47 protein-coding genes and 1 pseudogene are annotated in these 50,622 nt (G+C 62.5%); 33 read left to right on the forward strand and 15 right to left on the reverse strand.

Annotated elements, in window-relative coordinates; genetic code table 11:
- Positions 1-1,083, reverse strand: a 1,083-nt coding sequence (gene guaA, locus ACWKY3_RS05220) for a glutamine-hydrolyzing GMP synthase (protein ID WP_449315367.1), incomplete at its 3' end; no start/stop codon positions are given.
- A gap of 317 nt (positions 1,084-1,400) precedes the next feature.
- Here guaA and ACWKY3_RS05225 point away from each other — a divergent pair.
- Both ACWKY3_RS05225 and ACWKY3_RS05230 read left to right on the forward strand, forming a co-directional pair.
- The gene (locus tag ACWKY3_RS05225) at positions 1,401-2,366 is read left to right on the forward strand and encodes a DNA/RNA non-specific endonuclease (protein ID WP_449315368.1); all 966 of its coding nucleotides are present in this window, start codon (positions 1,401-1,403) and stop codon (positions 2,364-2,366) included.
- Positions 2,367-2,521: 155 nt separating this feature from the next.
- Positions 2,522-3,457 carry an undecaprenyl-diphosphate phosphatase gene (locus ACWKY3_RS05230; RefSeq protein ID WP_449315369.1) on the forward strand — a complete coding sequence of 312 codons (936 nt, stop codon included), beginning with the start codon at positions 2,522-2,524 and terminating at the stop codon, positions 3,455-3,457.
- Between the two features lie 113 nt (positions 3,458-3,570).
- Here ACWKY3_RS05230 and ACWKY3_RS05235 read toward each other — a convergent pair whose 3' ends face one another.
- Positions 3,571-4,509: an AEC family transporter gene (locus ACWKY3_RS05235; protein WP_449315370.1), complete on the reverse strand. Its 939-nt coding sequence runs from the start codon at positions 4,507-4,509 to the stop codon at positions 3,571-3,573.
- Positions 4,510-4,856: 347 nt separating this feature from the next.
- Between ACWKY3_RS05235 and ACWKY3_RS05240 the strand changes: the two genes are divergently transcribed.
- A complete protein-coding gene (locus ACWKY3_RS05240; RefSeq protein WP_449315371.1) occupies positions 4,857-5,138 on the forward strand; it encodes a chorismate mutase in 282 nt (93 codons plus the stop codon).
- Complete coding sequence (gene aroF, locus ACWKY3_RS05245; protein WP_449315372.1) at positions 5,135-5,935, forward strand: 3-deoxy-7-phosphoheptulonate synthase; 801 nt, start codon at positions 5,135-5,137, stop codon at positions 5,933-5,935. Before ACWKY3_RS05240 ends, aroF begins: the two co-directional genes overlap by 4 nt.
- A gap of 233 nt (positions 5,936-6,168) precedes the next feature.
- Here the strand turns inward: aroF and ACWKY3_RS05250 are convergent, their stop codons facing one another.
- A complete protein-coding gene (locus ACWKY3_RS05250; RefSeq protein WP_449315373.1) occupies positions 6,169-7,950 on the reverse strand; it encodes an ABC transporter ATP-binding protein in 1,782 nt (593 codons plus the stop codon).
- 771 nt (positions 7,951-8,721) lie between these two features.
- Between ACWKY3_RS05250 and ACWKY3_RS05255 the strand changes: the two genes are divergently transcribed.
- Complete coding sequence (locus tag ACWKY3_RS05255) at positions 8,722-11,259, forward strand: ATP-dependent helicase (RefSeq protein ID WP_449315374.1); 2,538 nt, start codon at positions 8,722-8,724, stop codon at positions 11,257-11,259.
- Positions 11,260-11,344: 85 nt separating this feature from the next.
- Here ACWKY3_RS05255 and ACWKY3_RS05260 read toward each other — a convergent pair whose 3' ends face one another.
- The 4 genes from ACWKY3_RS05260 to sdaAA form a co-directional block, all read right to left on the reverse strand.
- Positions 11,345-12,703, reverse strand: coding sequence for an ATP-binding protein (locus tag ACWKY3_RS05260; RefSeq protein ID WP_449315375.1), 1,359 nt, complete (start codon positions 12,701-12,703; stop codon positions 11,345-11,347).
- A gap of 315 nt (positions 12,704-13,018) precedes the next feature.
- On the reverse strand, positions 13,019-13,141 hold the full coding sequence (locus tag ACWKY3_RS05265) for a hypothetical protein (protein WP_449315376.1): 123 nt from the start codon (positions 13,139-13,141) through the stop codon (positions 13,019-13,021).
- Positions 13,131-13,400: a type II toxin-antitoxin system Phd/YefM family antitoxin gene (locus ACWKY3_RS05270; protein WP_449315377.1), complete on the reverse strand. Its 270-nt coding sequence runs from the start codon at positions 13,398-13,400 to the stop codon at positions 13,131-13,133. Before ACWKY3_RS05270 ends, ACWKY3_RS05265 begins: the two co-directional genes overlap by 11 nt.
- Before the next feature lie 113 nt (positions 13,401-13,513).
- Positions 13,514-15,199 carry an L-serine ammonia-lyase, iron-sulfur-dependent, subunit alpha gene (gene sdaAA / locus ACWKY3_RS05275; protein WP_449315378.1) on the reverse strand — a complete coding sequence of 562 codons (1,686 nt, stop codon included), beginning with the start codon at positions 15,197-15,199 and terminating at the stop codon, positions 13,514-13,516.
- Positions 15,200-15,323: 124 nt separating this feature from the next.
- On the opposite strand from sdaAA, the gene ACWKY3_RS05280 reads away from it, so the two are divergent.
- The 3 genes from ACWKY3_RS05280 to ACWKY3_RS05290 all read left to right on the forward strand — a co-directional run bounded on the left by ACWKY3_RS05280 (position 15,324) and on the right by ACWKY3_RS05290 (position 19,988).
- A complete protein-coding gene (locus tag ACWKY3_RS05280; protein ID WP_449315379.1) occupies positions 15,324-16,697 on the forward strand; it encodes a helix-turn-helix domain-containing protein in 1,374 nt (457 codons plus the stop codon).
- A 124-nt stretch (positions 16,698-16,821) separates the two neighbouring features.
- Positions 16,822-18,357: an FAD-dependent oxidoreductase gene (locus tag ACWKY3_RS05285; RefSeq protein WP_449315380.1), complete on the forward strand. Its 1,536-nt coding sequence runs from the start codon at positions 16,822-16,824 to the stop codon at positions 18,355-18,357.
- A 257-nt stretch (positions 18,358-18,614) separates the two neighbouring features.
- Positions 18,615-19,988, forward strand: a complete 1,374-nt coding sequence (locus ACWKY3_RS05290; protein WP_449315381.1) for a putative manganese-dependent inorganic diphosphatase — start codon at positions 18,615-18,617, stop codon at positions 19,986-19,988.
- 17 nt (positions 19,989-20,005) lie between these two features.
- Here ACWKY3_RS05290 and ACWKY3_RS05295 read toward each other — a convergent pair whose 3' ends face one another.
- Positions 20,006-20,890, reverse strand: a complete 885-nt coding sequence (locus tag ACWKY3_RS05295) for a LysR family transcriptional regulator (protein ID WP_449315382.1) — start codon at positions 20,888-20,890, stop codon at positions 20,006-20,008.
- A gap of 228 nt (positions 20,891-21,118) precedes the next feature.
- Here ACWKY3_RS05295 and ACWKY3_RS05300 point away from each other — a divergent pair, with 228 nt between their 5' ends.
- On the forward strand, positions 21,119-21,409 hold the full coding sequence (locus tag ACWKY3_RS05300; RefSeq protein ID WP_449315383.1) for a hypothetical protein: 291 nt from the start codon (positions 21,119-21,121) through the stop codon (positions 21,407-21,409).
- Between the two features lie 21 nt (positions 21,410-21,430).
- Here the strand turns inward: ACWKY3_RS05300 and ACWKY3_RS05305 are convergent, their stop codons facing one another.
- Positions 21,431-22,009, reverse strand: a complete 579-nt coding sequence (locus tag ACWKY3_RS05305) for a nitroreductase family protein (protein WP_449315384.1) — start codon at positions 22,007-22,009, stop codon at positions 21,431-21,433.
- Positions 22,010-22,228: 219 nt separating this feature from the next.
- Between ACWKY3_RS05305 and ACWKY3_RS05310 the strand changes: the two genes are divergently transcribed.
- From ACWKY3_RS05310 to ACWKY3_RS05420, 23 genes are all read left to right on the forward strand, one after another.
- Positions 22,229-23,344 (forward strand): M20/M25/M40 family metallo-hydrolase, encoded by a 1,116-nt coding sequence (locus ACWKY3_RS05310; RefSeq protein WP_449315385.1) that lies wholly within the window; start codon positions 22,229-22,231, stop codon positions 23,342-23,344.
- Positions 23,345-23,646: 302 nt separating this feature from the next.
- On the forward strand, positions 23,647-24,018 hold the full coding sequence (gene rpsL / locus ACWKY3_RS05315) for a 30S ribosomal protein S12 (RefSeq protein WP_449315386.1): 372 nt from the start codon (positions 23,647-23,649) through the stop codon (positions 24,016-24,018).
- Positions 24,019-24,135: 117 nt separating this feature from the next.
- The gene (rpsG, locus tag ACWKY3_RS05320; protein ID WP_449315387.1) at positions 24,136-24,606 is read left to right on the forward strand and encodes a 30S ribosomal protein S7; all 471 of its coding nucleotides are present in this window, start codon (positions 24,136-24,138) and stop codon (positions 24,604-24,606) included.
- Between the two features lie 14 nt (positions 24,607-24,620).
- Entirely contained in the window at positions 24,621-26,723 is a 2,103-nt protein-coding gene (gene fusA, locus ACWKY3_RS05325) for an elongation factor G (RefSeq protein ID WP_449315388.1), read from the forward strand.
- Positions 26,724-26,757: 34 nt separating this feature from the next.
- Positions 26,758-27,066, forward strand: coding sequence for a 30S ribosomal protein S10 (gene rpsJ / locus ACWKY3_RS05330; RefSeq protein ID WP_080142318.1), 309 nt, complete (start codon positions 26,758-26,760; stop codon positions 27,064-27,066).
- A 15-nt stretch (positions 27,067-27,081) separates the two neighbouring features.
- Positions 27,082-27,720, forward strand: a complete 639-nt coding sequence (rplC, locus tag ACWKY3_RS05335) for a 50S ribosomal protein L3 (protein WP_449315389.1) — start codon at positions 27,082-27,084, stop codon at positions 27,718-27,720.
- Between the two features lie 31 nt (positions 27,721-27,751).
- Positions 27,752-28,375, forward strand: coding sequence for a 50S ribosomal protein L4 (rplD, locus tag ACWKY3_RS05340; RefSeq protein WP_449315390.1), 624 nt, complete (start codon positions 27,752-27,754; stop codon positions 28,373-28,375).
- Positions 28,375-28,659 carry a 50S ribosomal protein L23 gene (rplW, locus tag ACWKY3_RS05345; protein ID WP_449315391.1) on the forward strand — a complete coding sequence of 95 codons (285 nt, stop codon included), beginning with the start codon at positions 28,375-28,377 and terminating at the stop codon, positions 28,657-28,659. The genes rplD and rplW overlap by 1 nt, the downstream gene beginning before the upstream one ends.
- Before the next feature lie 167 nt (positions 28,660-28,826).
- Positions 28,827-29,531, forward strand: a complete 705-nt coding sequence (locus ACWKY3_RS05350) for a recombinase family protein (protein ID WP_449315392.1) — start codon at positions 28,827-28,829, stop codon at positions 29,529-29,531.
- Positions 29,532-29,862: 331 nt separating this feature from the next.
- Positions 29,863-30,450 carry a transcription termination/antitermination NusG family protein gene (locus tag ACWKY3_RS05355; RefSeq protein ID WP_449315393.1) on the forward strand — a complete coding sequence of 196 codons (588 nt, stop codon included), beginning with the start codon at positions 29,863-29,865 and terminating at the stop codon, positions 30,448-30,450.
- A gap of 250 nt (positions 30,451-30,700) precedes the next feature.
- Positions 30,701-31,222 carry a transcription termination/antitermination NusG family protein gene (locus ACWKY3_RS05360; RefSeq protein ID WP_449315394.1) on the forward strand — a complete coding sequence of 174 codons (522 nt, stop codon included), beginning with the start codon at positions 30,701-30,703 and terminating at the stop codon, positions 31,220-31,222.
- Positions 31,223-31,370: 148 nt separating this feature from the next.
- Positions 31,371-32,132 carry a sugar transferase gene (locus ACWKY3_RS05365; protein WP_449315395.1) on the forward strand — a complete coding sequence of 254 codons (762 nt, stop codon included), beginning with the start codon at positions 31,371-31,373 and terminating at the stop codon, positions 32,130-32,132.
- Positions 32,133-32,582, forward strand: a complete 450-nt coding sequence (pssD, locus tag ACWKY3_RS05370; protein WP_449315396.1) for a PssD/Cps14F family polysaccharide biosynthesis glycosyltransferase — start codon at positions 32,133-32,135, stop codon at positions 32,580-32,582. It begins immediately after the preceding gene.
- Positions 32,583-33,080: a glycosyltransferase gene (locus ACWKY3_RS05375; protein WP_449315397.1), complete on the forward strand. Its 498-nt coding sequence runs from the start codon at positions 32,583-32,585 to the stop codon at positions 33,078-33,080.
- Complete coding sequence (locus ACWKY3_RS05380; RefSeq protein WP_449315398.1) at positions 33,073-34,194, forward strand: polysaccharide pyruvyl transferase family protein; 1,122 nt, start codon at positions 33,073-33,075, stop codon at positions 34,192-34,194. The genes ACWKY3_RS05375 and ACWKY3_RS05380 overlap by 8 nt, the downstream gene beginning before the upstream one ends.
- The gene (gene menD / locus ACWKY3_RS05385; protein WP_449315399.1) at positions 34,179-35,945 is read left to right on the forward strand and encodes a 2-succinyl-5-enolpyruvyl-6-hydroxy-3-cyclohexene-1-carboxylic-acid synthase; all 1,767 of its coding nucleotides are present in this window, start codon (positions 34,179-34,181) and stop codon (positions 35,943-35,945) included. The genes ACWKY3_RS05380 and menD overlap by 16 nt, the downstream gene beginning before the upstream one ends.
- Positions 35,945-36,802 carry an SDR family NAD(P)-dependent oxidoreductase gene (locus tag ACWKY3_RS05390; protein WP_449315400.1) on the forward strand — a complete coding sequence of 286 codons (858 nt, stop codon included), beginning with the start codon at positions 35,945-35,947 and terminating at the stop codon, positions 36,800-36,802. The genes menD and ACWKY3_RS05390 overlap by 1 nt, the downstream gene beginning before the upstream one ends.
- On the forward strand, positions 36,802-37,947 hold the full coding sequence (locus ACWKY3_RS05395; RefSeq protein WP_449315401.1) for a glycosyltransferase family 1 protein: 1,146 nt from the start codon (positions 36,802-36,804) through the stop codon (positions 37,945-37,947). The genes ACWKY3_RS05390 and ACWKY3_RS05395 overlap by 1 nt, the downstream gene beginning before the upstream one ends.
- On the forward strand, positions 37,940-38,833 hold the full coding sequence (locus ACWKY3_RS05400) for a glycosyltransferase (RefSeq protein WP_449315402.1): 894 nt from the start codon (positions 37,940-37,942) through the stop codon (positions 38,831-38,833). Before ACWKY3_RS05395 ends, ACWKY3_RS05400 begins: the two co-directional genes overlap by 8 nt.
- Positions 38,834-38,897: 64 nt before the next feature.
- The gene (locus tag ACWKY3_RS05405) at positions 38,898-40,145 is read left to right on the forward strand and encodes an O-antigen ligase family protein (protein ID WP_449315403.1); all 1,248 of its coding nucleotides are present in this window, start codon (positions 38,898-38,900) and stop codon (positions 40,143-40,145) included.
- Entirely contained in the window at positions 40,138-41,157 is a 1,020-nt protein-coding gene (locus ACWKY3_RS05410) for a glycosyltransferase family 2 protein (RefSeq protein ID WP_449315404.1), read from the forward strand. The genes ACWKY3_RS05405 and ACWKY3_RS05410 overlap by 8 nt, the downstream gene beginning before the upstream one ends.
- 75 nt (positions 41,158-41,232) lie before the next feature.
- The gene (locus tag ACWKY3_RS05415; protein WP_449315405.1) at positions 41,233-42,006 is read left to right on the forward strand and encodes a LicD family protein; all 774 of its coding nucleotides are present in this window, start codon (positions 41,233-41,235) and stop codon (positions 42,004-42,006) included.
- On the forward strand, positions 41,996-43,426 hold the full coding sequence (locus ACWKY3_RS05420; RefSeq protein WP_449315406.1) for an oligosaccharide flippase family protein: 1,431 nt from the start codon (positions 41,996-41,998) through the stop codon (positions 43,424-43,426). The genes ACWKY3_RS05415 and ACWKY3_RS05420 overlap by 11 nt, the downstream gene beginning before the upstream one ends.
- A gap of 26 nt (positions 43,427-43,452) precedes the next feature.
- On the opposite strand, the pseudogene ACWKY3_RS05425 reads toward ACWKY3_RS05420, so the two are convergent.
- From ACWKY3_RS05425 to ACWKY3_RS05450, 6 genes and pseudogenes are all read right to left on the reverse strand, one after another.
- Positions 43,453-43,602: pseudogene (locus ACWKY3_RS05425) on the reverse strand (HepT-like ribonuclease domain-containing protein); the annotation flags it as partial.
- Between the two features lie 148 nt (positions 43,603-43,750).
- Entirely contained in the window at positions 43,751-44,695 is a 945-nt protein-coding gene (locus ACWKY3_RS05430) for a DMT family transporter (RefSeq protein WP_449315407.1), read from the reverse strand.
- The gene (locus ACWKY3_RS05435; protein ID WP_449315408.1) at positions 44,695-46,467 is read right to left on the reverse strand and encodes a phosphotransferase; all 1,773 of its coding nucleotides are present in this window, start codon (positions 46,465-46,467) and stop codon (positions 44,695-44,697) included. Before ACWKY3_RS05435 ends, ACWKY3_RS05430 begins: the two co-directional genes overlap by 1 nt.
- 422 nt (positions 46,468-46,889) lie before the next feature.
- Entirely contained in the window at positions 46,890-47,189 is a 300-nt protein-coding gene (locus ACWKY3_RS05440) for a helix-turn-helix domain-containing protein (RefSeq protein WP_449315409.1), read from the reverse strand.
- A 113-nt stretch (positions 47,190-47,302) separates the two neighbouring features.
- Positions 47,303-47,707 (reverse strand): response regulator transcription factor, encoded by a 405-nt coding sequence (locus tag ACWKY3_RS05445; RefSeq protein ID WP_449315410.1) that lies wholly within the window; start codon positions 47,705-47,707, stop codon positions 47,303-47,305.
- Entirely contained in the window at positions 47,680-48,717 is a 1,038-nt protein-coding gene (locus ACWKY3_RS05450) for a hypothetical protein (RefSeq protein WP_449315411.1), read from the reverse strand. Before ACWKY3_RS05450 ends, ACWKY3_RS05445 begins: the two co-directional genes overlap by 28 nt.
- Positions 48,718-48,932: 215 nt before the next feature.
- On the opposite strand from ACWKY3_RS05450, the gene ACWKY3_RS05455 reads away from it, so the two are divergent.
- Positions 48,933-50,432 carry an FAD-dependent oxidoreductase gene (locus tag ACWKY3_RS05455; protein WP_449315412.1) on the forward strand — a complete coding sequence of 500 codons (1,500 nt, stop codon included), beginning with the start codon at positions 48,933-48,935 and terminating at the stop codon, positions 50,430-50,432.
- Positions 50,433-50,622 lie beyond the last annotated feature (190 nt).

Genomic DNA, 50,622 nt, shown 5'->3' on the forward strand with positions numbered 1-50,622 from the left:
CGCGCCGCTCTCGATGATGTCGGGGTAGATGGTGCCCTGCGCCAGGTACTTCACCGGGCGGCCGTCCTCGGCCAGCTCCTGCGCCACGGCGAAGAACTCCTGCCAGAACTGCGATCCGATGATGCGGCGCTTCTCCTCAGGCTCCACCACGTCGGCCAAAAGCGCCGCGTAGCGGTCCTCGGCGTGCACATGCACGAAGTCCACGTCGAACTGCTTTGTGAACACCGCCTCCACTTCCTCGGGTTCGTTCTTGCGCAGCAGCCCGTGGTTCACGAACACGCAGGTCAGCTGCTTGCCGATGGCGCGGGCGCACAGCGCTGCCACCACGGAGGAGTCCACGCCGCCCGAAAGGCCCAAAATCACGCGGTCGTCGCCCACCTGCGCGCGTATCGCCGCCACGGCGTCGTCGATGATCGAGTCCATCTGCCACGACGGCTCAAGGCCGCAGATGCCGAACAGGAAGTTGCGCAAAAGCTCGTCGCCGCAGGCGGTGTGGCGCACCTCGGGATGGAACTGCGTGGCGTAGAGCCGCCGCTCGGGGCATTCCATGGAGGCCACGGGGCACACGTCGGTCGCGGCCGTCACCGCAAACCCCTCCGGCACCCGGCTCACGGCGTCGCGGTGGCTCATCCACACGGTCTGCTCGACCGGCGTGCTGCCGTACAGCGAAGACGGAGCCGCTCCGTCGCGGCCGTCCAGGCGCGTGAGCGGCGCGGGGCCGTACTCGCCCTTCTCCGTATGCCCCACTTCGCCACCCAGCGTGACGGCCATGATCTGCTGCCCATAGCAAAAGCCCAGAACGGGGATGCCCAGCTCGAATATCTCCGGGTCGATGGACGGCGCGTCTTCTGCGTAGACGCTCGCCGGCCCGCCCGACAAGATGATGGCCGCCGGCGCAAGCGCGCGCACCTCATCGGCGGTGACGTCGCACGGCACGATCTCCGAGTACACGTGCAAATCGCGCACGCGGCGCGCGATGAGCTGCCCGTACTGGGCTCCGAAATCAACGACGATGACCAGCTGGCCGGTGGATGCGGTGCTCACGGATGGCTCCTTCGTATCGTGTGCCCGCGTGCGGCGCATGGCGCGCAGTGCGCGGGATCCCTCTCGTACAGCGGTATCTTACCCGAAAACGCCGGCTTCGCCTGCGAAGGCGAACCTGCCTGCACGCGTTTTGCACGAAGCGTCGGCGCGTCGTTGCTGCGGCAGCGGGGGAGGCGCGGTGGCTGCCGTCGTTTTCGGTCGTCCGCCCAATCCGGCCCCATGCGTTCCGGCCGCTTCCGCTGCGCGCCCTTTACCGCCCTTTCGCGTTGAGATGGTCCCGAGAACGCTCTCGCAAATACCTCGCCGGGTATATAATATTATTGATAGAGTCAGTGGAAGCGAAGGAGGAGGCGCCAATGCGGTCCAAGCCAATGCGGGCCAAAGCGCGCAGGGTTCTTGCGAATGCGCTGGCAAGCGCGTTCGCGGTGCTGGCCTTGGCGCTTTCCGGCTGCACGCTCGCCGCCGATCCCCCGGTTTCGGTTTCCGATTCCGTCCAACCGACTCAACCGGGCGATTCCTCTCAGCAGGGCGGGCAGGCGCCTGTCGGCTCCGACGAGATCCCCGCCTACGCGGGCAAGCCCGTCATCGAGCTGAACGGCGGCGAGCCGTCGTTTGGCGAGGAGGATCGCGCGCTTTCCCCGTTCGAGACGTATGCCCCGCTTGATGATCTTGGCCGTTGCGGTCCGGCTTTCGCGCTCGTCGGCCCCGAGACCATGCCAACGGAGGACCGCGGCAGCATAGGCGACGTGAAGCCGTCGGGCTGGCGCCTCGTCAAATACGACATCGTGGACGGGGCGTATCTCTACAACCGCTGCCATCTCATCGCGTACCAGCTTACGGGTGAGAATGCGAATGAGCGCAACCTCATCACCGGCACGCGTTTCATGAACGCGGAAAGCATGGTTCCTTTCGAAACGCAGGTTGCCGATTACATCGAGCGGACGGGCAACCATGTGCTGTATCGGGCGACGCCCGTGTTCGACGGCGACGATCTGGTGGCGCGCGGTGTGCAGCTGGAGGCGCTGTCGGTGGAGGACGACGGGTCGGGCGTGAGCTTCAACGTGTTCGCGTACAACGTGCAGCCGGGCGTGGCCATCGACTACGCGACAGGGGAGAGCTGGCTTGACGGCACGATAGAGGGTTCGGGTGATTTCGATGCATCGCGTTACGATTGCGTGCTCAACACCAATACCAAGCGGTTCCATCTGCCATCGTGCCCCTCGGTTGAGGACATGAAAGCGGACAACCGCGAGGGCTTCAACGGCGCGCGCGAGGAGGCGCTTGCCAAAGGCTACGAACCGTGCGGCCGATGCTCCCCTTGAGGCGCACGGTTTCTTCGCCGGCGCGGCGGGCCCGATGCGCCCGTTTCCCCGATGTGCCCCCTGTGGTTTCTGCCCGCCTTGGGCCCGTCCTCGTGTACAATGCCGCGCAGGAAGAACGCGCCTGAGGGCACCGAGTCAACCAAGGAGACCATCGCATGATCATCGAAGCTTTGAAAGCCCTGTTCATCGGCATTGTGGAGGGCATCACCGAATGGCTGCCCATCTCGTCCACCGGGCACATGATTCTTGTGGACGAGTTCGTGAAGCTGCAGGTGTCGGATGACTTCCTGGCTCTGTTCCTGGTCGTCATCCAGCTGGGCGCCATCGTGGCCGTGCTCACCCTGTACTTCCACAAGCTCAACCCCTTCTCAAGCCGCAAGACGCCCGCCGAGCAGCGCAGCACGTGGCGGCTGTGGGGCATGGTGGCCATCGGCTGCATCCCGGCGGCCGCCATCGGCCTTGCGTTCGACGACTGGGTGAACGAGCACTTCTACAACAAGGTGACCGTGGCCGCCATGCTCATCCTGTACGGCGTGGCGTTCATCGTGCTGGAGCGGCGCAACCGCCGGCGCCTGCGCGAGGCGGAGGCCGCCTTGGCCGCGCCGCGGGGCCGCCATGCGCGCCCCTCGTACGGCGACGCGTCCGACGAGGCCGAGGCCCAGCTGTTCAAAATCACCGACGTGGACGACATCGACTGGAAAACCGCCCTCAAGATCGGCTGCTTCCAGGTGCTCGCCATCATCCCCGGCACGTCGCGCTCCGGCTCCACCATCATCGGCGGCATGCTGTGCGGCTGCTCGCGCACGGCGGCGGCCGAGTTCACGTTCTTTTTGGCTATTCCCATCATGTTCGGCTGGGGACTGGTGAAGTGCGTGAAGTTCTTCCTGGCGGGGCTTGCCATGACGCAGACGGAGATCGTCGTGCTGGTGGTGGGCATCGCATCGGCGTTCGTGATGTCGGTGGTGGCCATCAAGTTCCTCATGGGCTACATCAAGAAGAACGACTTCACGGCGTTTGGCTGGTACCGCATCGTCGTGGGCGCGCTCGTGCTGGGCTACTTCGCCTTCGAGAGCATGGGCATGCTGCCGTAGGTCGCGCGTTTGCCTGCGCGCATCCGCCTTGCGTGCGCGAACATGCCGGGCGCGGGGCGGCCGCTGCGTCGCAGAGGGCCATGTCGCGTAGGGCCGCTCTTGCGCCGGCGGCCTCACATACCCAAAAACACGGCGAGCAACGGAATGGTCACCAGCGAGCACACCGTGGTGAGGAAGGTGCCCTGCGCCATGGTGCGGACGTCGCCGCCGTACTGGTAGCTCAGCATGGTGCCGTTGGTGGCAACCGGCATGGCCGATATGACCACGAGCACGCCCAGAAGCAGCGGGTCGTCCACGAAGAAGCGGAACGCAAGCCATATGAGCAGCGGCGTGACAACCAGGCGCACCAGCGCGGCCGCCGCAAGCCGAGGCCCGCCTATCAGCTCGCGCACCGGCATGTTGGCCAGCGACGAGCCGATGATCATCATGGCGGCGGGCGTGGTGAGCGACCCCAGCGTGTCCAGCGCCTCGCCCACGACGGGCACGCCGTGGGCGTTGGCGAACGTGAGGGCGAGCGCCGCCGCGCAGCTGACGATGGAGGGCGAGAGGAACGCCTTCGGCCCCATCTTCACCTTCACGCCGTATTCGTTGTCCTGCGCCAGAAACCACACGCCCACGGTGAACACCAGGCAGTTGAACGCCAGGTTGAAGATGGTGGCCAAAATGACCCCCTGCGCGCCGAATATGGCCATGATCACCGGATATCCCAGAAAACCCGTGTTGCCGAACACCAGCATGAACCGGTACGCGCCGCGGCTGCCGTGCGGAACGCGCAGCGCCGCCGTCACGGCGAACCCCACGGCGATGAGCACGACGTAGCTCAAGCACGCCACGGCCATGGTCCACAGCACCTGCGAGGGGGAGGGCAGCGATTCGGCGGTGAGCACCGATGCCAGGATCATGGCGGGAAGCGAGATGTTGAGGATGAGCTTGGAGAGCTTCTTGTCGAAGTCCTCGTCCATGAGGCGCAGCCGCTTGGCGGCGTATCCTGCGGCGCCGACGGCGAACAGAATCGCCATCTGCACGAAAATGTCGGCAAAGCCTGCGGCCATCGCTTGCTCCGTTCGCTTGTTGGGAACCGGTTGGAAAAATGCGAATGCAGCAGTATGCGCCTGCGCGCGCCGCTTGTCAAAGCGCGCCGCATGGTTGTCGCGGGAGCGGTCGGCGCGGGCGAGCGAGGTGCCGCCCGCGTCGGTGCTCCGGGACGGCAACCGCCGAACCCCCCGCCGGCTTCCCGCACCGCCTTCGCGGCCTTTCTCCCATGAAATTCCTTCCGAATGCGCGCGGCGCGCCCCCGAGCGCGTCGCTTTTGCTATCATGGTGGGCACACGAGGGGCGGGCGCTGCGAGGGGTCCGTCCACGCTCGTTACCGCCTGCGAGAGACATGAAAGGAACGACGATGTCTGACGAAAGCACCTCCCTCGCGGAGATCCAGGAGCATCGCGCCAAGATCGACGAGATCGACAGCCAGATCGTCGCGCTGCTCAACAAGCGCGCCGGCCATTCGCTGGTCATCCGCGGTCTGAAGCCCGGGGCGCATCTGGGCCTGTACGACGCCAAGCGCGAAGAGGAGATTTTCGCCCGCGTGTGCAGCTACAACGAGGGTCCCCTGTACAACGAGAACCTGCGCGAGATCTACGCCACCATCCTCAAGATCATGAAGGAGACCCCGTCCGTATGAGCGAAACGAATATTCCCCCCATTCCCGACCTGGGGGCCCGCACCGACGAGATCACCATCTACGCCGGTCCGTGCTCCGTTGAGTCGGTCGAGCAGTTCGAAGAGGTGGCCGCCTGCGTGGCGGGCCTCGGCCTCACGTGGATCCGTGGCGGCGCGTTCAAGCCGCGCACGAACCCGCACTCGTTCCAGGGTCTGGGCGAGGAGGCCCTCAAGATCATGGCGGACGCGGGCGAGAAGCACGGCCTGAAAACGCTCACCGAGGTCATGGACTCCGCGCACTGCGAGATGGTCCACTCCTACGTGGACGGCCTGCAGGTGGGCGCGCGCAACTTCCAAAACTTCAGCCTGCTGAAAAAGATCGGCAAGGTCACGGCCGAATCGGGCAAGATGGTGCTGTACAAGCGCGGCTTCGCGGGCACCATCGCCGAATGGCTGGCCGCCACCGACTACCTCACTGCCGAGGGCAACGACAACGTGGTGCTGTGCGAGCGCGGCATCCGCACGTTCGAGACGGCCACGCGCTTCACCCTTGACATTGCCGCGGTGCCGGTCATCCACAAGCAGTCGCTCTACCCGGTGTGCATCGACGTATCGCACCCCGCCGGCCAGCGCGACCTCGTGCCGTCGCTTGCCTACGCCGCCGTGGCGGCCGGGGCCGACTCCCTCATGATAGAGGTGCACCCCAACCCGCCGGTCGCCTTGTCCGACGGCCCCCAGCAGCTCACGCCCGCCCAGTTCGAGAAACTCGTGGGCGAGCTGCGCGAGGTGGCGGCCGTGTTCGGCAAGAAGATCGTGTAGCTTTAGGGTTTCGCCTTTGGTGTTCCGCCGGCCTTGTCGGTCGGCGGAACGGGCCGACGCTGCGAGGGGCTGGAGCACGCCGCCTTCGCGCGATCCCAGAGACTCACGTACCTTAAGTACGCTTCGCCTCTGCGATCCCGCGAATCCGGCGCATTCCAGCCTCTCTCGCTGACTTTGGTGCGACCTGAGATTTCTCGTCTGCTCCGCCAACGATGGGTCGGCGGAACCGCCTCTTACTCCAAATACGCTCCCGTCTGGCGGCCCCAGAGCTGGGCGTAGGCGCCGCCGGCGGCTATCAGTTCCTCGTGTGGGCCATCTTCGGCCACCTTGCCGTTGTCGAGCACCACGATGCGGTCCAGGCTGGCCACCGTGGAAAGGCGGTGCGCCACCACGATGGCCGTGCGACCCTGCATGAGCGTGGCCAGCGCATCCTGCACCAGGTGCTCGCTTTCCGAATCGAGCGCGCTTGTGGCCTCGTCCAGCACGAGCACCGGACAGTCGGCCAGAAGCGCCCGCGCGATGGCGATGCGCTGGCGCTGCCCGCCCGAGAGCTTCACCCCGCGCTCGCCCGTGACGGTGCCGAATCCCTCCGGCAGCCGTTCGATGAACTCCAGCGCGTTGGCCCGCCGCGCCGCCTCGCGGATCTGCTCCATGGTGGCGTCGGGGCGCCCGTAAGCGATGTTCTCCGCGATGGAGCGGTGGAACAGCAGCGCCTCCTGGGGCACGTAGGCTATCTGACGGCGCAGCGACTGCTGCGTGCAGGCGGCCACGTCCTGCCCGTCCACAAGGATGCGTCCCTCTTGAATATCGGACAAGCGCAGCAAAAGCTTTGTGAGCGTGGTCTTGCCCGCGCCGCTCATGCCCACCAGCCCCACGCGCTGACCGGCGGGTATGTGCAGGTCGAACCTGTCGAACACCTGCGTTTTCGCGTCGCCGTCGGTGTACCAGAAGCCGATGTCCTGAAAGTCGATGGCGCCCTCGCGCACCACGAGGTCGGGCGCGCCCGGCTTGTCAGCCACCAGGCGCGGCTCGTCGAGCGTGGCCGTCATGCCGCTGGCGTCGCCGAAGGCGCGGTTGAACCGCTGCAGGCCGTTGTTGATGAAGTTGAACTGGTTCGTGATGGTGTAGGTGTAGGTGAACATGATGACGAGCGTGCCGGGCGTGATGCCGAACCACGCGTTGCCGCCGGCGATGAACACCGTGACCACGCTCATGATGGTCACGGCGATGCACGCCGTGATGACGCCGCGCAGAAGCGATGCCCGCATGCGCTTGCTGTCGCGCGCCACCACCTCGCGGTTGGCCTGGTCGAACAGGCTCCGCTCGTAGTCCTCGCGTCCGTAGGTTTTCACGGCCAGGATATTGGCCACCGAGTCGGACAGCTCGCCGGAAAGCTGGTTTTGGGCCCCGGCGGCCTGCTCGTTGAGGTGCAGGATGCGCTTGTACATGATGTAGGACACGCACGCGTACACGGTCAGGAGCGCCATGAGCACGGCCACATACGCCGGCACGCGCGGGGCCAGCACGGCGCAGGTGGCAATGATGGAGCAGATCACCGGCAGAAACGGGAAGGTGATGGTTTCAAGCAGCAGCTGGTAGGCGCTCATGAACTTGGAGGTTTGGGACACCAGCGTGCCGCCGAAGCGGTTGGAGTGAAACGACATCGACTGGTTGCACAGCGCGTCGAAGCTCATGGTGGCCAGGTCGTAAGCGGCGGCAATCTCCAGCTTGTACATGGCGTAGTCCTGCAGCTTGCTGGCCGCCTGGCCCGCCACGTTGATGCCGATAAGCGCCACAATATAGGGGCCGAACACGGAAAGCACCTGGTCGGGCTCGGTGGGCGAGGCGCTCACGCGATCCACGATCAAGCTCATCACGAAGGGGTTGCCGTAGGACAGCAGCGCCGTGAACGCGAACGTCGCCACCATGAGGGTCACAAACAGCCCCAGGTGCCGTTTGGTGACCATCCAGAAGTAATGCAGCGTGCGCCGCGTGGAAGAGGGGTTGCCCACCATATCATGCCTTTCGTCGATCTCGTCGTTTTGAAGTGCCTATGGTACCACCTGGAGCGCGCTCGAAGGCAACCGCGCGGCGATCAAGGTGAGCCGATGTCGACACGACCCCGCCCTTGCCAAGCCCCTCCGGGGCGCCCTTAAGGTCTTGCGCGGCGGGTCGGTTCGGTCCGCGCCGACGATGGTTTAACAAATCGGCGCTCCTCCGAATGGCGAGAAATCACCGAAGTCGGAAAGCCTCAGCGGCGTATCCCCCTGCTGCGTCGGCAAAACGCCTGGTCGCTATCGGCCGCCAATTACCATGTGCCCTGTCGGAGGCGAATGATCTTCCGATTTCGGTGATTTCTCGCCATCCGGAGGCGATCTCTCTGTTAGACCAAGGTGGCGCGAACTCTGTTGGCCGGATCCCGGGCCGGTCCTTCCCGCTCAGGCGTGGCAGAAAACCGCCGTCCGACGGACCGGGGCCTTCCGACCCGGCCCGTCGCGCAAGGGTCTGCCGGCGTCTTGGGGATTCCGTCCGTTAGACGGGGCCTTCCGAATGTCCGACCGGGGGCTTGTTCCGGGGTTCGGCGAACGCGGACCAGCGCCAGCGGCGGTTCGACAGGGAGGGGAGCGCCGGACGGGCGCATCGAGCGCGTTGTCGAAAGCGGCCTGCCCGGCGCATGCCAACGCAGCGCCCCTTGCGCAGATTGCGCGCGTTTGCCTGTCGCACTCTGCGAAAAGCGGTAGAATACGAAAGCTTGTTTTCGCCTCCATCCGTAGGAGATTTCTCATATGCCGATCGACATTGAAACCCTGAACGGGCCGCAGCGCGAGGCGGTCACCACGACAGATGGGCCGCTGCTGGTGCTGGCGGGCGCCGGATCAGGTAAAACGCGCGTGCTCACCTACCGTATCGCGAACCTCATCGAAAACCACGGCGTGGCCCCGTGGCAGATCCTCGCCATCACGTTCACGAACAAGGCCGCAGCCGAGATGCGCGAGCGCTTGGGCGGTCTTGTGGGGCCGCGCGCCCGCGGCATGTGGGTGTCCACGTTCCACAGCATGTGCGTGCGCATCCTGCGCGCCGACGCCGAGCGCCTGGGATTCATGCGCAATTTCAACATCTACGATACCGACGACCAGAAGCGCCTGTACAAGGAGATCATGGCCGAGCTGGACATCGACCCGAAGCGCTTCCCGGTAAACGCCCTCATGAACCGCATCTCCACGGCGAAAAACGAGCTGGTGGTGCCGCTTGAGTTCGAGAAGCAGGCGGTCGACCCGGTGGGGAAGGTGGCCGCGCGCGTGTACACGCGCCTGCAGGAGCGCTTGAAAGCCGCGAACGCCTTCGACTTCGACGACCTTTTGCTCTACGCGTACCTGCTGCTCAAAAACCATGCGGACGTGCTCGACGCCTACCAGGACCGCTTCCGCTACATCATGGTGGACGAGTACCAGGACACCAACCACGCCCAGTACGCCATCACGGGCCTGCTGGCCGCCAAGCACAAAAACATCATGGTGGTGGGCGACGACGACCAGTCCATCTACAGTTGGCGCGGCGCCGACATCCGCAACATCTTAGAGTTCGAGCAGGACTACCCCAACGCCCACGTGGTGAAGCTGGAGCAGAACTACCGCAGCGTGGGCAACGTGCTTGCCGCCGCGAACGCCGTGATCGCCAACAACCAGCATCGTAAGGCGAAGAAGCTCTTCACCAGCGCGGAGGACGGCGACAAGATACAGGTGTACATGGCCGCCGACGAGCGCGACGAGGGCCGCTGGATAGCCGGCGAGATAGAGAAGCAGCGCGCTGCGGGGCTGTCGTACAACCAGATGGCCGTGTTCTACCGCACCAACGCGCAGTCGCGCATGCTGGAAGACATGCTCTTGCGCGCGGGCGTGCCCTACCGCATCGTGGGCGGCACGCGCTTCTTCGATCGCGCCGAGATCCGCGACGTGATGGCCTACCTCACGCTGGTGGTGAACCCGGCGGACGACATCGCGGCCAAGCGCGTGGTCAACGTGCCGCGCCGCGGCATCGGAAAGACCACCATCGAGCGCATCGAGCAGTTCTCGCGCGAGATGGACATGCCGTTTCTGGAGGCGGCGGAGCTTGCCATCGTGGACCCGGAGCTGCGCGCGTCCACGCGCCAGTCCGTCGCCGAGTTCGTGGGGCTTTTGAACGAGGCGCGCTCCTATGAGGGCGACCTGCGCAAAGTGGTCGAGGCCATCATCGACAAGAGCGGGCTTATCGGGGCGCTGCAGGCCGAGAACACCGACGAGGCGCGCGGTCGCATCGAGAACATCCAGGAGTTCCTGGGCGTTGTGGACGAGTTCGTGGACACCCACGACGAGGAGGAGGTGGAGGTGGAGGTTCCGTCGGCTTACCAGCCGACGGAACCGGCCGACGCTGCGGGCTCGCCCGACGGCACGGGAGCCCCTTTCGCGAACCGCGGCGCGGGCCAAAGCCCGCTTGGGTTCGCGACGGGGCTCCCGCACTCGTCGGGCGAGCCCTCGCTGGCTTCCTCGGGCGAACCTGCGAGCGAGGTGTTCTTCGCCGCGCCATCTGCCGGTGCGGAGGACGAGGGACAGCCCGTGCGCGTTTTGCGGGGCAACTCGCTTGCGGACTTCATCGAATGGGTGCGACTGCGCACCGACCTCGACACGGTGGCCGAGGACGGGCGCGCCGTCACGCTCATGACCGTGCACTCGTCGAAGGGCCTCGAGTTTGACTGCGTGTTCGTGGCCGGCATGGAAGAGACGCTGTTCCCGCACATGAACAGCGTGGGCGACGCCGCCGGTATCGAGGAGGAGCGGCGGCTTGCCTACGTGGCCATCACGCGCGCCCGCAAACGCCTCTACCTCACCTGCGCCTACGCGCGCCAGATCTTCGGGCAGACGTCGTCGAACCCCGTCTCGCGCTTCATCCAGGAGATCCCGAGCGAGCTGCGTCAGACTACGGGCGTGGGGTCGGCGGGCTTTAGCGGGACGGGCTGGGAGAAGCGCGGCAGCCGCAAGGGCATCGCGGGCAGCGGCACGGAGGCCGGCGGCGGGCGCGTGTTCGGGCGCTCGAGCGCCTCGGGCTCGGCGGGCCGCGCCGATGCGCGGCAAGGCCGCGTGGCCGGCAGCTACGTGCGCCCCGGCGCGGAGAAGAAGGCCGCCGCCAAGATGACCTTTGCGAAGGGCGACACGGTGGACCACAAGACCTTCGGCCGCGGCACCGTCATCAAGGTGGACGGCGACACCCTCCATATAAAGTTCGCCAAAACCGGCCAGACGAAAAAGCTGCTGAAAGACTACGCCCCCATCGTGAAGATCGGCGGGTAGGGCAGCGCTGCGGACGGCGGCGAGGCAACGGCATGGAAGGGGACGATCCCGGCAGACGCGGTACTCGCCAGGGCGTCGCCGTGCGTTATCCCAAAGCGGAGAGGTCGACTTCGTAGCGCATGCCTTCGGGGAGGCGTTCCTGCTCGAGGAACATCGTCATGTACAGAGGCAGGTAGGTGACCCTGCCTTCGCGGGCGACGTTTCCCTTGCTGAGCACGTAGGCGTGCTCGATGCCCCACTCCTTCACGTCGAGGACGTTGGAGAGGGCGCGATGTCGTTGCCAGTCGTTGCCGGACTTCACCTCGATGGGGATCACCCTCTTGCCCTGCTGCGCAACGAAATCCACTTCGCCCTGCCGTTTGCTGTTGAAGTAGTGCAGGTTGAAGCCGTGGGCGACAAGCTCTTGCGCGACGGCGTTCTCCACGATGCTTCCCATGTTGACCTCGAGGTTTCCCTGGAGGATGTCGAATTGGACGTTTCCCAAAGAGCTTGCGCAGAGAAGCCCGACATCGCCCATGAACAGCTTGAAGAGGCTGTGCTTGGCGTTCGCCGCAAGCGGCGTTGTGGGGGCGTTGACGTTGTAGCAGGGCAGGGCCACGCCTGCATCGGCCAGCCAGAGGAAGCTGCTCTCGTAGCGGTTCTGCCGCGCCGTCTTCGCGAGGTCGGCCAACACGAAGCGACGGTTCTTGTCGTCGAGCTGGGAGGGGATGGCGTCGAAGATGTCCCGGATCTTCGCCTTGTCCCCGCCTGTCGCGTACTTGGCGATGTCCTGCCGGTACAGGGCGGTGATGTCGCGTTGCAGTCCCAGCATTTGGGCGATGTCATGGGTGTCGACGTATCGCTGCACGACTTCGGGCATGCCGCCCACCACGAGATAGGCGGCGAAAAGGCGCATCATGGTTTCGTGCACGGCGTCGCTTACGGGCTTTTCCGAGAGGAAGCTGCTTCGCAAAAGCTCGATCGTTTGATTTTGGACGCCGTTCGCAAGGCAGAACTCCTCGAAGTCCAGAGGATGCATGCGAAACGGTTCCTCGAACCCCACCGGATAAGAAGCCACCTCCTTGGTTCTGATCCCCAGAAGCGAGCCTGTTTCCACGTAGTCGAACCTACCGTCTTCCACGAGGGACTTGATGGCGGTTCGCGCACGCGGGCATTCTTGGATCTCGTCGAGAAGCACGAGCGTCTTTCCCGGTTCGAGGGGCGTGCGCAGGTACGCGGTGAGGTTCGCTGTGATGGTGTCGGCATCAAGCGAGTTCGAGAAGATGGAGGCCGCTCCTTCGTCCATAAGAAAGTTCAGTTCGGCGAAGTGCTCATAGCGCTTTTGCGCGAACGCACGCACCAAGGTGGTCTTCCCGATCTGGCGTGCGCCGGAAAGCATCAGGGCTTTCTTCCTCGTCTCTTTGTGCCAAGATTCCAGTTTGTCCCAAGCTTTCCGATAGAGCATGGTTCCTCCACGTATCAATTTGCAACGATTTTCAGCTCCATAATATGCCTTCTGCAACGTTTTTCGCAATAACGAACCACATATTGCGACGTTTTTCCGAATTGACGGTGGCACTCACATGCCTTTGGGACGGATAGCTAGACGCGCGTAATCCTGTCGTTGGTGGAAGACGTGAGCGACAAACACGGTGTTTTGCCTGAAGAAACACAGCACCACGTAGGATCCCGCGAACACGGCGTGGTAACCAAGCGCTGCCAAATCGGGCATGCGGGAAAGGCCATAGAGGTTGGGGTTCTCGCACACGAGCGCTATCTGTCAGTCGAACTCGTCTGCAAATGCGCGGGCGGGCTCCGGATTGTCTGCTACGGTCGTAAGATATTCAATGATGCCCTCGTAATCATGCTGTGCTCCGTCGAGCATCATGAACTCATAGGCCATAACGCTCCCTTATGTCCTTAACGAACGACGCGCCGTCCGCATAGCGACCGGTGGCGAATTCGTGTTCCGCGCGGGCGATGCGCTCCATGAGGCGCATGCGAGCCAATTCCTCCCGCAGCGCCTCGTAATCGTCGCTGCGCATGACGACGAAGGCGTCGTAGCCGTTGCGGGTAACGGTGGCGGGGATGGCCGCTTGCTCAACCGTTCGGGCGAAAGCGACCGTGTCTTTCATGTCCTTGATGGGCACGTAGGTGGGCATGATGAGTTCCTTTCCTTAATTATGGCCTGGTCATACCATGCTGCGGGAAACGAAACGGGAAACCCGGTGCGTCGGTGGACGTCGCCCGGTTGGCGCGGCTTCTCCGTTGCGTCCTACGCCCCGCTCGCGCACCCCGCGCACCAGGCGCAGGCGGCGGGGGTGGCGGCGATGCCGCCGAGGGCGCTTTCGCGCAGCTCGAAGGGGAGGGCGCGCCCCACCTTGTCCATGGCCTCCACCGTTTGGTCGAACCCCACCAGGTTGCCGATGCCGGCGAGCGCGATCTGGGCGCTCGCGAGGGCCACGGCGGCTCCGGCGGCGTTGCGCTTCTGACACGGCACCTCCACCAGCCCCGCCACCGGGTCGCATACCAGTCCCATGAGGCTCATGAGCGCGTTGCCGGCGGCGTCCAAGCATTGGGCGGGGGTGCCGCCTGCCAGCTCCACCGCCGCTGCGGCCGCCATGGCCGCCGCCGAGCCCACCTCGGCCTGGCAGCCGCCCTCCGCGCCCGATACCGTGGCGTTGCGCGTGATGAGGTACCCCACGGCCGCCGCGCAGGCAAGCCCCTGCACCAGCTGATCGTCGGTGTAGCCCTTTGACTGTTGAAGGGCAAGCAGCACGCCAGGTAGCACGCCGGCCGACCCGGCGGTGGGGGCCGCCACGATGCGCCCCATGGAGGCGTTCGTTTCCAGCACCGCCATGGCGAAAGCGATGGCAGCGGCCAGCTGGTCGTCGCAAAGCGACCCTCCCTCGGCGCTCAACCGGGAAAGCTTGCGCGCCTCCCCGCCCAAAAGACCGCCCATGGAGGGCAGCGCCTCGCGCGCGGGCTCTGTGGCCGCCTCGCGCATCACGGACAGCGCCGTGCGCAGGTAGCGTCGCGGGAAGGTGGCGCGCCCCAGGCTGGCGGCAAGCGCCTCCTCGCGTGCGAGGAACGCCTCGGAAATGCGCGCCCCGTTCCGCTCGCACCAGGACAGGAGGGCCGCGCCGGTGGGGAAGTCCAACTCGGAAAACCGCCGCAGCGCATCGTCGGCCGCATCGTCGGCCGCGCTGGCCCCGGCCGCACCAGCTCCAGGTGCGCTAGCTGCTGCAGCCCCGGACTCGCCCTGCGTGTTTCGCGCCGGGCCGCAGGCGGTGCCGGGTATGACGCGCACGTCGCGCACGGCGGGATGGCTCTCGATGGCTGCCTTGGCAAGCGCGTCCACGTCGTGGTCGGTCTCCAGCACGGTGTAGGCCACCTGGCCGCGCCGCTCGCGGAACATGCGCGCGGTGGCGATGTTGACTCCCCGGTCGCCTAAGCTGCGCGCGATGTGCGCGAGCACGCCGGCCACGTCGCGCTGCCGCACCACCACGCTCGTGCTCTCCCCGGTCACGTACACCTCTATGCCGTCGATGCGTCGGATGACCGCCGCGCCGCCGCCTACGCTCTCGCCGCGCACGCTCATCTCGTTGCCGGCGGCGTCGGTTGCGCGGATGTCGATGGTGTTGGGGTGGTCGTAGTCGTCCGAGTCGGGCAGCGGATGGAAGGAAAACGAAAGCCCCGCCTGCTCGGCCAGTGTGAACGAGTCGCGAATGCGCAGGTCGTCGGCGGTCAGACCCAGCATGCCCGCCACGAGCGCCTTGTCGGTGCCGTGGCCGGAAAGCGTGTGCGCGAACGATCCTAGAAGCGAAAACTCCACGCGCACCGGCGCATCCAGACACAGCCCCCGCGCCATGGAGGCGATGCGCAAGGCGCCCGCCGTGTGCGAGCTGGAGGGCCCCACCATGATAGGCCCGATGATGTCGGTCAGTCCGATCGTTTCCATGAAGCCGTCCTTCCAGCTGTTCGGTGATCCGCCATTCTATCATGCGCCCGGCCTCCGGCTGCGCAGGTGTGGACAAAGGCGCCGCTCTTCGGTACCATCCAGCATCATCTGCCAAGGAGGTGTCGTGTCTGCCCGGTTTCGGTTCGTGCGGCATGCTGTGGCGCGCAACGTGCGGCACGCGTGGCCGTGGTGGCTGGGCTTCGCCCTCATGTGGCCCGTCCGCTACATTCCAAGAACAAGCCTGTTCTTCGATGCGTTTCGCGAATGGGGGATGCTGCAGCTTCTTGGATGCGCCCTCGCGTTCCTGGCGCTGCTTGCTGCCGCCCGGCCCTTGCGCCGGCTGTCCGTCCGCGCTGCGCGCGCGGGGTCGTTCGGCGTCGGGGTGGCTGCGTCTTTGGGGTTCGTCTGCATCGGGGACGGCGGGAACGGGCTTCTCCTTCCTATCGGCTATGCGGCTATCGGGGCGGCGCATGCGGGATTCCTTGCGTTGTGGCACCGCGCTTTCGGCGGGATGCGGGCGGTGGACGTCATGGTGTGCCTTGCCCTGGCGTCGGTCGGCCTTGCCGTTGTCGACAGCGCGCTGTTGCTGCTGCCCGACCAGGTTGCGCGTTCGCTCATGGTGCTGCTGCCGCTTGCCTCGCCGGCGCTGCTGTGCCGGACCCTGCCCTTAGCGGCGCCCGCTTGCGAAAAGGGACCGCGGCGGGGCGTGAAGGGGGCCGATGCAGGCTACTACGTCCTTGCCGTGGTGGTCGGGTGCGCGTTCGGGTTCATGAGCAAGATCGTCTGCCAAGGGCCTTCGCTCGGCAACGATCTGCTCTCCGTAGCTACGCTACTGGTCATAGCCCCTGCGCTGGCGGCGTCGGCGCCCTTCGTTGAAACGAAGGGGTTCCGGCCGGTTCTCATGCAGGTGGCCCTCCCCGTCGTCGCGGCGGCCTTCCTGCTTCTGCCCATAGCCCCCTGGCCCTTGTCGGTGACGAACACTTTGTGCATAACGGGGGCGTACTATTTCTACTTCGCCATGTTCGCGTTTTGGGCGTCGGAGTCATCTTCCAAGGGGTTCGCCCCGTTCGCGCTGTTCTTCTTCCTGCAGTCGTTTGCCGAGCTCGCCTCGTCGGCTGCGGCCGCCCGCGCGCTTCCCCTCCTCCAGGATTACGGCAACGCCCTGTTCGTTGTGGCGCTGGTGGCCGTGTACGTGTTCTTCATCGTTTCGAACGCGTTGGCGAAGCGCGCCGACGCGGACCTCGGCGTGGCGGCGGGCGAGCGGGCCCACCGCGAGGCCCTGATGGACGCAGCGTCCTCGTTCGACCTCACCGAGCGCGAGCGCGAGGTCCTGGTGCTCCTTGCTTTGGGCAAGTCGCGCAGGGCCGTGGCCGCAGAGCTGTTCGTCAGCGAGGACACCGTGAAAACCCATACCCGAAACCTCTACAGGAAGCTGGGCGTCCATTCCCGAGACGACCTGAAAGGGCTGCTCAACAGCCATTCACCCTTTTCGGGGTAAAGGGTTTGCGCCCGTTTCGCCCCCATCTGCCCCTTACCTTTATCCCGGCAAGGCGCCTACGTTGTCCTCGGGGCGGCGCCGAAGCCGCCTTTGGAGAGGGCATCTTCGAGCAAGGAGGGACAAGATGGAGAGGACGCGAAGGGATTTCGTTTTGGGGGCGGCGGCCGTGGGGACTGCGGCTGTGGGGGCCGCGCTGTTCGGCTGCGCGCCGCAGACCGCTGCCGACGGGCAGGGGTCTGCGCAGGCCGGTGCGACCGGGGATGCCCTGGCATGGGACGAGGAGGCCGACGTCGTGGTGGTGGGCGCCGGCGGCGCGGGCGGTGCGGCGGCGTACGCGGCGGCGAAGGAAGGCGTCAAGGTCATCGTGCTGGAGAGCATGCCGAACACCGCCTTCTCCTCCACGTCGCTGTGCGGCGGCTACATGACGCTCGTCGATTCGGAGGAGCAGCGGGCCGAGGGCGTGAAGGACACTCCCGACACGCTCGTCTCTGACCTCAAAGCTTGGGGTGCGGACATCGACGAGGGCGTGGTGCGCCGCTACGGGGAGCTTGGCCACGAGTACTCCCTTGTGCTCCAGGAACTGGGGGTTGCCAAGCTCAGCGAGGCCATCACGAAGGCTCCCGGCAGCAGCATCCCGCGCACGCTCACGCTCGACCCCAAGGACCATCAGCAAAAACTGACGGACGCCGCCCAGGCGGCCGGCGCGGACTACCGCTTCGAGACCGAGGGGCAGCGGCTGGTGACGGACGGCGGCAAGGTGGTGGGCGTCATCGCGAAGAAGGGCGGCACGGAAACCAGGATCCGCGCGAGCAAGGCCGTCATCATTGCCACGGGAGGCTTCACCAGCTGCCCCGACCTGCTCGAAAAGTGCATGAAGGGCCTGTCGGCCATCAAGAGCATGGCCTGCCCCGCGCACACCGGCCTCATGCACTACGCCGCGTTCAACCTGGGCGCGCAGTTCGACGGCATCCCCTGGATCTACGCGAACGAGGGCATGCATCCGACGGCCAGCGATATGAACGGGTACGCGAACCTTTTCGTCTACGGCGCCGTGAAGGTCAACGCCGACGGAAAGCGCTACGTGAACGAGGGCATGTTCATCGGCAACGCCATGACGCGCGCCCTGCTCGACCAGCCCATGAAAGACGGGGAGTACTTCAACTACCAGATCATGGATCAGAAGGCGTACGACCTGGCCGCTGCGGCCGGCAAGCCTTTGGGGGTGTTCGAGGAGAACAAGGACCTGTTCGTCCAGGCCGACACGTACGAGGAGCTGGCCGAGAAGCTGGGCGCGCCCGACCTGCCGGGTGCCATGGCGCGCTACAACGAGGACATGCGCGCGACGGGCGTCGATTCGGCCTTCGGGCGCGACGTGCTGTACGGCCAGGGCACCGGGCAGCCGTTCCCGCTCGACACGCCGCCCTTCTACGCGTTCGCCAACGTGCCGTGGCTTGCGTACGACCCGGTGACCACGTTCATCGTCAACGCCGACTCCCAGCTGCTCGACCAGTACGGCGACCCCATAGAGGGCGTGTACGCTGTGGGCGAGATAGCCCTCCGCCCGGCGCTCGGGAACGTGTACTGCCAGGGCGCCGCGACGGGCGCGGGGGCCTGCTTCGGCCTGCAGGCCGGCCGCGCGGCCGCGCACCTGGGCGAGTAGGGAGGCGAAGGCGCCGGGCCCGCGCCGCCTTGGGTGGGCTTCAGGCAAGATCGGCCAGGATCGGGCGGGGCCCGCGTCGCGGAATCGGCGCGGGCCCCGCCTACTTTCGCGAGATTCGGTGGTGAAACGCGGCCCCCGCGCGCTTGCGCGCTATACTAGGCCCCGTCGCGTCTGCGCATGCTGCGCGTCGCGCGCCCCGTGAAACCGAACGATCCCGGTCCGCCTGCGGCGGGTCGGACTCCCGAAGGAGCGCAACTATGCCGGCATCCTCGCCGATCATCGTGGTGGGACACAGGAACCCCGACAACGACGCCATCTGCTCGGCCGTGGGCTACGCCTACCTCAAAAACGAGCTCGCGCGCCGCGAGGAGGCCTCCGGCCGCCCGGCGCACTCCTATCAGCCCGCGCGCCTGGGGCCGCTTCCGCCGGAGACGGCGTGGGTGCTGGAGAGCAACGGGCTTCCCGCCCCCGACGTCATCGGGCACATCCACGCGCGCGTGCTTGACGTGATGACGCCCGACCCTATTTCCATCAGCCACAACGCCACGCTTTTGGAGGCGGGGCGGCTCCTGCGCCAGCACAACATTCGCGCGCTCGTGGTCACCAACGACGACGGCACCTACCGCGGCCTTGTCACCACGCGCATGATCGCGGAGCGCTACATCGCCGCCACCGATGTGCTGGAGGCGGGGGGCGCCAACGAGATGGCGGTGGCGGGCGACCTCATCGCCTCGCTCGGCCAGAAGGTGGAGGACATCATCGAGACGGACGTGCTTGTGCTGGACAAGGACGGCCTGCTCAAGGAGGCCGTCGAGGACCTCATGGCCAGCGCGCTGCGCGAGGCCGTGGTGCTTGACCCTAACAGGTTCGCCATCGGCATCGTCACGCGCTCGGACGTGGCCGTGCGCCCGCGCCGCCGCGTCATTTTGGTGGATCACAACGAGACGCGCCAGGCCGTGCCCGGCATCGAGGAGGCCGAGGTGGTGGAGATCGTCGACCACCACCGCATCGGCGACGTCACCACCACGTCCCCCATCAAGTTCACGAACCTGCCCGTGGGCTCCAGCGCCACCATCGTCACCATGGAGTTCCGCCGTTTCGACGTGGAGATACCTCCCGCCATCGCCGCGGTGCTGCTGTCGGCCATCATGACCGACACGGTGGTGCTCAAGTCGCCCACCGCCACCTACGTGGACCGCGAGCAGGTGGATCATCTGGCCGGTATCCTGGGGGTCGACCCCGTGGAGTTCGGGCTGTCGGTGTTCCGCTGCCGCGGGGGAGAGGCGAACATGCCCGTGGAGAAGCTGGTGGGAGCGGACTCCAAGGAGTTTCAGCTTGGCGACGCCACGGTGCTCATCGCCCAGCGCGAAACGGTGGATTTGCCCGGCGTCATGGAGCGCGAGCAGGAGATCCGCGAGGAGATGCGCCGCCTGAAGGACATCCACGGCTACGAGTTCGTGCTGCTTATGGTCACCGACATCGTGGCCGAGGGCAGCCAGCTTCTCTGCGAGGGCAACCGCCGTATCGTCAACCGCGTGTTCGACATCGAATGCACGGGCGAGGGCGGCACGTGGATGCCCGGCGTGCTGAGCCGCAAGAAGCAGGTGGCCGCCAAGATACTGGGCGCGTAGCCCGCGCTTCGCCAAGCCTACGCGCCCAGCTGAGAGGGCTCGCGCCAGCGCTTTTCGAAGAACGAGACGAGGAAGCTGCGGAATGCGGCGGCTTCCTCACGCCCGTCCGCCTCGGCCTGCGAGATCTCGAGCGTGCGGACGAACCGCGCGTCGGCCAGCGCAGCGAGCCGCGCGCTGCCCTCGCCCAGGGCGCCCCAGCTGCGCTCGGGCCAAAACCCCACGCCCAGCCCCAGCCCTATCATGCCCCTCACCACGGCGGGGCTGTCGCTTTCGAACGCCACGTGCGGCGCGAAGCCGGCTTGCGCGCACAGCTCGTCGCACAGCGAGCGGAACGCGCGGCTGCCGGCCAGGCAGATGAACGGCTCGCCGGCAAGCTCCTCAAGGGCAAGGGGGCCGGCGCTCTTGCGGTCGGCCGGCACCGCCACCCCGATGCGCTCGACGAAGCGGGCGGCCTCGAAACCCCGGTCCGCGCGGTCCGCGCCGCCGTGCACCGTGCGAAGCCGCACGTCCCAGCGCTGTGAGGCGGCGTCCTGCATGACGACGAAACGCGCGTCCGCGTGGTCGGCGCGCCAATCCGCAATGGCCTCGACGGCCATGCCCGAGGCCGACTCTATCGCCAGGCGCACGGTGGTCCGCTCGCGCCCGGCGACCTCGGCCAGCTCATCGGGCAGCGCGTCGAGCGCGGCCAGCACAGGTCCCACGCGGTCGCGCAGCGCCTCGCCGCAGGGCGTGAGGCGCACGTTGCGCCCGACGCGCTCGAGCAGCCTCACTCCCAGCTCGCGCTCAAGCCGCTTGATGGACTGCGTGAGCGCGGGCTGGGCCACGTTGAGCCTCCGCGCGCTGTTCGTGACGTGCTGCGTGCGCGCCACCTCCTCGAAGTACCGAAGCTGCTGAAGCTCCACCGTCCGCCTCCTCGCATGCTCTCAAAACCAATAACGTTCATCATATCATTTAAATCTGAAAGATATATTAGACGATAAGGGGGGCCGAAGCGTACGCTGGGGCGCGAAGGGCGGACGGCCGTCGTTTAGGCGCGGGACGCGCAGGAAGCGCGCAAGGCGCGCGGGACACAGGCGACGGAAAGCGCGCGCAGGGCGCGCGGGATGCGGAAAGCGAGGGACGAGGAGCGCATGGCGGAGGTTCTGGAGGCGGCGATGCTCGTCTGCTTCGGCCTGTCGTGGCCGATCAACGGGTACAAAAACTACAAGGCGGGCACGGCTGTCGGAACAAGCTGGCAGTTCATCGCGCTCATCACGGCGGGGTACGCGGCCGGTATCGCGGCGAAGTTCGCGTCGGGGACGCTGAACTGGGTGCTGGCCGTCTACGTGATCAACCTCGCGTGCGTGGGGTTCAACTGGGCCGTGTACTTCCGCAACCGCCGCCTGGACGCCCGGCGCGAGGCGCAGGACGCGGCGGCTTAGCGCGCAGGCGCCCCGGCCGCGTCACAGCACCACGTCTGCGAGCGGGCGCTTCGGCACGTGGTGAACGCCCTCGTCGTCGCGCCAGTAGGCGGTGGGGTCGTCTGGGGCCGCAGCCTCCAAGCGCACCTTTTCGACGGGTCGGCCGAGCGCGAGCACGAGGTCGGGCCTGAACCGCTCCGCGTCGATGCCGAGCGCCTCCGCCACGCCGCGCTTCTTGAACGATCCCACGATGCAGCCGCCGAACCCGGCCTCCGCGGCTTGCAGCATGATGGTTTGGGCGGTTATGCCCTCGTCCCAGAAGGTGAACGCGTCGGCGAGCGAGCGATCCCGGTCGCAGCAGACGACGATGTAGCCGCTCGGGCGCTCGCCGGGCTTTGGCCCGTCCCAGTCGGGCAGTGCGCGCGCCCAGGCGCAGCAGGCGAACACCTCCGCGCATTCCCGCTCGTCGGACACTATGCGGAAGCGCAGCGGCTGGGCGTTGCCGCTCGAGGCCGCAAGGCGGGCGCCGTCCACCCACGATTCCAGCAGCTCGCGCCCGATGCGCGCGGACTCGTCGAATCGGCGGTAGCTTCGGCAGGCGGCTATGGTGTCGCGCAGCATGGGACTCTCCTTCCTCAAGATCCGCAGTCGGCGCGCGGGACGCGTCTTCGGTTCCGTTTCCGGGATTGCGTCGCGCGCCGGCCCGCTTCGCATTATAATGGAGCGAACCGCTTCGGTATCAATTTCGCCGGGCGGGCGACTTGCGGGGTCGGGCGGCGGCTTGCCGTCCCGACGCGGCCTCTCTCGCCCGCCGCAGCGCGCCCTGTCGGAAGGAGAGCCATGAACCCGAACCGCCTGATGAGCCTCTTTTTTGAGTTCGTCCGCATCGAAAGCCCCTCGCGCCACGAGGCAGCGATGGCCGCCCGCTGCGCCGAGGAGCTGCGTGATCTGGGCTTTTCGGTGCGCTTCGACGACTCGGCCGCGCGGACGGGGTCGGACACGGGCAACCTTATCGCGCATCTGCCCGGCACCGTTGCCGGCGCGCTTGTGCTCTCGGCGCATCTTGACACCGTGCGGCCGTGCGCGGGCATAGAACCTGTCGTGGAAGGCGGCGCGGTTCGCTCGGCCGGCGACACCATCCTGTCCGCCGACGACAAGGCCGGCGTGGCGGCCATCCTCGAGGGCGTGCGCTGCGCGGTGGAGGCGGACGCGCCCCGGCCCGACATCACCGTGCTGCTCACCACCTGCGAGGAGCTGCATCTTCTGGGCTCGAGCGCGCTTAATGCCTCCGAGCTGCCCGCCGGCGCTCCGTGCTACGTGCTGGACGCCGACGGCGCGCCCGGCACCGTCATCGTCGGCGCTCCGTGCCACTGGGCGTTCTCCGCGCGCTTCGCGGGCCGCGCAGCGCATGCGGGCGTGGCGCCGGAGGAGGGCGTTTCGGCCATCGCCATGGCGGCTGCGGCTGTGGGCGCCATGCCCCTTGGCCGCATCGACGAGGCCACCACGGCAAACGTCGGCACCATTTGCGGCGGACGCGAGACGAACGTGGTGCCGGACGCCTGCGAGATCACGGGCGAGTGCCGCTCGCTTGCGCCCGAGCGCGCCGAGGGCCAGAAGGCCGCCATGACCGCCGCCCTCCGGGACGCCGCCGCGCGTTTCGGCGGCTCGGTGGAGGTCGAATGGACGAAAAGCTACGATGCCGTGCGCTACGCCGAGGACGACGAGCCCGTGCGCCGCGCGGTCGCCGCGGCCCGCGCGGCCGGCCTCGAGCCGCGCCTGCGCCGTTCCGGCGGCGGGGCCGACGCGAACGTGCTGTGCGCCCGCGGCGTGCCCGCCCTCACCTTGGGCATCGGGATGGAGGCCTACCACTCCACAGACGAGCGCATAGCCGTGTCCGACCTCGAGGGCACCGCCCGCCTCGTGGAGGCCCTCATCGCCCAGAGCGCCAAAGGATAGGAAAGCCGATGAGGAGAAAAACGCGCGCTTTGCCCCGAAAGCCCGTGCTGGCGCGCTCCGAAACGTGAAAAACTTCCGGAACATAAGGCAAAGAATCCCTCGTTTCCCGGGCTACGGGCGATTCACCTGCGTAAACGTTTGTCAAGAGGAATAGATACACCCGGATGCGTGGCGTTTGACAACCTCGTATGCGGATGGTAGAGTTCTCGTCCGCGTCCCTCAGGGGATGCTTGTTTCCGTGTGCGCATCAGCTGAACGCACACGGAAACGACAAGCAAGCAAGAGGTAGAAGGAGAGAAGCTTTGCCTACCATCAACCAGCTGGTCCGCAAGGGCCGCAAGAAGTCGGTCGACAAGAAGAAGACGCCGGCTCTGAAGGGCAACCCGCAGAAGCGCGGCGTGTGCACCCGCGTGTACACGACCACGCCGAAGAAGCCGAACTCGGCTCTGCGCAAGGTCTGCCGCGTGCGCCTGGTCAACGGCATGGAGGTGACCGCCTACATCCCGGGCATCGGCCACAACCTGCAGGAGCACTCCATGGTGCTCATCCGCGGCGGCCGCGTGAAGGACCTGCCCGGCGTGCGCTACAAGGTCATCCGCGCGGCGCTCGACTGCGCTGCGGTGGACAGCCGCCGTCAGGCCCGCAGCCGCTACGGCGCCAAGCGCCCGAAGTAACAACCCGTTAAGACGCGCGGGCCGCACAGCCGCCGACGCCCGAAGGGGGCGCAGGCGGGGCCTAATGAGCGGCGGGGAAGCCGCCCCGAAGCGCGCAGGAACAAGAAGGAGTAACACATGCCGCGTCGTGCAGCAGCCGTCCGCCGCGAAGTGCAGCCGGACGCCAAGTACAACAACCGCCTGGTCACGCAGCTGATCAACAAGATCCTGCTTGACGGCAAGAAGTCCCTGGCCGAGCGCATCGTCTACGGTGCCTTCGACATCATCGAGGAGAAGACCGGCGGGGACCCGCTGGCCGTGTTCAAGAAGGCCATGGACAACGTGCGCCCCACGCTGGAGGTCAAGCCCAAGCGCGTGGGCGGCGCCACCTACCAGGTGCCGATGGAGGTCAACTCCCGTCGCGCCACCACGCTGGCCATCCGCTGGATCGTGGACTTCTCGCGCAAGCGCAAGGAGCACACCATGATGCAGCGCCTGGCCGCCGAGATCATGGACGCCGCCGAGAACACGGGCGCGTCGGTGAAGAAGCGCGAGGACCTGTACAAGATGGCCGAGTCGAACCGTGCGTTCTCGCACTATCGCTTCTAAGGGGGCCGCGCATCATGGCTAAAACCTCTCTGAAGCAGACGCGCAACTTCGGCATCATGGCCCACATCGATGCGGGCAAGACCACCACGACCGAGCGCATCCTCTACTACACGGGCAAGACCCACAAGATCGGCGAGGTGCACGACGGCGCCGCGACGATGGACTGGATGGTGCAGGAGCAGGAGCGCGGCGTGACCATCACCGCCGCCGCCACCACGTGCTTCTGGACGAAGGACGACGTGGAGTACCGCTTCCAGATCATCGACACGCCCGGCCACGTGGACTTCACCTCCGAGGTGGAGCGTTCCCTGCGCGTGCTCGACGGCACCGTGGCGGTGTTCGACGCCGTGGCCGGCGTGCAGCCGCAGTCCGAGACGGTGTGGCGCCAGGCCGAGCGCTACGGCGTGCCCCGCATCGCCTTCATCAACAAGTATGACCGCGTGGGCGCCGACTTCGCGCACGCCATCGAGACCATGCGCGACCGCCTGGGCGCCAACGCCGTGGCCGCGCAGATCCCCATGGGCGCCGAGGACGGCTTCTGGGGCGTCATCGACCTGGTGACCATGACGGCTTGGGACTTCAAGGCCGACGAGAAGGGCATGACCTACCCCGAGTCCATGGACGCCATCCCGGCCGAGTTCGCCGAGGAGGCCGAGCTGCGCCATCAGGAGCTGCTTGAGGCCGCCGCCGACTGCGACGACGAGCTTATGGAGAAGGTTCTCATGGAGGAGGACGTCACGGTCGAGGAGCTGAAGGCCGCCCTGCGCAAGGGCGTCATCGCTTGCCAGATCAACCCGGTGTTCGTGGGTTCGGCCTACAAGAACAAAGGCGTGCAGGAGCTGCTGGACGCCGTGGTGGACTACCTGCCCAGCCCGGTGGACATCCCCGCCATCAAGGGCATCGACCCCGCCACCGGCGAGGAGGGCGAGCGTCCGGCCGATCCGAAGGCGCCGTTTGCGGCCCTGGCCTTCAAGATCATGACGGACCCGTTCGTGGGCAAGCTCACCTACCTGCGCGTGTACTCGGGCTCGCTCGACTCGGGCAGCTACGTGATCAACGCGGTGAAGGACAAGAAGGAGCGCATCGGGCGCCTTCTGCAGATGCACTCCAACCAGCGCGTGGACATCGACTCCTGCTCCGCCGGCGACATCGTGGCGGTGGTGGGCCTGAAGGCCACGTCCACCGGCGACACGCTCTGCGACGAGAGCGCCCCCATCGTGCTGGAGTCCATGGAGTTCGCCGAGCCGGTCATCGACATCGCCATCGAGCCCAAGACGAAGGCCGAGCAGGACAAGATGGGCGTGGCCCTGGCCAAGCTCGCCGAGGAGGACCCCACCTTCCGCGTGTCCACCAACCACGAGACCGGCCAGACCATCATCGCCGGCATGGGCGAGCTGCACCTGGAGATCATCGTCGACCGCCTGCTGCGCGAGTTCAAGGTTGAGGCCAACGTGGGCAAGCCGCAGGTGGCCTACCGCGAGCGTCCGGGCCACGAGGTCATGGGCGCCGAGGGCAAGTTCGTGCGCCAGTCCGGCGGTCGCGGCCAGTACGGCCATGCCGTCATCAACATGTACCCGCAGGAGCCGGGCGAGGGCTACGCCTTCGAGAACAAGATCGTGGGCGGCGTGGTGCCCAAGGAGTACATCCCGTCTGTGGACAAGGGCATCCAGGAGGCTCTGAACTCCGGCGTGCTGGCGGGCTACCCTGTGGAGGACGTGCGCGTTGAGCTGGTGGACGGCTCCTACCACGAGGTGGACTCCTCCGAGGCCGCCTTCAAGGTGGCGGGCTCCATGGCCATCAAGGACGCGCTGCGCAAGTCGAACCCGGTCATCCTCGAGCCTGTCATGGCCGTCGAGGTGGAGACGCCCGAGGAGTACACCGGTTTCGTCATGGGCGACATCCCCAGCCGTCGCGGCATGATCCAGGGTCAGGAGCGTCGCGGCAACGCCGTGGTCATCGAGGCCAAGGTTCCCCTGGGCCAGATGTTCGGCTACGCCACCGACCTTCGCTCCGGCACGCAGGGTCGCGCCGTGTACACGATGCAGTTCGACTCCTACCAGCCGGTTCCCAAGAGCGTGGCGGAGGAGATTGTCAGCAAGGCCGGCGGCAACGCCTAGGGCGTGCTCGCAAGCATAGTTGGAGGTAAAGCAAGTGGCTAATCAGAAGATTCGCATTCGCCTGAAGGGCTACGACCATGAGATTGTGGACCAGTCCACGAAGCTCATCGTCGACACCGCCCAGAAGACGGGTGCCAAGGTGTCCGGCCCCATTCCGCTGCCGACGGAGCGCAACCTGTACTGCGTCGTGCGCGGGCCGCACGTTGACAAAGACTCGCGCGAGCAGTTCGAGATGCGCACGCACAAGCGCCTCATCGACATCCTGGAGCCCACCCCGAACACGGTTGACTCCCTGATGCGCCTCGATCTCCCCGCCGGCGTCGACATCGAGATCAAGCTGTAAAGGGGGATGTGCGACATGATCAACGCCATCTACGGTAAGAAAATTGGCATGACCCAGATCTTCGGCGAGGACGACCGCGTCATCCCCGTGACGGTGATCCAGGCCGAGCCGAACAAGGTGTGCCAGGTCAAGACGAAGGCCACGGACGGCTACGAGGCCGTGCAGCTGGGCTTCGGCACGGTGCGCACGTACAAGAAAAGCGGCGAGTACCGCGTGAACAAGCCCATGGGCGGCCATTTCGCCAAGCAGGGCACCGCGCCCACGCGCTACCTGCGCGAGGTTCGCGTGGAGGACGCCTCCGAGTACAAGGTGGGCGACCTGCAGACGGTGGCCGCGTTCGCCGACGTGAAGAAGGTGGACGTCCAGGGCAAGTCCAAGGGCAAGGGCTTCGCCGGCGTCATGAAGCGCTGGGGCTTCCGCGGCGGCCCGGGCGGCCACGGCGCGCACTTCCATCGCGCTCCGGGCTCCATCGGCCAGTGCGCCACGCCTTCGCGCGTGTTCAAGGGCGTCAAGCTTCCGGGACGCATGGGCTGCGACACCGTGACCGTGCGCAACCTCGAGGTGGTGCGCATCGACGAGGAGCAGAACCTCATCTTGGTGAAGGGTGCCATCCCCGGTGGCAAGAACGGCATCGTTCGCGTCCGCATGGCGTAGAGCGCGAATCGAAATAAGGAGCTTGAACAACATGACGACTATCGACATCAAAGACGCGAAGGGACAGAAGGCCGGATCGGCCGAGCTGGCTCCCTCCGTGTTCGGCATCGAGCCGAACGTGCCCGTCATGCACCAGGTGGTTCGCGCGCAGCGCGCGTCCTGGCGCCGCGGCACGCACGACACCAAGACCCGCGGCCAGGTGCGCGGCGGCGGCAAGAAGCCGTGGCGCCAGAAGGGCACGGGTCGCGCCCGCCAGGGCTCCATCCGCTCGCCCCAGTGGACCGGCGGCGGCGTGGTGTTCGGCCCGCATCCTCGTTCGTACGCGTTCCGCGTGAACAAGAAGGAGGTCAAGCTGGCTATGCGTTCGGCGCTGTCCGCCAAGCTGGCCGACGGGCAGCTGTACGTGGTGGAGGACTTCTCTTTCGAGAAGCCGCGCACCAAAGACGCGGTGGCTGCGCTCAAAGCGCTGGGCATCGAGGGACGCACGACCATCGTGGTGGCCGACGACGCGGTGAACACCTACCTGTCGTTCCGCAACATCCCCACGGTGAACGTTCTTCCGGTGACCGCGATCAACACCTATGACCTGATCGACAACAAGGCGCTCGTCCTGACGGCGGGCACGCTGAGCCGCATCGAGGAGGTGCTCGCATAATGAAGGATCCTCGCGAGATCATCATCCGCCCCATCATCACGGAGCACAGCTACGACATGATGGAGAAGAACACCTACACGTTCGAGGTTGCCAAGGACGCCAACAAGATTGAGGTCCGCCAGGCCATCGAGGCCATCTTCGACGTGACGGTGGTCAAGGTGAACACCCTGAACGTGAAGCCCAAGACCAAGCGCGTTCGCTACAAGGAAGGCAAGACCCGCTCCTGGAAGAAGGCCATGGTCACACTCAAGGAAGGCGACACGATCGAGCTGTTCGCGTCGTAGACGCGCCGCTCTTCGCACCGAGCGAAAGGCTCCCGGACGAATGCGTCCGGGAGCCTTTTTCGTTTTGGCTACGCTATGAGGGCGGGCGTGCGAGGGCGTGGCGCGCTTCGCGTTGACGGCGCGGCCGCCGCGCACGAGGCGGCAGAAAGAACGCAAGAGGGACAGCTGTGGCAGAACGGGAAGAAGAGAAGGCGTCCGGCAAGGTGTACGGCTACGCGCGCGTTTCGGCGCGCGATCAGAACCTTGCCCGGCAGCTTGACGCGCTGAGGGCGTTTCCGGTGGTCAGCGCGAACATCTACGCCGACAAGGCCAGCGGGAGGGACTTTGCCCGGCCGGGATACCGGGCGCTCCTTCGCAAACTGCGGGCGGGAGACGTGCTGGTGGTGAAGAGCATCGACCGTCTGGGGCGCGACTACGACGAGACGTTGGAGGAATGGCGGCGCATCACCAAGGAGAAGGGGGCGGCCATTGTGGTGCTGGACATGCCGCTGCTCAACACGCGGGAGCGACGCGACGATGTGACCGGGGCGTTTCTGGCCGACGTCGTGCTGCAGATATTGAGCTACGTCGCCCAGGTGGAGCGCGAGAACACCCGGCAGCGCCAGGCCGAGGGGATAGCCGCCGCAAAGGCGCGCGGCGTGAGGTTCGGGCGGCCGGCCATTCCGCGTCCGCAGGCGTACCAAGCCGTCAGGGGAAAGCGCCTTGCAGGGACGCTCACATGTAAGGAGGCGGCGCGACGCCTTGGCGTTAGCACGAAGACGCTCGAACGGTGGATGAAGCAGGACGCGGAAGCAGACGAGGTTGGGGAGGGGAGTGAGATTGGGGAGGCGGACGGGGTTGGGGAGGAGCTTGGCGTCGGGGGCGAGCCGTAGCGCGGGGTTGGGAGGGAGCCGTGGCGCGTCGCCGGGGCGAGCCGTGGCGCGTCGCCGGTTGGCCGAGGAGGGGGCGCCGGCGATCAGCCGGGGCGGAGGGCGCGATGGGGGAATGCGCGACGGCCTCCGGCGCTGGGGTGTGATGAAACCATGCGCGAACATCCCGAATTCCGACAAAAGGTAGACTTTTTGTCTCACCCACCAAGGCGGCTCATCTTCGTGGTCAGCCATTCGTGATCTGCGGTTTCTCCAGTGTCGAACATTCTCGCATTGCACGGACAAAAAGTCTACCTTTTGGTGCGCTTGGGTCTTCGGGGCGGAGAGGTGGGCGATGGAGCAGAAAGCGACGAAGGGGGATGCCCTGCCGTCGGGCTTCCTGTCCGTGCGCGCTCCCCGCGACGGGAGGGTTCGCTGGTATGCCGTTCGCGTGCCGGCGGGGCGCGAGTCCTCATTCGCCGAGGACTGCCGCAGGGCCATCGGGCCCGACCTGCTGGAGGACTGCTTCGTTCCCCGCTACGAACGCTACACGAAACGCCAGGGAATCTGGCGTGTGGAAACGGTCCCCATGTTCTCAGGGTACGCCTTCGCGGCCACGTGCGATGTGCGGGCGCTTGCCAGAGCGCTCGGGCGGCTCTCGTTCGCCGAGCAGCCCGTGGGCAGGCAGGGTTCGTCCTACGCGCCGCTTTCCCAGGACGTGCAGGCGTGGCTGGAGGCGGCGCTTGATTCCTCGCGCATTCTGCGGGCGAGCGAGGGACGCATCGAAGGGGGCGTTCTCACGGTGGAGCGCGGTCCGCTGCGCGGAAGCGAGCGGATCGTCCGCAAGGTGGACCGGCACAAACGGATGGCCTACGTGGGGCTTGGCGACGGCGACAGCGAGTTTCTGCTGCGTGCGGGGCTGAGCGTGCCCTCGAAGAGCTAAGCGCTGCCCGCCGTCTGCGCTTGGCGGCGTGTCGGGGCTTTTCGCAGGCGATCCTCCCGGGCGGCTGTGCGCCGCAAAAGGGGAGGCTCGCCTGCGGGAAACCGCGATAAACATATCTTGACCTGGAAAGACAGCGCCTGTGGCGTGCCTTGTCCGGCTCAGGAGGATGAATACCTTGTCTTGCGAGGGCGCCTTTGCGCGGCGAAGCCGTGCCCTGTGCGTCCCCTGATGCGAAGCGGGAGGGCTTTTCGTGGCCGAATGGTACGTGATCCAGGTCAGAGGAGGACGCGAAGACATTGTGGCGGCCGCCGTCAGGCAGCTTGGGCGCGCCGGCACGATAGAGGAGTGTTTCTCTCCTAAATGGCGCACGCAGCGGAAGGTTCGCGGTGCGTGGGAGGACGTGGAGCGGTTGCTGCTGCCGGGGTACGTGATAGCGGCCACTGATTTTCCTCTGGAGCTGGACGCGGTGCTGCGTCGGGTCTCCGAGTTCACGAGGATCCTGCAAAACGAGACGGGTTTCATCCCCTTGGACAGGGACGAGGTGGGGTGGATCGGGCGGCATGCGCTGGGCCCTGATCGCGTGATCCCCCTGTCGAGGGCGGTCAAGGAAGGCGATGAGGTGGTGGTTGTGGAAGGACCCCTCAAGGACCGCTGGTTCCAGGTCAAGCGCATCGATCGCCGTCGCTCGACGGCGTACGTGGAGATTGACTTTCTGGGCAGGAAGAAGGAAGTGCCCGTAGGGCTGATGGTAGTTGCCAGGCAGGATCTTTGACAGAAACGCACATTGCGGCGAACGCATGCATCAGATGCATCTAGGCGTGCGTGCCATTGTCGCCGGGGGGGGGCACCTGTGCGCACCGTTTGGGCGGCACGTGCCGCAGGCATGTGGTAAATGCTGCGAGGGCTAAAGGATGACCGAGGTGCTTCATCCAAACGCACAGGAGATTCCTGTTTCCGCAGGCGCCAAACCATGGATCACCGAAAGCTATCTCACCGATGACGAGGCCCTGCGTCTGCTGGCGGGCCGCGACTCCGGCGTGCGCCCCGAGCTTTCGCGGCGCGGCTACCGCTTCGTGAAGCGCGCCTTCGACCTGGTGGCGAGCGGGGCGGCCGTGGCGCTCCTCCTCATCCCCGGAGCCATCCTCTGCGCCGTCATCTGCGCGAAGTCCCCGGGAGCAGGGCCGCTGTACTCCCAGTGGAGAATCGGCCGCGTGCGCGCCGATGGCGCCTATCGGCCCTTCCGCATGTGGAAGTTCAGGAGCATGGTGCCCAACGCCGACGAGATGCTGGCCGACCTGCAAGGCTCGAACGAGGCCGACGGCCCGTTGTTCAAGATCAAAGAAGATCCAAGGGTGGTCCCAGGCGTTGGAGCTTTCATCAGGAAGCACTCCATAGACGAGCTTCCCCAACTTTTGAACGTGCTTGCCGGCCAGATGTCCCTCATAGGCCCCAGGCCCGGCCTCCCGAGAGAGGTCGCCCAATACGACGAGCGCGCCAAGCGCCGCCTCGCCGTCAAGCCCGGCTGCGGCGGGGCGTGGCAGGTCAGGGGGCGCTCGGATGTGGGCTTCGACCGCATGGTGGAGCTCGACCTCGACTACATAGGCAACCGCGGCATCCGCCAGGACCTCGCCCTCGTGGTCGGCACCATCCGCGAGATGGTTTCTGGCAAGGGGGCGTCGTAGATGAAAGTATGCCTCCCAACCTCATCCGGCGGACACTTGACGCAGCTTATGCGGTTGCAGCCTTTCTGGGGTGGGCAAGAGCGCTTTTGGGTGACCTTTGACAAGGAGGATGCCGAATCGAAACTTGCCTGCGAGCGGGTGTATCACTGCCACTATCCAACGAATCGCAACATCCCGAATCTCTTGCGCAACACCGCCCTTGCGTGGAGGGTGCTGCGCAAAGAGCGTCCTGATGTCATCGTAACCACCGGCGCTGCCGTGGCCATCCCGTTCTTTTTCATAGGCAGGCTGTTGGGCGTCAAGACCGTCTACATCGAGGTCATCGACCGCATTGACGCGCCCACGCTTTCGGGGAAAGTGTGCCGTCCCCTTACCGATCTGTTTGTTGTGCAGTGGCCGGAGATGGAAGGCGTCTACAAAGGGTCGATTTGCCTTGGGAGCGTGTTTTAAGTGGTGTTCGTAACGGTAGGCACCCATGAACAGCCCTTCGACAGGCTCATGCGGGAGGTCGAGCGCCTTGCTCTTGCAGAAGAACTTTCGGATGTGACGGTACAGTATGGCTACTCCACGCTGCGGCCTCAGGGCTGTCGTTGCGAGCGATTCTTGCCCTACGCCGAGATGTGTCGCCTTTATGCTGAGGCTGACGTGGTGGTTTGCCATGGCGGGCCAAGCACATTTCTGGAAGCGATGAGCTGCGGCAAGGCCCCTGTGGTGGTGCCGCGCCTCGCGCGCTACGGCGAGCACGTAAACGACCACCAACTCTCTTTCTGCCGGCAATTCGCTGAACGCGTTGGCGGCATTGAGGTTGTGGAGGATGTTGCGGAGCTTGCAGCAGCGATTGGCCGTGCGCGCGAGGCGGCGGTTGATTCCGCACAGGTCCAGAGCAACACCGCCCGCTTCTGCGAGGAATTGGGCGTGCGGGTGGAAGGGCTTCTTGAGAATGAGTAAGCCAAAAGTCGGCATTATGTCGATGCAGAGGATAAGAAACTACGGGTCGTTTCTGCAGGCGCACGGTCTCAGATCTTTGCTGGAAGAGCTTGGCTGCGAAGTTCGCTTCGTGGACTACAAGCCAGGCCCGTGTTTGGTGGAGCAAAAGGCCTCCCGTCTGCCGCGGCCTGCGGCAAAGCTTGTTGAGGTGCTCGGAGGTCCCGGGCCGCTTTCCGCCAAACTATCCTACGCAAATTATAAGCGTCGTTATGACGGGCGCGCTTGGCCGCTGCTCGGGCTTCCGGCCGAGCCCGACTATCGTACCGACAACCTTGACATGCTTGCTATCGGCTCCGACGAGGTGTTCAACTGCGTGCAGGCCAATCCCAATGTGGGCTTCAGCGCCGATCTGTTCGGCGCATCATGTCAGGCAGGTAGGCTTATCTCATACGCGGCGTCGTGCGGGAACACGACCCTTGCCAAGCTTGATCGCTATGAGGTTTCCAACACGGTGGCCGATTGGCTTGCGCGTTTCGACGCGCTTTCGGTGCGTGACGAGAACACGGCGACAGTGGTTGAGGCTCTGGCGGGTGTGGAGCCGGTGCGCAACCTTGACCCAGTGCTTGCTTGGGATTTCTTTGGACGGGAGAAACTTCCTCCTTGTCCGGTGGAAGGTCGCTACCTGATCGTGTACGCCTACTCGGGCAGGCTTTCGGCTGAGGAGTGCGCCGCCGTACGCGCCTATGCAGATGAGCGTGGTTTCGAAATCGTAAACGTCGGCGGGGTGCAGGGTTGCTGCGATACATTCCTGGACCTAGGCCCCTTCGAAGTGCTTGCGGCGTTCCGGGGCGCGGAGTGCGTGCTCACCGACACGTTCCACGGCACCATCCTTTCGGCTATAGCCGAACGTCCTTTTGCGAGCATCGTGCGAACCGAAGGCTACGGCAATGCCGAAAAACTCACCGATCTCCTTGCGCGACTGGGGTTGGAGGACAGGGCTGCCGCCCGTCCCGAAGGTTTTGCGCCCTTGCTTGCCAAGGCGCCCAACTGGGCGCCTGTGCGCGAAGCCATCGCTCGGGGCTGCGAGGCTGCCTACGGCTATTTGAGGAGGCAGCTTGCATGTATACCGAGCTAAAGTCATATCAGATTATCATTTCGCTGCTCAAGCAGCGCGGCATAAAGAAATGCGTACTTTCGGCGGGCTCGCGCAACGTGCCCTTCGTCCACTCGGTCGAAGAGGATCCGTTTTTCGAATGCTACTCGGTTGTGGATGAGCGCAGCGCGGGCTACTTCGCGCTGGGATTGGCGCAAGAATCGGGAGAACCCGTCGTTGTCTCGTGCACGTCCTCCACGGCAACCTGCAACTATTGGCCACCTGTTGCCGAGGCGTTCTACCAGGGCGTTCCGCTTGTGGTGCTTACGAGCGATCGCGCGCCCTCGCTTGTGGGGCAGCTTGAGGACCAGTGCATCGACCAGGCGGGCATGTTTGACCGCCATGTGAGAAAGAGCGTGAATCTGCCGATTGTCCAGGACGCAGACGATAGGTGGCACTGCGAGCGGCTTGTCAACGAGGCGCTCTTAGAGCTTGACCACCGCGGAACGGGTCCTGTGCACATCAACGTGCCTATGAAGTCGTACAACAACTCCTTTAACGTACGCGAGCTTCCCAAAGCTCGACTTATCAATCGGGTTATGGTTTCTGATCGAAACGGCATGGCCGAGCTCGCTGCACGGCTTGACGGAGCGCGACGTATTCTTGTTGTCTGTGGCCAGCAAGCAAAATGCGATACCGTCCTTGCTCAGGCGCTCGATGCCCTGTGGGAATCGCGCAATGTGGCGATTGCTGCTGAATATATGGCAAACGTGCCGCGTGGGCATGCTTTTAACCCAACGCTGTGCATGGAGTATCGCTACATAACCGAAAAGAAGTTCCGCGAGTTCCTCCCGGATGTCGTCGTGTCGTTCGGGGGGAATATGACCGCAGGGCTAAAAGAGATGCTCAGGCGTTGCGCGGGGGAGTACGAGCATTGGTCGATCGAGGAAGATGGGCGCGTTTGCGACGCGTACAAGAGCCTTACGACTGTCATCGAGGGCTCGCCCGCCGCTGCGCTTGCGGCGCTTGCGCAATCCGGACCGTCGGCCGATGCGAGGGATCACGAGTACGCCCAGGCGCTTTCCGACTACGAACGCTCTGCCGTGGTCCCGCCGCAGCCCTACAATAACGTACTTGCCATCCAGAAGGTTGTGGAGCAGATTCCTGCGAACTCTCTTGTGCACCTTGCCATTAACGACGCCATTCGCATCACGAACTTCTTCAACCTACCCGAGGACGCGACGGTCTACGCCAACGTGGGCACCCACGGCATTGACGGACCACTCTCGTCGTTTTTCGGGCAGGCGATTGCAAGTCCCTCCCGCCAAGCGTTTCTTATTGTCGGCGATCTCGCCTTTTTCTACGACATGAACGCCATGCGCTTGCGCCACATAGGAGAAAACGCGCATATCTTGCTGATTAATAACCACGGAGGCGAGGAGTTCTACTACAACAAAATGTACCGCAACGAGGCGAGCGACCTGCACACAACGGCACGCCACTCCACAAAGGCCGAAGGGTGGGTGCGAGAGGTCGGTTTCCGCTATCTGAGCGCGGACGATGAAGCGTCTTTTGCGGAGGCGCTTCCTGCATTCTTCAAACCGGGTCCTGTGCTGTTCGAGGTGTTCACGGAAATGAGCACTGATGCGCAAGCGCTCTATGACATATACGATGCGACGCGTCCGCGCGATGCGAAAAGCGAGGCCATCCGCCAAGGCAAGGATTTTATCAAGGCGACTATCGGTCAAGAGAAAGCCCAGAAGTTTGCGAACTTGCTGAAGGGTGGAAAGTGATGGGCCTGAAGGCAGCCATCCGTAAAGCGGCCCGTCTTGTACTCGCCTCATCTCCCGAGCAGCACGTGACGGTGAATGTTGCCACCATTGCACCAGGTGGTGTGCTTGCGGGCAAAAAGATTGCCATCACAGGTGGCGGAAGGGGGCTGGGGCTTGCCATGGCGCGGCGCTTTGCGTCCGAAGGCGCGAAGGTGGTTGTTTCCGGGCGCAACCGCGAGACGCTTGACGCTGCCGTGGCTGAGATTGGTTCCGCCGCCCATGCCGTCGTCTATGATGTGTCCGACGTTTCGAGCGCGCCCGCTTTTCTTGATGCTTGCGAAGCGGCGCTCGGCGGGACGGTGGACTGCCTTGTAAGTAACGCAGGGGTGTCTTTGCACGAGGGGCGCTACGACAAAGTAACACCCGAAGGGTTTGACAAAGCATTCAATACTAACATGCGTGGTGCTTACTTTCTTGCTCAGGAGTGGCTGCGCCGAAAGGAGGTCGAGAAGGGCCACGCGCCTGCCCAGCTGCTCGTCGTCACCTCCGAGACGGGCCGGCAGGCCTACGACATCCCCTACGGCATGACCAAGGCGGCCATGGACTCGTTTGTGCGCGCGGCGTCGAGGCGCGTCTATTGCGAGGGCATCCGCGTGAACGCCATAGCGCCAGGGGTGACGCTTACCGACATGACGCGCGACTACGCGGAGTCTTCCGACGGCAACCTCTATCGCGACTGCGCCTCGGGGCGCGTGTTTCTTCCTGAGGAGGTTGCCGAGGTGGCGCTGTTTTTAGTGTCCGATGCGTCCATGTGCGTATCGGGCGAGGTCATCCACACAAACGCAGGCAACCACCTGCCGATATGGTGGGAGGATTAATGCGTGAAAATGAGATAGAAGCGTCATCAGCTGTGTCATCAGCTGCTCCTGTCAGGGTTCTGCATGTTCTTCAACGCATGGAGGCTGGCGGGACGCAGGCGTTGTTGATGAATCTGTATCGCAATATGGATCGTAACAGGCTTCAGTTCGACTTCCTTGTGGAATACGAGGCGGAGCAGTTTTACGATGCGGAAATCGAGAGTCTTGGCGGCAGAATATTTCGGTCAAGCATTCGCGAAGATAAGAACATATTCAAGTTCGTACGATATTTGAAGAACTTTTTCGACGCGCATCCCGAGTACAGGATAGTTCACGTCCATACCTACTCAATCGGCTATTTTGTTTTGCGCGCTGCGCGACGTGCGGGAGTTGCTGTGCGAGTGGCGCACTCTCACAGCAACCGCATGTCGGGACGAGCGGTTGCCGTGAAAAAGGCAATGAAGGCACTTTATCCGATCCATGCTAATAAATTCATGGCCTGCTCTCGAGAGGCTGGTGAGTTTTTGTTCGGGGATCGCGAGTTCGAGGTGGTGCGCAACGCCATTGACGTGGAGGCGTTTGCTTACGATCCCGAAGCACGTGCGGCGATGCGTGCCGAGCTGGGGTTTGGCGACGGGGATCTCGTTGTGGGCAGTGTCGGCAGATTGCACCGCCAAAAGAACCAAGGCTTCTTGCTCGAAGTGTTCTCCGAGGTCAAAAAGAAGCGCCCTGAAGCGAAATTGCTGCTTGTTGGCGATGGTCCTGATCGGGAGGTTCTGCTCGGCAGGGCACGCTCGCTTGGAATCGAGCGAGAGTTCGTGCTTCTGAGCAACAGGAGCGATATGCCCAGACTCTATCAGGCTATGGACGTATTTGTTCTCCCGTCTCTTTATGAGGGTTTGGGTATTGTGACAATTGAGGCCCAGACAGCAGGGCTTCCCACGTTTGTATCTAAAGGCGTTGCGGCCGAGGCAGAAGTTTCTCCGCTTTTTCATCGGCTTGATCTTGGAGATGGATCGACAACTTGGGCGCAAATGGTGCTTTCGAAGCCACTTGCATTCCGCGCTAGTCGCTTAAATGATGTGAGAGCCCATGGTTTTGATATTAAGCATAATGTCATGATGCTGGAGGAATGGTATTTAAAGGAGAGCAAGGAACATGAGTGAAGCAATTGGTTTCCCTTTGCTCACCATCTTTACACCGTCATATAACAGATCGAGAGAACTTATCCGTCTGTATGGATCTTTGCTTGTGCAAAATGATATGCGTTTTGAATGGGTAATTGTCGATGATGGGTCAACTGATGACACGCGCAGCCTCATTGCCAGGTGGCTAGGGGGGAGTTCCCCATTTCCGATTCGGTATATTTACCAGGAAAACTCCGGAAAACACGTTGCTCATAACCGTGGGGCGCAGGAGGCAAGGGGTGGGTTGTTTATGTGTGTCGATTCAGACGATTGGCTAGAGGCTAATGCGGTGGCAACTATTCTCGCCGATGCGTCGGCTTTGGCTGCGGAAGAATCTCTTCTTTATCCAAAGCTGTTTACTTCTCAAGGCACTTTGGATAAATGGTTTCCTGAAGGTACAAAAAGAATTGAGCTTTCAGACATGCGTATGAGATACCGTCTTGTCGTCGAAACGGCCATTGTGTTCAAAACGGAGGTATTATGCCGGCACCCCTTCCCGGTGATAGAGGGCGAGCGCTTCATACCCGAAGGTTCCGTATACTACGATTTTCACAGTCCTGAACTTTTCTTGGTGAGAAATGCTACTTTCTACCGGTGCGAGTATCTCGATGAGGGTCTCACCATGAACATCTGGCAAAACTGGCTGAACAATCCCGTTGGTACGCGCATGGCTCTTGTCAAACGCTACGAGGCAGCAAAGCGGTATTCGGGGGCGCTGGCTCTAAAGGAGAAGATTGCTGCGATAGCGGGCATTGAGTCGCTGAATATGGCGCTCAAAAGAAGGCTGTTCGAGGGAGTTCCTGCAACACCATTGCGTATCCCAATTCTGCTTTTCGCCGTCCGCCTGAGGAATATAAGGTACTAGAATGATGCTCCTTCCAAGTCGAGTATGTCGTCAAAATGTCTTCAGCTGCAAATCGCATGTCGCTGTGGATGAAAATAGCACCAAGATAGGTGATTGCCCGAAAGTGAAACGATTATTCATTGCGGTAGGACTTGCGCTCGGATTGCTTTTTTTGAGCGAGTGCTACCACTCGCTTTCTGTGGTGCTCAAGCTCGCTAGTCTTTTGTTGACGCTAGGTTGTTTTCTGAGTGTTGCGTGGAGGCATAGAATTGCGGGGCTTACGTGGCTCTACTTGTTTCTCGTAGCGTCTTTTCTCTTTGTGCAATTCGTTTACACAGGATTGAATTACCATCAAAGCATTACGCAATTTTTTACCGCTTCTTACTACTATTTTTATTGTTTGCTCGTTCCTGTCTTTGCTTTCATATTTGAAATAATCGGACTTAAAGAAGCTTTAATTAAGCTAGAGAAGGTAGTTTTCCTCATCGCCACTTTCATGCTTATAGCTGGTTTTTTGTACCTCGTTCTTGGGTTCAATATTACCGAAATCGATCGGTTTCGTAATGGGTTGTTGAGAATCAATGCTCCTTTTGTCCTTCAGATAGGATGCGTTATTGCTGCCTATCTATTTGCTTGCGATAAGAAGAACAAAATACTGCATGCTCTAACTTGTGCTCTCGCCTTCTTTGCAATTCTTTTTGTTTATCAAAGTCGTCTCGTGCTTCTTCTCATGGTTTCAATCTTTCTTTTCATTTTCGCTTTGAGGCGCAAGGAAAACGTAGGAGTTACCCTTACGGGTATATTCTTATCCCTCTTTATTCTTTTGCTGTTGTTCGCGGTTGGGCCATTTGGTGAAATCTTGGGATCCTTTGCGGTGACGAGCGAGAGCGGTGGAAACACGCTCACAAGGATCTACGAGACCGACCATTATCTCGAATTATTCAAGCGCTACCCTTTAAACGGGATTGGTCTTGTTCCTTATGGGAGCAAAGCGTATACTGCGCTGTCGGGGCCTTTTGGGAGTTATTACGTCGATGATGTAGGCATTATCGGAGCGTTAGCTGAAATCGGTCTTTGGATCATCCCTATTTATATAGTGCCTATGTTTGTTTTTATGGTTTGGGCGTTTTCCGAAGAGCGAAATGAACTTCGGATTATGCTTCTTGCCATTTTCCTATACTTGGTTGGGACAACGTTTACAACTTTGATTGTTTTTCCGTATTTCGATCCGACATGGTCTCTGTGCATAGCGCTATTCGGGTACAAAGAAGACCAGAGGGCTGCTCCGCAGCGCCCTATCCGCATCGAGGAAATGAGCAAATTACATGCATGAGAAAACACTGTCCATTTCGATTGCTGCGTACAATGTCGAGACATATTTAACTCAGACTCTTGATTCAATTGTTGCTTGCGAAACCTTATCCGCTATCGATGTTCTTGTTGTAAACGATGGCTCCAAAGATGGGACGTTAGCTGTAGCTCGGAAATATTCAGAACGATACCCCGATTCAATTAAAGTAATTGATAAGCCGAACGGTGGTTATGGTTCGAGTATTAATGTCAGCATTCAGGAAGCGGAAGGGGCGTATTATCGACTTCTTGATGGCGATGATTGGGTTGATTCCAGAGAGCTGGATAGGCTTGTTAGATTTTTAAAAAAGACCGATTCTGATTTGGTTGTAACAAAGTACTCTTCCGTACGGGGGCATGAGAGCAAACTAGTTTCCCTCAATTGGCCGTATGATGCGGAGGTTCGGCCTATCGAAAAGCGTCTCGACTATCGTTACGCCATGCACATGCTTACGTTCAGGACACCGCCTCTGCGCAATGTCTTGACGAAAGATCCTATTATGGAAAATTCAAGTTATACGGATTTCGAGTTTAACGTCAAAGGAGTGTGTGCCTGTAAAACGGTTGCTTTTTTTGACGCCGATGTCTATCGCTACAGATTAGGTCGAGAGGGCCAGAGCGTCGAGCTTGCTTCGTGGTTTAGAAACATTGACAAGGCCTGTGAGGTTACTCTTCATGTTGCCGAATATTACGGACGCGTCATTGAAAACTCGTCCAACGTTGGGGAAGAGCTTCAACGCTGGGCTCTAAATCAATGCGTGGGAAGTGCAAATTATAAATGCAACTTGATGCAGATGATGGGCGGAGGTCGTAATACGTTCAAACGTCTTGAGGCTTTCTTTCGGTCTTTAAGGAAGATAAGTCCGACGGTCTATTTTGAGCTTATTCGAAGGAGTGCGAGCTTATGCCGCATTTCTTCCAGTTATACGAAATTTCTATTCTTGTCGCTGCCCAAACGCGCTAAAGCTATTTTATTGAGTTGCAGGGGCAGGTGATCGCTGTCGGGTGGAGATGTTATGCACGAGATAACCCCAGAAAACCTTGCGCGGTTAAAGGAACTTGAACTCTGCGTGCTCGATGAACTGCGACGGGTATGCGATGTGTTGGGTATTCGCTTCTTTTTGGACGCTGGAACTCTTTTAGGGGCGATCAGGCATCAAGGGTTTATTCCTTGGGATGACGATGTTGATGTCTGTATGATAAGAAGTGATTATGATCGATTGATGCAAGAAGGTCCGGAAGTTGTCTCGGGCAGGTTCTTCTTGCAGACTCCCAGTAATAGTCCTCAAATGCCCGCATCCTATATGAAGTTGCGCTTGAATGGGACAAGTATGGTCGAGGCGACGCTCAGTAATGTGGGCGGTAACCACGGCATTTGGGTAGACATATTTCCCTTTGATTATTTTGATGCCAATACTAATGTTGCGAGGCTTCGCAGGAGCGAGGCATTATGGGGAAAAATGTTTGACCTTCGTCAGAGAAAAAATCCATCGGAGGGGTTGTCCAAAGTTAGGAGCATTGCGCGAGGTTTGATTCATGGGTTGCTAAAGCTTGTTCCTAGAGGTTGCATACTTTCTAAGATGAGCATGCCCATCCCCCCTACGGATGGAGCTGACGGATTCATGTCCTGCCTTCATTATGGATCATGCTTTTTCTGGATAAAGTGGAGTGACGCTTTTCCTCCGGCTGAGGTGATTTTCGAGGGCAGAAAGATGCTCGCTCTTGGCAATTATAGGGACTACCTAGAGCAAGTCTATGGCGATTGGCAGAAGCTCCCACCAGTTGCCGAAAGAACTCCGCATCACTTTGTAACGACTTTTGATTTGGGGGACTATGCGCTCTGAAGATCAGCGGGAAGTGAGGAGAGGGTCCCTTCGAGCCAATTTCGTTTGGAATACCTCCTATCAAGTTGTAAGGATGCTTACGCCCATTATCACTACGCCCTATCTTGCTCGCGTTCTGGGCAGTGATGCTTTGGGTACGTATTCGTACACGTACACCGTGGCGACCTACTTCACCTATTTTTGTTTACTCGGCCTCGGTCAATATGGTAATAGGGAGGTTGCAAAGGCACGACGCAACAAAGAGGTTTTGTCCGAGATTTTTTCGTCGATATTTGTAATGCAATTTGCCGTGGGCTTGATCGTTGTGCTGATGTATCTTGGATATGCTATATTAATAAGTGGTTCACTCATGGTGTATTCCCTCATTTGGCTGATTTGGGTGTTGGCGGAAGCAGTTGACATTTCCTGGTTCTACTACGGGCTTGAGGAGTTCAAAACAATTACTATACGAAATATAATCATAAGAGTATCCCTCATATTGGGCATTTTTGCTTTTGTTTCGTCGCCAGCAGATTTGGATGTGTATTGCTTGCTTCAGGCTCTGAGTTTTGCTCTGAATAGTGTTGTGCTGTGGGGCCTTCTTAAGAGCCGCATTTGGTTTATTTGTCCGGTTCCTGCTCGGGTGTTAAGACACCTAAAACCAAACCTAGTTTTATTTTTGCCAGTTATTGCAGTATCCGTTTATACACAGCTAAATGCAATTTTCCTCGGGAACCTTTGCGGTATGTCATCCGTTGCATACTACGATAATTCTTATAAAATAATAACCATCTCGTTGACCGTTATCCAATCACTCGGGACTGTCATGCTTCCAAGGATGAGCGTTCTGGCTGCGAGTGGCGACGACAATGAGGCGAAACGCTATTTGGATAAATCGGTTCTTCTCTCTCAAGCCATAGCATTTTGTTTTATGTTTGGAATAATCGGGATCGCTCCTGTTTTTGTGCCAGTATTTTTTGGATCTGGCTATGATCCATGCGTATTGTTGATGATTATATTCGCGTTCATGATCCCTTTATGTGGATGGTCCAATGTGCTTGGGGTGCAGTACCTCATACCCTTCGGCAAAGATGGGGTCTATCTAAAGTCTGTGATATGTGGCGCGTTAATCAACGCTGCTCTCTGCGTACCTCTAATCTCTTATTGTGGTGTTTACGGGGCTGCATTTGCTGCGCTGTTTGCTGAGCTGGCTGTCACTTTGGTTCAGATCGCTTATGCGAAAGGAGAACTTCGGATAAGATCCTATATCAGAAAAGGAATTCCTTTTCTCTGTTTTGGTTTGATTGAGTTTGTCGTTGCAAGGATGGCTTGCGTTATTTTTGAAAGTGCTTTCGTCGGACTCGTTGCTGGTGTTGCTATGGGTGGTGTTGTATACGCGATTCCTGCTTTTATGTGGCTGAAAAGAGATAGAGTGCTCTGATTGCTTGTGTCTGCGCAGATCGACTCCAGCCCGGGAATGTTTATGGTTGCTGTGCTCCAGATAACTTGTGGGGCCAACTCCGCGTAGCCGTAGGCTATGCGGTCTCTAAGACCATAGGCCTGATACCAAACGTCATGAAAGAACGATTTCTGCAATTGTAATATGTTGGGATTCAATCAACTCATCGGTTTGGAGAGTTGAGATAGTCTGTCAGCTCGTCATTTCTCGCATAGCAGCACTTTCTCACGTGTGGGTAGAAAGATTCCTCCCCGCATATGCTACATTGATACGACGATCGGGCACCAACAAGCGCAGAGCTTCTTCCTACTGCGCCACCCGCTCCCTTCCTCCGACAAGCTCCCTCACGTCGGTCGCGGCCACAACCGATCCGACGATGATCACGAGCGCGCATGCGACTCCCAGCGGGGAGGGCATGCTGCCCAAGACGATGAGCGAAATCGGGATGACCCAGCCCGAGTACGAGATGTTGAGCGCCATCGACTTCGCCGCGCCGATGCGGTCGATCGCTTTGTAGTAGAACAGGTAGGACACGGTTCCAAGCAGAGCCGCCAAAGCGATCCAAGGCATGGCGTCGCTCATCATTGCGTTGGCGGCGCAGCCCCAGCCGCCCAGCACGGGCAGGATGACGGCCATGTAGGTCACCGCGGAGGTGGTTTGGCGAATTTGCAGGCAGCACTCGTCGTCAGCCTCGCCGAAGCGCAGCGCATAGGAGATGATGCATGCCTCGGTGCCCCAGCCCAGCACGCATACCAGCGCACCGACGACGCCCAGCACCCAGTTGCCCGGCACTGTCTCGTCGGGGTTGAAGCTGAGGGTGGCAACGGCGATCAAGCACGCCGCAAGGCCGACCCATTGGTAGGGCTTCATCCGTTCCTTCAGAAATATGTGCGCGATAGCTGCCCCGTATGCGGGGAAGAATGCCGTGATGGCAAGCGTGTAGGCAGCGCCTATTTCGTTGATGGCGAACACGTAGCCGGTCATACCCAACGGCGCTCCAATGACGGCAGCCGCCACGACCAGCAGTCCCGTCTTCGAGCGCAGCAGCTGCCAGGTCTTTTTCAGTTTGCCGCGCATGGCATTGTAGACGAACATCAGAACGGCGGACGTTCCGTCGTGCAGGAACGTGCTTGTGAACGAAGCGAGCGCTATCGCCTGCTCGGTGGTGAAGAACGCAGTGGACATGAGCGCTATGCTCAGAATCACCGAATCGAATGCCCAGGTTATCGCCGCGCCAAGACCCCAAAGCATTACAGCTCTCCTCCGTTCAGCTCAACAGCCTTCTTGCCAAAGAGCTTCGTGTATCGGTAATAGTAGTAGAGGAATTCGCCCACAGGCTCGCCGCACACGTCTTTGTACAGCGCCCAGATGAACCAATGGAAGCTGATGACCGCCGTGTAGGCCACGCAGTGGAACAGCTCTTCGTCCGTGGGCGTGCGTCCGAAGTAAAGCTCGAACACGCGCAGCGCATCCTCGTAGGTGTAGTCGGGGCAGCAGGCGATGAACACCGCAAGGTCGCTTGCGTAGTCGCTCATGCCGGCAAACTCCCAGTCGATGAGGTGCATCTCGTTTTCCGTGATGAGGAAGTTCTGGTCGTAGAAGTCGTTGTGGCAGGGGACGGTTCTCGCTCCACGAGCCATCGCGGCGGTGTTGAGCCCGTCCGCAAGGCGGAACAACTCCGCGAAGTCTCCGAACTGGGTTCGCCTGCTGTCGTCGAGCAGCTTCAGCTGCATGAGCGTGTCTTCGTGCATATCTTTGGAGAAGCCGCAGTCCGCGCCGCTGTCGTGGAGTTTGCGCAGTATCGTCATCGCGCGGCCGACCTCGTCCCAGTTGTGGTAATCCAGCGTTCCCGCGCCGTCCACGTAGCGTGAGATCTTCCAGCCTTCGTCCGGATCCTCGTGCACGTAGGTGCCGTCGATGCCAAGCTTGCGTGCGATCTTCTGAAACTCGACCTCCGCCCGTCTGTTCGTGATCTCGTCGCTGCCGGTTCCGGGATGGCGGTAGACGTATTCTCCGTCGTCGGTTGCGAAATGGCACGAGAGATTGGTCATGCCCTGCTTGATGGGCCAGACGTCGCGGATCTCGGACTTCTTGCAGTCGAGCACCGCCACGATGTTGTCGAAAATCTCGCTGCTCACGTTCTCCAGGAACAGCGGGTCGAAGCCTTGCAGCTCGTCCAGCGAGTCGAACTCGTGGATAACGGGCGGGTCGTAACGTCGGATGCGCATATCGAACTCGCGGATGTGGTCGATGTACAGGTGCTCCCACAGCTTTCCGCGTGTTTCCGGCAGGTCGTACTCCGTCTCCAGGATCTTGCGGAACCGGGAGGAGAATTCCCGATCGAAATAGGCGTGACCGATCATGCCCCAGGCGTCCGACCCGCCGATTTCGACTTTCGTGATGCGTCCGTGGGCGCCGGTCTCCATGCACCACTCATCGGTTGACCCTTCGAAGAACTGCGCGGAGTAGTAAGCCTTCCACACATGGCTTTCGAAAGGGTTCACCTCGAAGTAGTTGTCTGACGAGCAGATATAGGTGTTGCCTAGTATCTCGCGTACGAGCATGATCGACGAGCTGTTGTTGCGCTCGGCATAGTCGCGGTTGATGACGATTCTCACCCCGTACTTGTCCTCAAGGTAGAAGAACGCCTCCTTGCGGTAACCGACGACAACGACGATGTCGCTCACGCCTGCCGCTTTGAGCTGCTCGATCTGCCGCTCGATAAGGATCTCTCCGCGCACGCGCAGCAGCCCCTTGGGCCGCTCGTACGATATGGGCGCGAAGCGCGACGAGAGTCCGGCGGCAAGGATCACGGCGTTGTCGACCGCGTAGGGCCGAAGCTCCGCCATTCCCTTGGCGGTGAGCCGCCCCTCGTCGATGAGTCCGTCGGCGACGCATTCCTTGTAGGCCGCGTTTGCGGTAGCGAGCCCCAACCTTGCCGTCTCGGCGATCTCGCGCTGCGTGGCTCCGGGCTTGTCGAAGAGTCCCCTAACGACTTGAAACTGGTTGTAGGTCAAGTCCATTCCTGCGCTCCTTCCGTGTTCGGATATGAACTATATCATATGAAATCCGAACAACGTCCAAGATTGTTCGGATTTTTGATTGTTATTCAATTTCCGAACAAAGAGGAAAGGTGGAGCACGTAGGGTCGTGAGCGTGACGGCGTTTCACGCGAGAAGAGGCGCTTGTCAGTCTTGCTGCTGCCTTTTTCCGATGACGGAGAGCGTGTCATCAAGTTTCTTGTTTGCGGCTAGGGGCGATTGCAATTACGGCGAAGTTGGTTGCGAGGTCATAGGCTGGCGACAGGCTTCACCTTTCGGTTCTCCGAAAGAGGGACGAGAAATCCTTGGCATGATCGTCGTGGTTTTCGCAAAGCGCGTTGAAAGTTTTCCACCGCCGATGAGGGCGTCCAGCTTGCTCGCCTCGAAGATCGACCCATCGAGCCTCATCTGGCCCCCCGTTTGCGCGCAGCGGATTGGGCTATGACCTCGTCGATGGAGCGGTAGGCGCGCCGCGAGAGCACAGCGTCGAAGTCGGATTCGCACCGCAGCGCTATAGCGACGGCTGCCAACGACTGAAACGAGACGAGCCCTTTTTGCTCGAAACGCTTGCACGAAGCCAAGGGCATCCCCGCTTTCTCGACAAGTTGGGCTTGGGTGAGCCTTTGCTCCTTCCGGCGCTCCCGCACGCGCTTCGCCACGTCCCGAACCATCCCGGGCGGCGTTTTCTGATTAAGGTCGATCATGGCTCAATATATATCCTTTTCCATGTTTTACGGCAAAGGGGATAATACTTTATCGCTTTCGCGTCTTGTTGCCAGGCAGGATGACTCGCGCCGTCCGATCTTTCCGGCGAATCCTAGCCTTCGCTGCGTTCGAGCGCGTCGATAAGCTCCTGCTTGTTGTGGATGCGCATCTTCTTGTACACGCTTTTGATGTGGTCGCGCACGGTGTTTTCCGATATGAACAGCTTTCCGCCGATGAACGCCCGATTGCGTCCCTGGGCGTACAGCACCACGACCTCCTGCTCGCGCTCCGACAGTCCGTATCTTCGCGCGAGCGCGGCGGCTTGGTCGGTCAGCCGGCCCAGGCGCTCGGACGACAAAGGCGGATTGAGGTCGGCGAACAGACGCGCGTGATAGGGCGCTCGCTCGCGCATGAACAGGAACACCGCCAGCAGCAGCACGTAAATGGTGGCAAGTGAGAGGCGCGGCAGGTCGATGGAGAACCCCGCCGTCACCGTGCACAACGATCCGGCGGCCACCGGCAGCGCGTAGAGCGACCAGCCGGCGCCGAAGACGAGGTCGACGGGGTAGCGGCTGGCGTGGGCGATGTCGGCCAGCGCAAGGTACAAAACGCGAGCGCGAACATCTGCGCCGCCGTCAGGATGGCGAACGACAGCGATCCAAGCGCTCCGGACAGCAGCTCGCCCGCCACCAGGCCCGTGGCAATCACCAGAAGCACGAACAGCCACATGTGGGCCACGTCGAAGTCCTCGCGGCGCCGATACGCCAGAAGAAGCGCGCCGGCGCACACGGCGATCTCAATGAGGTGCGCGACGGACTCGAACAGAGCTGGCTGCGCGAAGTATTCGAGGTCGAGCGTCCGAATGATGCCGAGCGCGAACGAGAACACGGCCACGCCCAGCGCCATGCCCTTGAGCGAGCGCAGCGTCTTGGCCGAGAAGCGGTCGCCACGCGCGCCCTTCGGCGGGGAAGTGCGTTGCGCGACGCGCCAGCAGCCGGTTGAAGCGAGCGGCAGGGCGGTGCAGGCGAGCGCGCTCCACAGCGCGGGTCCTGCAAGCGAGACGGCGATCTTCACCACTGCCGCGAGCATGACCGATCCCAGCAGCAGCGCGATGGCCGGCTTGACGTCGAGGTTTCCGTAGAAGCCTCCCCATAGCAGGTAGAGCCAGCCGATCGACATTCCGCATGCGAATGCGAGCACCGCGACGACCGCCGCCTCGGACTGCAGGGGGCTCGGCGCCACAAGGGCCACTCCGCTCGCGCACGCCGCAACGGGAACTGCGCGCACGAGGACGTGATGGGAGGCAAGGTCTTTGCCCGAGCGCCGCGCAAGCGCCGCGAACAGCAGGCAGCACAGGGCGGTTCCCGCGAACACGGCTATCTGCACCCAGCCGCCCAAGTCATCGGGAATCACACGCTGTATGCAGTACGTCCAGCAGAACGCGAACGCCAACCCCAGGTGGGAGAGGCGCGGGTGCACGCCGAAATACGCGCCGGCCGCGCGCAGAGCGGATCCCCTTGTGCTCATCGATGCCTCCTTGTGCGATGTGCCTTCCATAGTAGGGCGGCCTGTCGGCGTTTCAAGGGGAAACCCGCCGCGGAAGGCAAAATCCTACGTTTTGTAGCCCCCTTCGCGCTTGAAATCCTCCGTTTCGTTGCGCGGTTGTTCCCTATGGTGGAGGCGTGCCCGGGGCGCGCGACGTCCCCGGGCGGCTCGGAAACCGAAAAGGGGAAGGAGAGGAAATGAACGCATCGAGCAAAGGTTTGTCGCGCAGGATGTTTCTTGGGGGAGCTGCTTTGGCAGGGCTCGCGTCGGCCGGGGCGCTTGCCGGGTGCGCCGCCAAAGACGGCGGCCAGGAAGGATTGGACGGTCAAACCCTCGCGGCCGGACGCGAGGCCGACATCGTGATCGTGGGATCGGGGCTTGCCGGCCTGTGCGCCGGCCTCAAGGCGCGCGAGGCGGGGGCTGACGTTCTCGTCATCGAGAAAGGATCGGCGTTGGGCACGCCGAGCAACTCCGTTTTGTCGGGCGGGGCGCTCTGCGCGCCGAACGACCGCACCGAGGAGAGCATCCAGGCATTCATCGACGAGTTCGACAAGAAGAGCAAGGGCAAGGGCGACCCCGACATCACGCGGCTTATCGCCGAGAACATCCAAGACGGCCTTGACTGGCTCGTCTCCCATGGCGTCCAGTTGATTGATCCGGTCCCTCACACGCCGTACAACCTGCTGAAGATCTACGCGGCTCCCGGCGCGTCGCAGGGTATGGGTCCGCTCATGCAGACGATGGTGGACGCGTACGAGCAGGCCGGCGGTGAATCGCTGTGCGATGCGAAGCTGCTCGACCTCATGTTCGACGCACGTGGCAACGTGGCCGGCATCAAGGTGCGCGGCAAGGAGGGGGTGGAGATCGTCCGGGCGAAAGCCGTCATTCTTGCCACCGGCGGTTACGTGGGCAACCGTCAGATGCTCGAGGAGTTCGTGGGACCGGACGCCGACGAGATCATGGTGCGCGGCTCGAAGAGCATCACAGGCGACGGCATCTTGGCGGCCGAGCGAGCTGGCGCCATGCTCGTGCAGATGGGCGGCGAGGCATCGCTGCACATCGGCGCGGTGAGTCCCAAGAACGTGGCCTCGGGCAATCCTTCGAACGCTATCGGTTACTGCCTGGCCATCAACTCCGAGGGCAGGCGCTACGCCGACGAGTCCCTCGGGTACGTGAACCATGGCAAAGCTCTCATGAACCAGCCCGGCCAAGTTGCCGCGCTCGTGTTCGACGACGGCATCAAACAGCAGGAGAAAGTGCAGCAGGACATCGAGCGCTTCGAGAGCTTCGGGTCGGCCCCGGTGGCGGCGTCGTCGCTTGACGAGCTGGCCGACTTGATAGGCGTTCCCGCCGATGCGCTCAAAGAGACGGTGGAGGAGTTCAATGCGGCCGTGGCCGACGGGCGCACGATAGGGCTTGCGGTGGACAAGACGAACCAGGCCATCAAGCTGGAGGGGCCGAATTACTATGCCTTCTACCCGCTCAAGCCGGGGTGCATCATGGGGTTCGGCGGGTTGTACGCGAACGCCGACATGCAGGTGCTCGAGGCCGATGGGACGCCGCTGGGGCGCTTGTATGTTGCGGGAGAGGCCGTTGGCGGGGTGTTCATGTACGATTACATCGCCGGTTCCTCACTTGACCGGTGCATCGTCACCGGGATAACCGCCGCCGAGCGCGCTCTCAGCGACCTCGGGTGAGGCGGAGCCTTTCCGCGCCCGACCCGCCCTGACCACGCTTGCGTCTGGGCGGGTTGGGTGGGTGGCTTGGCTGCGAGCATGCGCGGTCACGAACGCGCACCTCCGCCCCGCGACTACGAACGCGCGCCCCCGCCGCCCCGCGGCCGCGAACGCGGGGCGCCGCAACGCGGGTTGGGTGAGGGTAGAGGTA

The sequence above is a fragment of the Rubneribacter sp. genome, assembly GCF_965361815.1.

Bases quoted from the DNA above. Each gene is read 5' to 3' on its own strand.
- ACWKY3_RS05380 (WP_449315398.1), top strand. From the start codon at position 33,073: ATGAGTAAGCCAAAAGTCGGCATTATGTCGATGCAGAGGATAAGAAAC.
- sdaAA (WP_449315378.1), bottom strand. From the start codon at position 15,199: ATGGAAACGATCGGACTGACCGACATCATCGGGCCTATCATGGTGGGG.
- ACWKY3_RS05450 (WP_449315411.1), bottom strand. From the start codon at position 48,717: ATGAGCACAAGGGGATCCGCTCTGCGCGCGGCCGGCGCGTATTTCGGC.
- ACWKY3_RS05250 (WP_449315373.1), bottom strand. From the start codon at position 7,950: ATGGTGGGCAACCCCTCTTCCACGCGGCGCACGCTGCATTACTTCTGG.
- ACWKY3_RS05390 (WP_449315400.1), top strand. From the start codon at position 35,945: ATGGGCCTGAAGGCAGCCATCCGTAAAGCGGCCCGTCTTGTACTCGCC.
- rplD (WP_449315390.1), top strand. From the start codon at position 27,752: ATGACGACTATCGACATCAAAGACGCGAAGGGACAGAAGGCCGGATCG.
- ACWKY3_RS05225 (WP_449315368.1), top strand. From the start codon at position 1,401: ATGCGGTCCAAGCCAATGCGGGCCAAAGCGCGCAGGGTTCTTGCGAAT.
- ACWKY3_RS05410 (WP_449315404.1), top strand. From the start codon at position 40,138: ATGCATGAGAAAACACTGTCCATTTCGATTGCTGCGTACAATGTCGAG.
- ACWKY3_RS05260 (WP_449315375.1), bottom strand. From the start codon at position 12,703: ATGCTCTATCGGAAAGCTTGGGACAAACTGGAATCTTGGCACAAAGAG.
- ACWKY3_RS05270 (WP_449315377.1), bottom strand. From the start codon at position 13,400: ATGCCCACCTACGTGCCCATCAAGGACATGAAAGACACGGTCGCTTTC.
- ACWKY3_RS05430 (WP_449315407.1), bottom strand. From the start codon at position 44,695: ATGCTTTGGGGTCTTGGCGCGGCGATAACCTGGGCATTCGATTCGGTG.
- ACWKY3_RS05305 (WP_449315384.1), bottom strand. From the start codon at position 22,009: ATGCTGCGCGACACCATAGCCGCCTGCCGAAGCTACCGCCGATTCGAC.
- rplC (WP_449315389.1), top strand. From the start codon at position 27,082: ATGATCAACGCCATCTACGGTAAGAAAATTGGCATGACCCAGATCTTC.
- rpsG (WP_449315387.1), top strand. From the start codon at position 24,136: ATGCCGCGTCGTGCAGCAGCCGTCCGCCGCGAAGTGCAGCCGGACGCC.
- ACWKY3_RS05235 (WP_449315370.1), bottom strand. From the start codon at position 4,509: ATGGCCGCAGGCTTTGCCGACATTTTCGTGCAGATGGCGATTCTGTTC.
- ACWKY3_RS05230 (WP_449315369.1), top strand. From the start codon at position 2,522: ATGATCATCGAAGCTTTGAAAGCCCTGTTCATCGGCATTGTGGAGGGC.
- fusA (WP_449315388.1), top strand. From the start codon at position 24,621: ATGGCTAAAACCTCTCTGAAGCAGACGCGCAACTTCGGCATCATGGCC.
- ACWKY3_RS05435 (WP_449315408.1), bottom strand. From the start codon at position 46,467: ATGGACTTGACCTACAACCAGTTTCAAGTCGTTAGGGGACTCTTCGAC.
- pssD (WP_449315396.1), top strand. From the start codon at position 32,133: ATGAAAGTATGCCTCCCAACCTCATCCGGCGGACACTTGACGCAGCTT.
- ACWKY3_RS05290 (WP_449315381.1), top strand. From the start codon at position 18,615: ATGCCGGCATCCTCGCCGATCATCGTGGTGGGACACAGGAACCCCGAC.
- rplW (WP_449315391.1), top strand. From the start codon at position 28,375: ATGAAGGATCCTCGCGAGATCATCATCCGCCCCATCATCACGGAGCAC.
- ACWKY3_RS05420 (WP_449315406.1), top strand. From the start codon at position 41,996: ATGCGCTCTGAAGATCAGCGGGAAGTGAGGAGAGGGTCCCTTCGAGCC.
- ACWKY3_RS05310 (WP_449315385.1), top strand. From the start codon at position 22,229: ATGAACCCGAACCGCCTGATGAGCCTCTTTTTTGAGTTCGTCCGCATC.
- ACWKY3_RS05400 (WP_449315402.1), top strand. From the start codon at position 37,940: ATGAGTGAAGCAATTGGTTTCCCTTTGCTCACCATCTTTACACCGTCA.
- ACWKY3_RS05455 (WP_449315412.1), top strand. From the start codon at position 48,933: ATGAACGCATCGAGCAAAGGTTTGTCGCGCAGGATGTTTCTTGGGGGA.
- ACWKY3_RS05300 (WP_449315383.1), top strand. From the start codon at position 21,119: ATGGCGGAGGTTCTGGAGGCGGCGATGCTCGTCTGCTTCGGCCTGTCG.
- ACWKY3_RS05240 (WP_449315371.1), top strand. From the start codon at position 4,857: ATGTCTGACGAAAGCACCTCCCTCGCGGAGATCCAGGAGCATCGCGCC.
- ACWKY3_RS05285 (WP_449315380.1), top strand. From the start codon at position 16,822: ATGGAGAGGACGCGAAGGGATTTCGTTTTGGGGGCGGCGGCCGTGGGG.
- ACWKY3_RS05395 (WP_449315401.1), top strand. From the start codon at position 36,802: ATGCGTGAAAATGAGATAGAAGCGTCATCAGCTGTGTCATCAGCTGCT.
- ACWKY3_RS05265 (WP_449315376.1), bottom strand. From the start codon at position 13,141: ATGGCCTATGAGTTCATGATGCTCGACGGAGCACAGCATGATTACGAG.
- aroF (WP_449315372.1), top strand. From the start codon at position 5,135: ATGAGCGAAACGAATATTCCCCCCATTCCCGACCTGGGGGCCCGCACC.
- ACWKY3_RS05440 (WP_449315409.1), bottom strand. From the start codon at position 47,189: ATGATCGACCTTAATCAGAAAACGCCGCCCGGGATGGTTCGGGACGTG.
- ACWKY3_RS05255 (WP_449315374.1), top strand. From the start codon at position 8,722: ATGCCGATCGACATTGAAACCCTGAACGGGCCGCAGCGCGAGGCGGTC.
- ACWKY3_RS05355 (WP_449315393.1), top strand. From the start codon at position 29,863: ATGGAGCAGAAAGCGACGAAGGGGGATGCCCTGCCGTCGGGCTTCCTG.
- menD (WP_449315399.1), top strand. From the start codon at position 34,179: ATGTATACCGAGCTAAAGTCATATCAGATTATCATTTCGCTGCTCAAG.